Genomic DNA, 57,671 nt, shown 5'->3' with positions numbered 1-57,671 from the left:
GTCAGGATATTGCGCCATGACCAGTATTTGGTATTTGTTTTAGTCCACTTGGAAGTACGGGTGTCGCTGGTCTTGATGCCAAACTGATAATCGGGTTGATAATAATAGTAATTATTGAAATTATAGTCGGTTGAGAGTTCCGTTTTCAAAGTGAGTCCTTTTAATAAGGTAGCTTCCAGGTACGTGTTAAAACGGAAGTTCATTTTACGGTTGTTGTTGGTGCGGATAGAAGCCAAACCTACTGGATTTTCGGGCATCCATACGTCTTCCGGACCATCAAAGCTTCCGTCGGTAGAAGTAACGGCAACGGTGGGTTGTTGGAGTAATGCGCTTATGATGGTATTGTTATCAGTTCCCACACTCTGTTTAGACTCGGCAAATGAGAAGTTGATGCCACCACGTAACCATGATTTAATCTGGCTGTCGACATTGGCACGCAATGAAAGACGGCGGAAGCTGGAACCCAGTGCAATACCGTTCTGGTCAAGGAAACCGCCACTGAAAGCATAAGTTGTCTTATCATTACCACCGCTTACAGAAAGGTTGTGGCTCGTCATTAATGCTTTGCGGAATAATTCATCCTGCCAGTTGGTTCCTTCTCCAAGTAAGTCGGGACGAACGAAGCTGCTGCTTTGATCGACAAGTCCCAATGCTGCACGACTATTGTGATGAGTTGCATACTCACTCAGGTTCAGCATGTCGAGTTGCGTGGGCATTTCCTGCCATCCCACATAACCGTCATAAGTAACTGTAGCTGTACCTGCCTGCCCTCGTTTGGTAGTGATCATGATAACACCATTAGATGCGCGCGAACCATAGATGGCAGTTGCCGAAGCATCTTTCAACACGTCCATAGATACAATGTCCGAGGGATTGATACTTGATAGCGGGTTACTGTTTTCATCATCTGTGGCAGAATCCACTACTACGCCGTCAATGACGAAGATAGGCTGGTTAGTGGCATTCAAGGAGTTGACACCACGGATACGGATAGAGGTGGATGCGCCCGGTGTACCGGAGTTTGCCTGAATCTGCACACCGGCAGCACGGCCTTGCAACACCTGATCGATAGAAGTCGGAACCGACTTCTTGATGGCCTGGTCATTTACCGATACCACCGAACCCGTCAGGTCCGAACGTTTCATCTGTCCGTAACCCACTACAACGACTTCGTCCAGCATCTCAGTATCTTCCTTCATCGTCACATTGATTTGTGTCTTCCCGGCTACAGGAATTTCTTGTGTCTTGTAGCCCACAAATGAAATTACGATGGTACTGTTGGATGGAACATTCAGTGTAAAGTTACCGTCGATGTCGGTAATAATACCGTTGCTGGTGCCTTTCTGCACTACGCTCGCACCGATAACCGATTCTCCTGTGGCGTCCTTCACCACACCTTTCACAGTGATATTCTGTGAAAATGCCCATAGAGGTATCAGGCATAATAAGAATAGAAGCCCCAAAGGCTTAAAACAATAATTTGTGCATTTCATACTGAAATTAATTTAGTTGGATAACAATAATATTCTCTTTCTTTATTAAAGATGTGAAGACATGTTTTTCATTTTCAAGTTTCCATATTTGTATTCAATTAGATTAAGTGATTAAACATTCCTTTTCGTTTGTGACAAAGGTATTCTATAATATGAAGAAGTAGGCATTTTATTGTAGCCTGTGTTACATTTAAATGTAACATGACTTTTCCCTGTGTTACAAAATCATTTGCTGGTGTTACGTTCAGGCTTAATTTGTACCCGAAAGATAAATAATTAAATGATAAATCCCATATGCCTTTCACCTATATCCTTTATTTTTTTCATGCACATCAATAAAAGGAGTGATACTAAAGGCGGCATTTTTTGCAATATGCGGAAGAGATAAAGAGCATATATGCAATGACTTCCCTGCCCATTTCGAAAGTTTTTCTTATCTTTGCTTGCCTTTAAGTATAAAATGCCATGAAAACAGCTCTTAATAAAGTCCTCCTTATAGTCTTATTGCTGTGTTTAATTGTCCTGCCTTTGGCGGCACAAACCGGTAAGTTCTATTCTACTAATAACGAATTGTCCAGCAGTCTTGTCAATCAGATCTTTCAGGATAAGCGCGGATTTATCTGGATAGCTACTGAGTACGGACTGAACCGCTTCGACGGACTTCGCTTTTCTAACTATAAACATGTGTCCGGTGACTCCGCCTCCATCAAAAACAATTATGTGCGCACGCTTTTTGAAGACAGTCGGCAGAATTTGCTGGTAGGTTGCATTGACGGGTTGATGAAGTATGATTCGGAAACGGATACTTTCCGGGAGATTCCGATGATACGCGCGGGCAAGCGGGTTTTTCCACACATCACGCAGATGCAGAAATTGCATAATGGTGAGATTTGGGTGGTAACTACCGGACAGGGCATTTTCCGCTTGGACGAAGAGAAGCAGCAGGCGGAGTCCATTGACGCCATCATGAGGCAAGTGAATTATAACTTCCAGTCGAATTTATACGAAGATTCTGATTATAATATTTGGATTGGTACGGAAGGGCATGGGCTGATTTGCTATCTGCCCGCTACGCAGGAAGTTCGTGTGTTCAGATATCCGGTGATTAATGATAACTATGTGTCGGCTATTGGTGAAGATAAGTACGGAAATCTGTTTATCGGCACTCAAAAGCATGGCTTGTCCCGTTATGATCGTGAGCAGAATTGCTTTATTCCTGTACCCTATGCGGGTAGCGAGGAGCTGTCCATCTATTGTCTGACGCTGGTGGACGACCGTCTGTTGATAGGCACCGACGGTCAGGGACTGAAGACTTACAACCGGATGACCGGGAAGATAGAGGATTATAGTATCAATTCCGCGCCGCTGGATTTTTCGGAAGGAAAGATACACGCTATCATGGAAGACCGGGACAAGAATCTGTGGGTGGGGTTGTTTCAGAAAGGTATTGTGCTGATGCCGAAGCAGGAGAATCCGTTTGAGTATTATGGCAATAAGTCCATTTATTATAATCCCATCGGACAAGGATGTGTAATGTCCATCTATCAGGATAATAATCGTCACCTGTGGGTAGGGGCGGACAATGAAGGAATATTTGAACTGGATGCGGAAGGAAAGAGGCTGCGGCATTATCAGCCCGGCAATAACCCGCGTTCGATGGCTAATACTATTATGTGTATGTACGAGGATACGGACGGAGATTTCTGGCTCGGCACGTACACCCGGGGACTGGCAAAACTAAACCGGGGGACCGGTGAGTGTGAATATCCGTTGCCGGTTGACAATGAGAAGATTTTCTCAATTACGGAAGACCGACATAAGAACCTTTATATCGCTACTTTCGGTTCGGGTTTTTACCGCTATAATTTGGTGACAAAGGAGTTGAAGCATTATGAGTCATCTAAAGATGAGTCGGGCGACCTGACCCGGAATGAACTGGCAAATGATTGGGTGAATTACATCTTTTGTGATAGTGAGGGAATGATCTGGCTGGGGCATTATAAGGGTATCAGTTGTTTCAATCCGGTGAATGAGAGCTTCATTAACTACCGTAATGTGAATACTCTGATTGAAGACCGGGTAGGATATGTCTTGCAGGAAGACCATGCCGGAAATATTTGGGCAGGTACGACGGACGGACTCTATCGCTTCAACAAGAAGACTGAAGAACTGACCTGCTTTACGGTGGCGGATGGTTTGCCTAATAATGTAATCTGTGGAATTTGCGAGGATGAGGAACATAATATGTGGATCAGTACCTATATGGGTATTTGTAAGTATAATATTGAAAACAATCGTTACATCAATTATTATGCGGGCGACGGATTGCAGGGGAATGAGTTCACGCACGGTGCATTCTATAAAGACCAGGCAGGAAAAGTTTATTTCGGTGGTATAAACGGTATTACCTATTTCCAACCTTTATCCATAGGGAGTGTGCTGAAAGATACCAAGGTATGGATTACGGACTTCTTTATCTTTAACCAGCCTGTGCGGAAAAATACGCGTTCGGGAAGACATACCGTTATCTATACGTCTGTGATGGATGCGAATATGTTTCAACTGGCTCATTACGATAATACGTTCAGTATCATCTTCTCCACATTGCAGTATAACAATCCGGAGCAGATATCCTATCAGTACAAGATTGAAGAACTGAGTAACCAGTGGCTCAGCACCGAGCCGGGGGTGAACAGGGTGACTTACAATAATCTTCCGCCGGGCAAATATACTTTCCATGTGCGGGCACTGAGCCACGGCAATCTTTCGGAGATACGTACGGTTAAGATTCTGATAACTCCGCCCTGGTATGAAATGTGGTGGGCATATTGCATTTATGTTTTTCTGCTCGGCTTGCTCGTATTGGGTATTGTGAACTATATCCTGTCGCGTATGCGCCACCGTCGTGAAATCATGAAGCGCGAACATGCCGAACAACTGAATGAGGCAAAACTACAGTTCTTTATCAACATCTCGCATGAAATACGTACTCCGATGACGCTGATCATTAATCCTCTGGAGAAGTTGTTGGCTGAAAAGAAGGGAGGGGAAGTGCAAAAGACTTATCTGATGATTTACCGGAATGCACAACGTATTCTTCGTCTGATAAATCAGTTGATGGACATCCGTAAACTGGATAAGGGACAGATGTTCATGAAGTTCAGGGAAACGGACATGGTTGGTTTCATTGATGATGTGATGCTTACTTTCGGCTATATGGCGCAGAAGAAGAAGAAGATACGTTTCAGTTTCGAACACGCTATGCCGCAGTTGAAGGTATGGGTGGATATGAATAACTTCGACAAGATATTGATGAATATCTTCTCCAATGCCTTCAAGTACACACCGGAGCAGGGTGAGATTACGGTTACGCTTTCTACCGGGCGCGATGCCACCCGTCGCGATCCTCTGAAGGAATACTTTGAAATAACGGTCACGGATAGTGGTATCGGACTCGACCGGGAGAAGATAGAACGTATATTTGAGCGTTTCTATCAGATAGATAATGATGTGACGAAATCGAATTTCGGTACGGGTATCGGCTTGCATTTGTCCCGTTCGTTGGTGGAGCTGCATCATGGCATTATCTTGGCAGAGAACCGTGAGGATGCTCCGGGCAGTCGTTTTGTCATTCGTATTCCTTTGGGTTCAGCCCATCTGCGTACGGATGAATTGGAAGATGTGGAAGCAATCATTACTCCTCATGCTATGTTGGTTAAACCGGAGAAGACAGATTTGGAGGGAGCCTTTGAAGAAGAAGAGGACGAAGAAAGCAAGAAGGCAGCTAAGGCAAAAAATCGCATGCGCATATTGATAGTGGAAGATGAGGAGGAGATCCTTTCTTATCTGAAAGAAGAATTGGAAGGGGACTATCGGATAATGACGCGGAAGAATGGCAGAGAGGCTTATGATACTATTCTTGCAGATACTCCTGACCTGGTAATCAGCGATATCATGATGCCGGAAATGGATGGATTATCATTATGTCGGAAGATTAAGCAGAATACAAATGTCAATCATGTGCCTGTAATCTTGTTAACGGCTAAATCGAAGCCCGAGGATACTATGGAAGGTATGGCAACCGGTGCGGATGCTTATATGGTGAAGCCTTTCAATACGGAACTTCTGAAGAGTACGATTGCCAATCTGATTGCTAACCGTAAACTGCTGAAGAGCAAGTTCAGCGGTGCGCAGCAGCAGGAAGATAAGGTGCAGAAGCTGAGCATGAAATCAGCAGATGAGATATTGATGAGTAAGATAATGAAGGTGATCAATGAGAATCTGTCCAATCCGGATCTCAATGTGGAGATGTTGGCGGCGAATGTCGGCTTAAGTCGTGTCCATGTGCACCGGAAACTGAAAGAACTGACAAATCTTTCGGCACGCGACTTTATTAAGAATATCCGCTTACAGCAGGCTGCTGCCTTGTTGAAAGAGAAGAAACTGACAGTATCCGAAGTAGCGTATGCTACGGGCTACACGAATTTGTCGCATTTCTCCAGTTCTTTCAAGGAAGTGCATGGCATGTCGCCTAAGGAGTATATGTTGGCACATCAGGGGGGAGCTAATGAAGAATGATGAATGAAGAATTAATCCCCCTTTCCTTTCCAGATAGCGAGTACTTTCCTTCGTATCAGAAGAATATTCAAGGCAGATACTGCTATAAATAAGATGCTTCCAGCCAAAATACAGGGTAGGAGAGACCCGGTTTCCAATTGTGGAATGAGAGTTTGCAAGACGCCTGTATAGTAAGATCTTAACCAGGCCACACCGCCTATGGCAAGGATCAGTACCAGCAAATTCAATCCTACGGTCAATACGTGATAAGGTAATGCGACTTTAGAAGGACTGTAACCTATTAATAACAGGTTCTCCAACTTTGCCGTATTCTTTTGAAGCAGTAGGAATACGCTTAACATCAGGATATAGAAGGAGAGAATACTGATGAACAGTCCCACGCCGGAAACAATACCTGTGATAAGGCGGAGGAAATAGGTGGTCTTTCCGGCATCCAGATTGTCTCCTTCGGTCTCATAGTTCTTCTGTTGAAAATAGTCGGTGATGGCTGTGTCTGTAGGATTCTTTACTTCTACGATCAGGCGGGAAGGCTGTGCTTCTTTTTCGGATGCGAAAGCTTGATTGGCCCATTCCATAAACGATTGTGGAACAAGGATAGTGTTCAGGCGGTTGGAGAAACCGACGATATTTCCTTTGTATTGCTCTACACGTCCGTTGCCACGCATCACAATGTCCATTTGTATCAGTCCCATTACGCCTTCCGACAACTTCGGCAGGTTGCGGCTCTGTGCAAAACCAAAGTTATAAAGGTTCAGATAGTTGCGGGGAATGATAATAGGTATGGTTTGTGTACCTTCGTCAAAGTGCCATTTGTCCAGGCTGACATCTACAAACTCATCGGGAACAGATTCAAAAAACATATCCGTAGAGATACGGATACCGGCTTGCTCCATTCCCAGTCCTGCTGATACTTTGAAAAGGGTAGGTGTAAAAGCGCCTACACTGCGTGTGAAAGGTTGTGCTTCCAGTTCCTTAATTTCGTCCTTGGAGAAAGTATTGCTTTGTCCGGTAATGCTGCCGAGGGTACTGATCTTTTTGGTAGCGATGATATAATCCTTCTTCATGAAACTATCTCCCTGCGTGAAGACGGGAAGGACGTCTTTATAAAATTGCACGCTCAGCAATACAATCAACATCCCAAAGATATTGGCGAGAAAAAAGCCGGTCAGTTGTCCGATGCTGATGTGTTGGCGGAGAAGTTTCCAAACAAGTCTGTTCATTGAAGTTTGATGTTATTGTTAAATGATAATTTAGGGGGCTATATAGGTTATTGGAATGCGGACTATTTGTCATCCTGAGCTTGTCGAAGGATCTCTTCCCCTACTTATATAGCGCCAGCTTTATGCTGGGAGAGTAGATCCTTCGACTACGCTCAGGATGACAGATACTACCGACTATCAGAAATCACGCCGCTAAATTATCATTTATAGTTTTAATATTTTATTATATTCTAATTCTATATGTTTTCCAATGGAAGTAACAACCACTCCCGCACCTTGCCGTTCGGCCTCTTCGGTCAGTATACGTCCCATGAGTGTGCCGTTATCATCATCCAAATGGCTGATAGGTTCATCCAGAAAAATGAAATCGAACGGTTGGCAGAGAGCACGAATAAAAGCTACGCGTTGCTGTTGCCCGAAAGATAACTTTCCAGCCTTTTCATTTACTTTGTCAGTGATACCGAGCGTTTCAAAAAGAGCAAGGATTTCTTTTTTCTTCTTATAATTAGTAAGCCGGTTCTTCAACTGTACATTTTCCAGTGCGGTCAGTTCAGGGAAGATACGTAGCTCTTGAAACAGCATGCTCAATGAATGTTTTCGTAATTCCACCCACTCATGAATGGAGAGCGAACGGATATTTCGTTCATCAAAGTTAATGATACCTTGATAGTCGCGGCGATATCCGTAGATATAGCTGCATAGAGAAGATTTACCTGTGCCCGAAGCAGCTTCAATCAGATACCGCCCTCCTTTTTGTAGCACAAGGTCTTGATGCCATACGTCGGATGAAATGGCATCCCGGTCGGCAAACACTTGGGGAAGTGTTTGCCGCAGATGAATGGTTTCCATTATTTATCGGGATTAGATGCCTGCAAACTCTTTGATGAAGTTTACAATCTGTTTCAATGCATTTACGTTTTTGTCTTTCAGTTGAATAACTATATCTGCATTATTATTGGGGTCGCCAACAGCTTCTACATAAGCTATCTTGTCAACCAAAGCAAAAGCTGTCGCATATTGTGTGCCGCCATATTCCGATAACATCTTCACAATCGGCAAAGCAAGAATTGCTTCAGCATTAATGACGAAAGCACTGTTCTTACCTTTGATGTTGGATGCAAATTCGGTATCCTTAATGGATGGATTAACAGCTTTATCTATGCCCTTGTACAACATTTCGTCATTCGTAGCATACAAACTATTGTTGCGAACTCCGAAGAACAGGTTCAATGCCTTTGATTTATATACATATTCGTTTTCTCCCAGTTTCAGGATGTCGTCTCCTCTTTTTAAGCCCAGTTCGCTTCTCTTCTCATACAATAACTGTACGGGGGCAGCACTCTTTACGCTGGCGTACATCAGGAAAGTAGGAGCGTTATTCATAGTGAAGTTTATCAGCCCCATTGCAATATCTTTCTGGAATGTGCCGAATAATTCTTTTACTTCATTAGCCTTGGCTATGGAGAAATTCTTCTGGAACTGCTCATTTTCCAGCAACATGTTATAGAACTCTTCTCCATTGATACCCATGCTGAGATACATCAGGGTGGATTTTGGGAAGTATTTCAAGAAAGTGTTTTCTATGGGGCAGGTTGCCTTCTTTTGCTTGTCGAACAAAGCTTGCAGTTCCGGGTTTTCTGTGAAGCTCTCATACTTCATGCTTATCTTACCTTTATCAAAGGAAAGGCTTCCCAACATTTTCAGATCTTTCAGGTCAATGTTGTAGGGCATATCGCTTGCTTTGATCATATTGGCATAAGGACCCAGCAGGCTTGCCGGAGAGAACATAGTGCTGATATCTCCTCCCATCTTCTGCATCTTTTTGAAGACAGTAGTTGAAACAATGCTGTTTTCATTCGTCTGTTTCAGCAAAGCAGGAATATTCTCTTTGATTTTCTCAAGCTGGGTAGTGCCGCTATAATTGGTCAGCATAAGCACTGAAGGAGTATATGCTATGAGTATCTGGTTTCCCATTTGTGTGAACTGAAAACCGTCACCGCTTGCCAGAGGCTGACTGACTTTTTCTTTCTCCAATGTTTCCAGCAGTGCATGCAGGTCGTCTTCACTGCTGACTTTGGCAACGATAGTAGTAGGGAATGTTTCCGTGGTGAAGATATACAAAGGTTCCGATACATCGATTCCCGATTTCTTCGGATCTTTCATTATCATTTCCACTTGCTGGAATGTTGCAGCATTCATGCCACTCTTCAAAGCATTCGTCAGCTTTTCCTGTACTTCTTTGTTCTCCTTGTCATTGAGGCCTGCTTTGTCAGCCAATGATTTCAGGTTGATGCTGACTACCGTATGGGCATTGGCAGGAATCACATCGGTGTACTCTTGCTTCTTCTGGGAACATGCGCTGACAAGAGCTACCACTACAGCCATCAACGCCAAACGGGGAAACAAACTTTTCTTCATATAACTATTATTTAAGTGTGATTATCATTGATTTTGTAAGTTCAGAATGTGGCAGGCCACCAGAGCTGCCGTTTCTGTACGCAGTCTCGACTTTCCCAGACTAATGGGAATAAAGCCGTTTTCTATTGCTTTTTGCACTTCTTCTTCACTGAAGTCTCCTTCCGGACCGATTAATACCAGTGCATCTTCTCCTTTGCGGAACACATCTTTCAACAGAGGCTTTTCTCCTTCGTAACAGTGAGCTATGAACTTCTGTCCTTTGAAAGGCTGCGCGATGAACTTGTTGAAATCCGTCATTTCATTCAGTTGTGGCAAACGGGCTTTAAGGGATTGTTTGATGGCTGACACCAGTATTTTACTGATACGTTCGATCTTGATAACTTTCCGTTCCGAGAAGCGGCAGTTCAGGAAAGTCAGTTCATCGAAGCCTATTTCAGTGGCTTTTTCAGCAAACCATTCTGTGCGATCCATATTCTTGGTCGGGGCCATGGCAATGTGCAGATGTCCGTTCCATAGAGGTTCCTGATAAGTAGTCTCCAGAATGTTTACCATGCAACGCTTGTTGGTAGCAGCACTGATTTCTGCACGATAGAAATAGCCTTTGCCGTCGGTCAATGTAATCTGATCGCCAATATTGAGGCGTAGTACGCGGATGCAGTGTTGGGCTTCTTCTTCAGGAAGTTCGGCACGAGTTTGTATGTCGGGTGTATAGAATACATGCATAAGTCTATTGCTGTTCTTTTCGTTTGATAATTTCGTCCCTGATGTGGGCTGCTCGTTCGTAATTCTCGTTGGCTATGGCTTCTTGCAATGCCTTTTGTAGCATCTCCATCGTATCTCCGTGTAAGAATTCATCATCATGTGGGGAAGGGCTTTCGCCCATAGGAGCTACACTGCCAGTTTCGTTTTCTTTTCCGGTCTTGAGTTGTTCCGCTTCCAGAATCTCCTCGTAAATAAAGATGGGGGCTTTCATCCGTAAAGCCATAGCAACCGCATCGGATGTGCGGGCGTCCATACGAATGATCGCATCGTCTGCTTTCAGGTAGATATAAGAATAGAATACACCATTGTCTACCCTGTAGATAAGAGCACGCATCATATTCACTCCCAATACTTCCAGGCACGAAGCGAAAAGGTTATGAGTCAAGGGGCGTGGCGGAACAATCCCTTTTAGGCTGATTAGCATTGCCTGCGCTTCCGCCGCACCAATGATAACTGGTAATTGGCGGGTGCCCTCCACTTCTCCCAATACCAAAGCGTAAGCTCCTGCTTGTTCCTGACTATTGGAAATGTTTAGTACTTCTAGTTCTATTTTCTTCTTTTTATCCATAATATTTTTCCGAGTGGCTGGTAGCTACCAGCCACTTGATACTTACTGCTTTTTATTTGCTGCTTCTTCCGGCCGGTGTTTGTACTTGAATACCAAGGCAAACAGAATACCGATAGCCAATGCATAGGCAGCAAAGATCAACCAAATTTGGGGCCACTCGCGGCTCACCAGTCTGCCGTCGGCATATACCGAGAAAGCATCTACTACGGCACCGCTGGCGTATCCTCCAATAATGGCGCCCAAGCCGTTGGTCATCATAAAGAATAATCCCTGGGCACTGGCGCGGATATTGGAACAGGTTTCCTGTTCAACAAACAACGAACCTGAAATGTTGAAGAAATCGAATGCCATGCCATACACAATCATGGACAGGATTAACATCCACAGTCCGGAACCCGGATCACCGAAACCGAACAATCCGAACCGGAATACCCATGCAAACATACTGATCAGCATGACCTGTTTAATTCCGAAATGTCTCAGGAAGAAAGGTATGGCGAGAATAAATAATGTTTCGGACATCTGCGAGATGGATAGCAGGATAACCGAATGCTTCACACCGAAAGACTCTGCGTATTCCGGAATGCTGGCAAAACTACCTAAGAAAAGGTCGCCATACGTGTTGGTAATCTGCAACGCTGCTCCCAGAAGCATGGAGAACAAGAAGAAAATAGCCATTTTCTTTCTTTTGAATAGTACGAATGCATCCAGTCCTAAAGAAGAAATCAGCGATTTATTTCCGGTCTTGGCAGGTTTACATGCCGGCAGGGTGAAGGAGTACAGACCCAGCATTAATGCGGATGCACCACCTACATAGAGTTGGGCGCTTGAGTTCTTGAATCCGGTAAGGTCCACCGCCCACATTGCACAGATGAAACCGATAGTGCCCCATACGCGAATGGGTGGGAAATCTTTGATGAGGTCACACTTATATTGTTCAAGCGAATTGTACGAAACGGTATTAGCCAGTGATAAAGTAGGCATATATACCAACAAATTGAGCAGCATTGCCCAATACATCTGGTCATATCCCGTAGCCGTGGAAGCATAGAAAAGACAGGCAGCCCCTGCAATGTGGCAAAGTCCGTATAAGCGTTCTGCATTAAACCATTTATCGGCAATGATACCAATGATACCGGGCATAATCAGAGAGGCGATACCCATGGTTGCGAAGATTGCACCGATTTGACCTCCTTCGAAGTGGAGTTCCCTGCCCATGTAACCTCCTAATGAAATTAACCATGACCCCCATACGAAGAATTGCAGGAAGTTCATGATAATCAAACGAACTTTTATACTCATGACTTTTCTAATTTGTGTGTTTCCTTTTCACATTAAATAATAGATGCAAATATAATATTTTCGTTGATTGCATGAGCAAGTTTATGTATAAAAAAAAAGAAGGCTATCTATCCCAGACAGCCAATCTTTATTAACCTTAAATCTAATACCATGAAAAACACAGTGCAAATGTAGCGGTTTTATGTTATACAACATAATGTTTGGACGATTTTCTTCTTTGGTTTAACATCTTTTAGAATATAAAGGGTGTTTTCCCTCTTTATAAGGACCAAAGTACATGCACTATTTATTCTACATACAACACTAATCCTTTCAGATATTCCCCCTCGGGATGATATATACTTACCGGATGGTCGGCGGGTTGCGTCAGTTGATGCAGGATGCGGACACTGCGACCGGACATTGCAGCTGCTGTGAAGACTGCCGTGCGGAAGTTTTCTTTGCTGACTGCTTGCGAGCAGGAGAAAGTAAATAGAATACCGCCTGGTTTGATCTTCTCAAAAGCTTTTACATTCAGTTTGCGGTAACCTTGCAGGGCATTGCGCAAAGCATCGCGGTGTTTGGCAAATGCCGGCGGGTCCAGAACAATCAGATCGTATTGGTCGCCCATGCGGTCCAGATATTTGAAGGCATCTTCGGCAAAAGCAGCATGGCGGGCATCACCGGGGAAATTCAATTCTATATTCTTATTTGTGAGGTCAATTGCTTTGGCTGAACTGTCTACGGAATGTACCAGTTTGGCATTTCCACGCATACCATAAACGGAAAAGCCACCGGTATAGCAGAACATGTTTAATATGGAACGTCCATTTGCATAACGTTCCAGCAGGGATCGGTTTTCACGTTGGTCAACGAAAAAGCCGGTCTTTTGTCCTTTCAACCAGTCAATATGGAATTTCAGTCCATATTCCATAGCTACATTATCAGTGCTGCCTCCTTTCAAGAAACCGTTTTCAGGGTAAAGATCAGCCTTGAAGGGAAGAGTCGTTTCTGATTTATAGTAGATATTCTCTATTTTATCACCCATCACTTCACTGAGAGCATTGGCTATTTCCATGCGGTCGAGATGCATACCGGCAGAGTGTGCCTGCATCACGGCGGTGCGGGCATAAATATCAATGATTAGTCCGGGGAGGTTATCCCCTTCTCCATGTACCAGTCTGTAAGTATTATTAGTTGGATTCTCTGCAATACCAATGCTGCGGCGCATCTCATAAGCAATACTGAGTTTGCGTTTCCAGAAATCGGAATCGATAGCCTCATCCTGATGGAAAGAGAGTACGCGTACAGCAATGCTGCCAATCTGGAAATGCCCTTTGGCAATGAATTCCTTCTTGGAAGTATAAATTTCTACTACCTCGCCCTCTTCGGGTTCACCGTCGAAATGAGCGATAGCACCCGAAAACACCCAGGGATGAAAACGTTTTAATGACTCTTCTTTGCCGGATTTGAGATATACTTTGTACATGCTGTTAGTGGTTAGCGGTTATGGGTTAGTTATTAATGATTCCTGATTGGTGAGTGGTTCATCCGGTGCTAATTCATAGTCACCGCTGATCTTTAATTCCTGCAGTCGGTTATAGATGTTGAGGCATGCCCATGCATCGGTAGCCGCATACTGTTTCTGAGGTTCGGTCAGGTGTTCGGCTTCCCAGTTGGAAAGACGCTGCGATTTGGAAATCTTTTCACCGAACAGGATACCATAGATTTTCTGCAGGCTCTTGTCCTGTATGCCGAACATACGGACATATTCTTGCAATTCGATGCAGGCGCGTTGTTCAAAGGGAGCACGTTTGTGCAGCATCATAAAGTCGTCCCGCAGCGAGAGCCCGACTTTGGTGACCGATGGACTTTCCAGCAATGAAATAATCGGAAGCGTCAGGCCGGTCAGGTTCAGGCGGAAGAGGAAGCAATCTTTTTCAGAGGATACCTGTAGCAGTGCCACCTTGTGTGATTGCCCTTTGGTGAACGACGGGCGGGTTTCGCTGTCAATTCCCAGCAAAGGATATTGCTTCAGGTAAGTAACTGCCTTTTCTGCTTCCCAGGGAGTTTGTACCAGATGTATTTGTCCTGGAAAGAGAACTTTGGGCATCTCTTTGATAGCTTCCTTATTGATTGTTTTTTTAATAACCATAATTTAAGTCTTTATTCGTGATGGTGATGTCCGTGGCAATGGCAATCATCATCGTCGCAATCATCATCTTCCGGTTCATCTTCTTCGGATTGGCGGTATTTCACGTCGTGTAGTGCACGAAGTGTGTTTACCAAGGTTTGTCCCCAGTACTCTTTGAATTGTTCCTGGCAGATGGCAAGGGAGTCGTTCATCGTTTCATTCAATCCCAGTTGGAAGACGAAAATGAAATCTTTGATGGCCTGGTAAATATCCGCCAGGTCTTCGGAAATATTCTTCTTGATGGGTTGGTCGCTATAAACCATATCCTGTATGAACACATCCAGATAGTCATCTTTTTCGGCAAGAATACCGGCAAGGTTGATGCGAAGCACTTCATACGTTTCCTCCGTCACATAGCTTTCGGGAGCTTCATCGCCTATTATTTCCGTTTCGGGCAGCATGGCAGCCTTGAGGTAGAGTAGCGGAAGTATCTTTAATGAGGTATCGACAAATGTATCACGGCTCATCGTCTCCGCCTGTTCCAGGAATTTACAGAACTCGGCAGCTACGGTGACGAACTCCACCACATTGCGGTCGAATATCACTTGGCTTTCTTTTTTCATAATCTACTTGATTTTGAAACGCAAAGATAGTGCAAACCGAGTGCAGTAGCAAATTTATTTGCATTTTACTGAAATGAAGTTTCATTTATTATTACGTGATATTCCGTTCCCCGGTTTCTTCTCCGGCTGCTGATTCCGAGTTTGCGGAGCGCACGCCCGAAGTGTGCTACTTTGTTGATGGATAGCCGGTCTTTAGTTCTTTTTTGGAGGAAGGAAATGATTTCCATAGGTGTCATCCATGCTCCTTCTTCTTCCTCCTGTGCCGCGCGGAAATGACAGAGGAAAAGCTGTTCCAACGGGGTGGGTTGTTCAAACTCTTGATTGGTTTGTTTCAGGATGTCTTCATCGGTATCGTCCAGCCAGTAACGTTCTCCTTTTGATATGGCATTCATGGCTTGGGCGTAGAGCTGCCGGTAGTTAATGGAGACATTTGTACGGATAGGTCCGGTTACTTCGATACAGATGAAGCGGCGGCTTCCCGATGGGTCGGTCAGTAAATCCTTTTGATTGCTGGTGCCTATGAAGGAGGCGTAGCGGCGTATTTCCTGAATGGCGGTTCCGTAAGGCTTCCGCAGGTTGGCTACGGGTTTTTGCAACAGATGTTTCAGAAAGCCTTGCTGGCTGACGCTGATCTGGTCGAACTCGTCGATGTTGATCAGAAAGAAACGCCCCAGACTTCGTTCGGCATCCTGTTGGCTCTTGAAGTCGATGCTGTCTGTATAGCCAAAGCGTAACTCAGGTGGTAAAAGGATACGGCAAAATGTAGATTTCCGATATCCTTGCGCACCTACCAGCAGGGGCGATGTACTGTTGCCATGCTGCCGGTCAAGTCCTCGCCAATGTGCCACCATGCTGAGAAACCAGCGGTAGAACAATTCCCTCCAATGCGGATTTTCGCAGGGAACGAGGTCGGCCAGGGCGCGGATGCGGTCTTTTCCGTCCCAGCGCCCGGTGTCGTTGAGGTATTCTTCTACGGGGTTGTAGAGGGGGATATAGTCGGAAGTAAGGTAGCGTGCTACGTCGCGGTCCCATACGCGGATACCTTCTTTCAGGGCATTGAGCGCTATGCTGCTTCGTATCCGTTGGTCGGCGGGGCGGAATTGGAAGTGTATGGAGTCGCGCTGGCGGTATTCCAGTTCGCTCAACACGGTATTATAGCGGAATTCGTAGCGGCGGTTCATGAATTCTTCCAGACGGAAGGCTGTTTCCTGTTCGGTGGTCATGCTGTTTCGGGTGCCGAAACCTTTGCATTCACGGTAAAGATTATGTATGGCGGCACGTATTACGGGCTCGTCTGCTTCGCGATAGTAATGCATCAGGGTTTGCCGGACTACCTCTTCTTCGGGAATACCTGCTTTGTAACAGTGCTCGGCAAGCCGTGTCAATAATGGGCGCAGGTCGTCACCCCGTTTCCAGTTTGTCAGTCCGTCGAAAGCACGGTCGAGTGCCGCTTCGAAGAGCATGGCGAAGGTGTCCGATGAATTGTAGCCGGGCTGCATGCGCAATAGCGGATTGGTTTCCGCCTGCTTCTGTTCCTTGAAAGTGGTTTCACTGGGCATGGCGAAGGGTTGTTCCAGGCAGAAGGGGATAGCAGCCGGATTATAATAAGGTTGCTCATCCAGTGTCATGCGGCAACTCTGGTTGAGCGACGGTTCTTTTAGGGTGATGGAGTAGGGCAGCAGGGATTGGTAACAATTTACGGCAAGGCGGTAGGCGTGGGCATGAAACAGGGCCATTTCACTTTCATGTTTAGGGAATGAGCCGTCGGGCAGGGCGAAGAGCACCCATATCTTTACACTGCGTCCGCTGCTTCCGCAAAAGGCTGCAAAGGTTTGAGGCAGCAGGGAAGCCTGTTGCTTTATCTGTTCCACTTCGGTGATACCTGCCAGGTGGTTGACTTCAATCTGTACCAGTCCGTTGTAAATCTTCACCCGGTGTTCTCCGTCTTTGGTGCGGGCATATTCCACGGCGGGGTAGATGCGGGGTAATTTATCTATGTTCAGATAGTGGTTATCTGTTCCTTGCAGTATAGGTATGAGATGGCGCAAGGCTGATACATGCGCTGCTTTGTTCTCTTTCTTTATTTTTTCTATCAAGGTTTCAGCTTCAAGGATACTGAAAGATTCTTTGCCGGTTTCACGGTCGGTGCGTATAAGGGTTAGTTTCAACGTGACTATTTTTAGTTACTGTCTTCAAAAGGCGGTGCAAGTTACAGCAAAAAAGCCGGGAGGCAAAGTGTTTCTTTATTTTTTTGCATAGGGAAATGAAATGCCCTCTTACACTTTCTTAAGAGAAACATCGCCTTTTCCTTGCTTTTACATCCCTTTTCCTTTACCTTTGTATTCATTATTTTGGCTTGCCCACAACTGTGAAATACGTGCTTCATAATTGTGAAGCAGCAGATCCATAGCTGTGAAGCATGTATTTCACAGCTGTGGGCAATGCTAAAACATTACTTATCAACAAAAGAAACATAGGTAGCCAACGAAAGAAACATAGGAGATTAACATAAGCACTCCCTACCCCTGAACATCACAGAAAAGGGCAGGAGTGCGAAAAACAAAAGAACAATGGCAATATTATTTGATTGGTACGAGAATCCCAAAACCAAGGACAAGCAGGACGAAGAACTGACCCTGCACCCGCGCATCCGGCTGAACGGTTCCACGGGTACCGCCCAACTACGGAGGTTTATACAAGAATATTGTTCGCTGACCGAAACCGATGTTTCGGCCGTGCTCGATGCCTTGTCGCACTTCATGGGGCGGGAATTGGGTGAAGGACGCCAAGTGCACCTGGACGGCATCGGCTACTTCCGTCCCACACTGACCTGCACCGAACCGGTGAAGGTGGATACCAAACGGAAAAGTACCAAGGTGAAACTGAAAAGTATCACTTTCCGCCCCGATATCGAACTGCGGAGCGAGATAGGCAACATAAAAGTCCAGCCGTTAAAACAACGGAATGTGTTGCAAAAGAAACTGACCTCGGAAGAGATTGACAAACGGGTGGAAAATTTCTTCACTACGCACGATTTCATGACGAAAGGAGATTTCTATTCTCTCAGTGGAATGACAAGAACCACTGCTACCCGGCATATTCGACGTCTTTGTGACGAAGGAAAGCTGGAAAATAGGGGATTGCAGAAACAGCCGATTTATGTGCTGAAGAAGTGTAATCGGTAGATTTTGAGTGAGATATGTCTTAAATGTATGGAGTGTAGGTAAAATAGCCTACACTCCATACACGCTTGCTTACACCGCGCTGTATTGCCGATGAATAAAGGGATACAGGGAAATAGTGTAAGCGTGTAGGTAAAAGTGAGGATAAACTCTATGTAAATTCTTTGTTTTTTAAACTAATTTATTGAAACCTATGACAAAACATTTTCTCTTGGGAATTCTTCTGCTCTCCGCAGTATCCCTGAACGCTCAAACTTCCGGATATTATCAGGAAGCCCCCAATCCGGTAGCCGTTAATCCGACTTTATGGTCAGAAGTTGCACAGAACCTCGTCCTAACACGTTCACTTTCAGTCAGCCGGCCGAAGCCGAATGGTTGGCGTGGCATAGTGCTAAGGAAAATCTGGACGGTTATCTCCGTTGGGCATTGAATAGCTGGGTGAAGAATCCGTTGCAGGACAGCCGTTTCACTGCGTGGGCGGCTGGTGACACTTATTTGATTTACCCCGATGCCCGTTCGTCTGTCCGCATGGAACGTCTGATTGAGGGGATACAGGCTTTTGAAAAAGTGCGTATCCTGAAGGATGAATTTAGGAAGAAGGGCAATAAAGCTGCCATTAGGAATATGGATAGAGCATTGCAAATGTTCGACGAGCAGAGCCTGAGGAAAGTGCCAGCCGCCACTGCTGTGAACAAGGCTAAGGAGGTAATCAACAGATACTGAGAAGTCTTTAACGAAAAGAGGGATTAATCTCCCCTTTTTATTTGAAGAATCTTTAGAAGATAAGGTTATAAAGAGAGCAATATTTTTATTACTTTTGCACCAATCTATCATTTACTAAGGAATTATATTCATGGCTAAGAAAAATTCAATTAAAGATACGGAACAGACTCTTTCCTTGTTTGGTAAAATAAGGGCAATCTTTAAAAACGAAACCATTCACTTTGTTATCGGCTTGATACTGGTCATCTTTTCAGTATACTTGCTATTGGCCTTTTCTTCGTTCTTCTTTACGGGAGCGGCAGATCAAAGTATTATTGACTCCGGCAGTGCGCAGGAGCTGGCTTCTACCAATAATGGAGTGAAGAACTATGCCGGTTCGCGCGGTGCACAGTTGGCAAGCTATCTCATTAACGACTGCTTCGGCATCTCGTCTTTCTTCATTCTTGTGTTCCTTGCAGTGGCGGGACTGAAGTTGATGCGTGTGCGTGTGGTTCGGCTTTGGAAGTGGTTTATCGGATGCTCGTTGTTGCTCGTCTGGTTCTCTGTCTTCTTTGGATTCGCTTTTGTGGAGCAGTACAAAGATTCTTTCTTATATCTGGGTGGTATGCATGGATACAATGTCAGCAATTGGCTGGTGTCGCAAGTGGGCGTGCCGGGCGTTTGGATGATTCTGTTGGTGACTGCTATCTGTTTCCTTATCTATATCAGTGCACGTACCGTTATCTGGTTGCGGAGGTTGTTTAGCCTCAGTTTCCTGAAGCGTAAACAGGAGGAAGAAGAGAAAGGCGAAACACCGGAAGAGTTTACAGACTCTTGGACGGCGAAAGGAAAGAAGAAACCTGCTTCTGCTCCTGATGTGGCGGAGGCTGATACAAAAGAAGAAGAAACTCCCATTGAAGTTCCTGAGCCGGTAATGGAACCGGAAAATGAAATAACACTGGATTTAGGTGGTATTACAGAACCCCAACCTGCCAAGCCGTCGGGGGAAGAAGTTTCTATGATTATTGAAACTCCGGTCTCCGATCCTGCTCCTTCTCTTCATGAGAAACCTGTAGCGGTAGAACCTACTTTTGAAATAGAAGCTGCAGAGGAGGATGACGAATATAAAGGTCCGGAAAAGGAACCTTATAATCCTCGTCTCGATCTGGAAAATTATCGCTATCCTACTGTCGACTTGATGAAGCATTACGATAATGCCGAGCCGACTATCGACATGGCGGAACAGAATGCCAATAAAGACAAGATTATAAATACGTTGCGTAGTTTTGGTATTGAAATCAGTACGATCAAGGCAACGGTGGGACCTACGGTGACGCTGTATGAGATCACTCCCGAGCAAGGTGTTCGCATCTCCAAGATTCGTGGTCTGGAAGATGATATCGCCCTTAGCCTTTCGGCATTGGGTATTCGTATCATTGCGCCGATTCCGGGAAAAGGAACAATCGGTATTGAAGTTCCGAATTCCAATCCGAAGATTGTTTCCGGACAGAGTATCATCGGTAGCAAGAAGTTCCAGGAGTCTACTTATGACTTGCCGGTTGCCTTGGGTAAGACGATTACCAATGAGGTGTTCATGGTAGATCTCTGTAAAATGCCGCACATGCTGGTGGCGGGTGCTACCGGTCAGGGTAAATCTGTCGGACTGAACGCCATTATTACTTCTTTGCTTTATAAAAAGCATCCGGCTGAACTGAAGTTTGTGTTGGTAGACCCGAAGAAGGTAGAATTCAGTATCTATTCGGTGATTGAACATCATTTCCTTGCCAAGCTGCCCGATGGAGAAGATGCTATTATTACAGACGTAACCAAGGTAGTGCAAACGTTGAATTCTATCTGTATAGAGATGGATACACGTTACGACTTATTGAAAGCTGCACATGTGCGTAATATCAAGGAATATAATGAGAAGTTTATCAATCGCCAGCTGAATCCTGAAAAGGGGCATAAATTCATGCCTTATATAGTAGTGGTGATCGATGAGTTCGGTGACTTGATAATGACGGCAGGTAAAGAGGTTGAATTGCCTATTGCCCGTATTGCCCAGTTGGCGCGTGCGGTGGGTATCCACATGATTATCGCTACACAGCGTCCGACAACAAATATCATTACCGGTACAATCAAGGCGAACTTCCCGGCGCGTATTGCTTTCCGCGTATCTGCCATGATAGACTCACGTACTATTCTCGACCGTCCGGGAGCTAACCAGCTGATCGGACGTGGTGATATGTTGTTCCTGCAGGGTGCTGATCCCGTGCGTGTGCAATGTGCCTTTATCGATACACCGGAAGTGGCGGAAATCACAAAGTTCATTGCCAAGCAACAAGGATATCCTACTGCATTCTACTTGCCCGAATATGTCAGTGAAGATGGCGGAGGTGATCTGGGAGATGTGGATATGGGGCGTCTGGATCCGTTGTTCGAAGATGCTGCCCGTCTGATTGTTATTCATCAGCAAGGTTCTACTTCATTGATCCAACGTAAGTTTGCTATCGGTTATAATCGTGCAGGACGCTTGATGGATCAATTGGAAAAAGCCGGAATTGTGGGACCTGCACAAGGCAGTAAAGCGCGTGAGGTGCTTTGTGTCGATGAAAATGACCTGCAAATGCGTTTGAACAATTTACTGTAAATCGTGTTAAACTAATGATGAAGAATGTTCTTTTAATCTGTATCTGCCTGTTCGGTCTGGCATTACCGCTTTCGGCACAGAAATTGGATGCTCAAGATATATTGGATCGTACAGCTACTGCCTTCCGTCAGGCGGGAGGTATTCAGGCTGATTTTACGGTTCAGACGTATGCTAAAAGTATCTTGCAAGGAAGTTCTACAGGGGTTATCCGTTTGAAAGGAGAAAAGTTCCTGTTGGATGCAGATGGCGTGAAGGCTTGGTTTGACGGTCGTACGCAATGGAGTTATCTTACTAACAGTGACGAAGTGAATATCTCCGAACCTACTCCCGAAGAGTTGCAAAGCATTAACCCTTATGCCTTATTGTCCATTTATAAACAAGGGTATCACATGAAGTTGGGTAAAGCTGATACTTATGGGGGTAAACCTGCTTATGAAGTGATACTGACAGCTTCTAACAGAAAACAGGATTTGCAGTGTGTTATTATCTATGTGACAAAAGATACTCTTCAACCTCTGTGTATCAGTATGACTCAGAAGGGTGGGAATAGCGTAGCTATCCGCATTACATCTTATAAAACAGGAGAATCTTACAATGATAATCTTTTCACTTTCGACAAGAAGGCGTATCCGACTGCCGAAGTGATTGATTTAAGATGAATTATTAATATAAAATGATATGATGGAAACAGAAAAAGTAAAATGTCTGATTATAGGTTCTGGTCCGGCCGGTTATACTGCAGCTATTTATGCAGGGCGTGCCAACCTTTCTCCGGTACTTTATGAAGGATTGCAACCGGGTGGTCAGTTGACAACTACTACAGATGTGGAGAACTTTCCCGGTTACCCGGAAGGAGTCAGTGGTCAACAATTGATGGATGACTTGCGCAAGCAGGCAGAACGTTTCGGTGCAGACCTGCGTTTCGGTATTGCAACTGCTTCCGACCTGAGTGCAGCTCCATATAAAGTGACGATTGATGAAGAAAAAGTGATTGAAACAGATACGTTGATTATCGCTACGGGTGCTACCGCTAAATATCTGGGACTGGATGATGAAAAGAAATATGCCGGTATGGGTGTCAGCGCTTGTGCTACTTGTGACGGTTTCTTCTACCGCAAAAAGGTGGTGGCAGTAGTGGGTGGTGGTGATACGGCTTGTGAAGAGGCTGTATACCTTGCCGGACTGGCTAAGAAGGTTTATCTGATTGTGAGAAAACCTTTCTTACGTGCTTCTAAGATCATGCAAGAGCGTGTGATGAAGCATGAAAATATCGATGTACTGTTTGAACATAATGCCGTAGGTTTGTTTGGAGAGAACGGTGTAGAAGGTGTTCATCTGGTGAAACGTATGGGTGAACCGGATGAAGAACGTTATGATTTGGCTATTGATGGATTCTTCCTGGCTATTGGTCATCAGCCGAATTCGGATATCTTCAAGGCGTATCTGGATACGGATGAAACAGGTTATATCATAACAGAAGGGGATAGTCCTCGTACGAAAGTGCCGGGTGTGTTTGCGGCCGGTGATATTGCTGATCCACATTATCGTCAGGCTATTACGGCAGCGGGTAGCGGTTGTAAGGCGGCACTTGAAGCGGAAAGATATCTTTCATCCAAATGCTTGATCTAAATTCTTCATATTAAAAGAGAAAAGCTCCGGATTGTCTTGCAATCCGGAGCTTTTCTCTTTTAATATACTTCTATCTCATCTACATATAAGTCTGAAGGAATAATATCTTCTGGTGAGTCTTTACGGCAGTCAATACCATTACGCAATGTTCCACCGCTCTTCAATGTCACCTTGATGTAACGTGCTTCGGTAGGCGTACATTCCAGCGTATCAGTGAACATTTTTCTGCCATGCTCCGGATATTCGCGAGTGTAGGATGCCTGAGCTATTTCCTTGAATTCCTTACCGTCAGTTGATACCTCTACGCGGGCTGCACTTGCAGGCAGAACACGGAAAGCAGGATTATAAAGTGTACCGAAAACGACCTTACTGATAGTGACCGGTTTCTCCATATCTACAGAGAATACGAGTTCATTGTTGTTTTTCTCGTTCAGTTTAAAAGCCACCCACGGTGTGAAAGAAGCGATATTACCTCGTTTTCCATTGGTCAATCCCAGTGTAGTGGTATCTGTGCCCAATACATCGTTTTCTCCGAAGATATCTCCACTCATCCAGCCCCAATGAGGAGTGGTAGTGTATCGTTTTCCGCTTATCAGGTTTGCATACAGTTTCTTACCGTTTACTTTGCCCAGCATCTTACCACCTTTGAAGGCGGCTGCCTGTAAGTCTATGTTGCCTTCCCAGATGAAGGGTTGTGTGTAAAGTTCGGATTTGGCAGTCGGCGCACTTCCATCCGTTGTATATCTGATTTCAGCATCCGGATAGAATGTTTCCAGTACAGCTTTCAATGTTCCGTCGTATACATGAGTGTTGATGTTTACATCAAAGAAATTACGGCAAGCTTTCACATTAATAACGTCCATACGTTCGAAATCTTCTATCATGCGGTTCCGGAAACTGTTCCAGTTTTTTCTGCTGTTTTGCGTCCAGCCAGTTTCAGCCAAGGCTATGGCACGGGGGAACGCTTGGTAGTCACGGCGTTCGTCATTCTGCATATATTCGTTCCAGATATTGCCTTGCACACCGATAATATGTTTCTTTATTAATTCTTCCGCATCATCGGGGACAGGATTATAACTATATGTTTTCTTGAGTGTGTTATATCCACCGATAGTAGTCGGTGCAGTTTCCGGTTCCTCTTGGTACTGGTCCAGATAAGCGTACGGACTCGGAGTCATAATTGCATCATGCCCGGCTTTGGCAGCTGTGATACCGCCTTCTACACCGCGCCAGGACATGACTGTTGCATTGGGAGCCAGTCCGCCTTCCAGGATTTCATCCCAGCCTATGATATTTCGTCCTTTACTGTTGAGGTATTTTTCCATACGGGTGATGAAGTAACTTTGCAGCTTTTCTTCTTTCGTATGCTTCTTACCGTCAATGGCATTCGGAGTGGTGTCGTCTTTCAGACCTAACTTTTGGATTAATCCTTGGCAATGTGCGCATTTCATCCAGGCATCCTTGGGGCATTCGTCACCGCCAATATGAATATATGAACTGGGGAATAATTCAATAACTTCATCCAATACACCTTCCAGGAATTGGAATGTTTCTTCTTTGGGACAGAAGACTTCTTCGAACACACCCCATGTGCCGGTTACTTCGTATGTCGTATCCGGTCTGCAAGACAGTTCAGGGTAGGAGGCAAGGGCTGCAATGGCATGTCCCGGCATTTCTATTTCGGGAATGACAGTGATATACTTACTTGCTGCATAGGCTACTATATTTTTGATTTCCTCTTGGGTATAGTATCCGCCATGTTCTTTTCCATCGAAGATTTGCGGCCAGTTTACATAGTAGTAGTCTATCAGTGTCTCTTTCCGTTTTGAACCTACTTCCTGTAGTTTCGGGTATTTCTTGATTTCTATTCGCCAGCCCTGGTCATCTGTCAGGTGGAAGTGGAAAGTATTCATCTTATGCATGGCAAGTATATCGATGAATTTATAAATATAATCGGTGGTGGAGAAGTGGCGGCATACATCCAGCATCAAACCACGGTAAGGAAAACGGGGAGAATCTTCTATTTCGACAGCGGGCAGAGACCAATTAGCACGTTTCACTATTGTTTCTCCATAAACAGCAGGCGGCAACAGTTGGTATATAGTCTGTACTCCATAAAAGAAACCGTTGGGATGGGATGCTGAAAGGGTGATTTCATTTGGAGTGATAGAAAGCTTGTATCCTTCTTTTGGCATTCCATCTTCCGTAACGAAACGTATATCAGGTTGTTCCGGATTTTCTTGCGGATTACTTTGCAAAGAGATACCGGAGGTCAACCGGATACGGGCGATCAGGCTGTCTGCAATGGCTTGTACTTCCGGAATGCAACCGGCAGTGGCGATAGATACTTTATTACTCAGCTGAAAACGTCCCTCTTGAGGAGTCATTTGATTGGGCATCGGAACGATGTTATACTCGTTCACTACCTCTTTGGGGTTTTGCTGACAGCCGGAGGAGGCACACAGCAGGCTTGCTAATAGCAAAGCACTCAATCCTTTTTTCATGGCATTTATGTGTGTTAAGTTTATAAATAGGGTAAAATAGGGAAGAGGAAAAAAATAATAGCCTTTAAGGGGGAAGACAATCACTATCCTTTATCCTATTTTACTTATCTTCTTTAGTTTTTCCTCATCGATGATCTTTATTTTTCGTCCGTCAATCGTGATCAGGCGTTCGGTAGCGAATTGTGATAAGGTACGGATAGCGTTAGAGGTTGTCATATTAGACAGGTTTGCCAGATCTTCGCGTGACAGATAAATACTGAGGGTAGAACCGTCTTCTTCCAATCCATAACTTTCTTTGAGGAAAAGAAGCGATTCAGCTAATCTTCCACGAATATGCTTCTGTGTCAGGTTGACAGTACGTTCGTCGGCAATTCCCAGATCGATGGACAACTGCTTGATGAAGAACATGGCAAGATCATTGTTTTGTGAAACCAATGTTGTGATAGCGCTCATTGGTATCAGGCAAATAAGAGAGGGTTCGAAAGCAGCAGCAGCAGTAACATAGTCTTCTTTGGCAAAATAGGCGCGATAACCGAAATATTCTACAGGCTTAATCATGCGGATAATCTGGCTTCTGCCGCCAACACCATCCTTATAAATCTTGACCTTTCCGTTCAAGAGACACATAAGGTATTTCGGGGTCTCACCTTCGCAGTGAATGACCTCATTTTTCTTATAATTCTGGAGCGTAAAATGGTTCGCGAGAAATTCCCGCTGCTCTTCATTCAGGGGCTCCCACATATCGGCTATCAGCTCCGGAACATTCACGTCTGACAAATTCATTTTTACCATAACTGCTGCAAAACTGTGTTATACAGCACAAATGTAAAAAGAAAAAATTAAATATTGCACAAAAGACACGAAAAGATGCAGTCTGAAGACAGGAAAATGATAATTTGGCGGCCAAGCAGCTAAATTAAGTAACGAGCTACAAGCTACCAGTGACAAGTACCTTTCGGCATGATAGCTGAGGGTGTGTCATTGGTAGCTCGTAGCTTGTAACTCGTTACTTATTTAGTGAATAGCAATTCCCTGTATTTCGGCAACGGCCAAATCTCGTCGTCAACCTCCATTTCAAGGTGATCGATATGATCACGTATCTTTTCCAGATACGGACGTACATTTTCTTCGTAGGCAAAAGCCTTATCTTTGTAGCTATCCATGTGATTGGCCACTTTACGGGCTTCGGTCATTTCGCGTACAAGGACTTTGATAGAAGTTACACGCTTGGAAATTTCCCGTATCAGTTCTTTACGATCGGCACTTAGTACTTCGTATTCTTCAGGAGAGAAGATTTCTTTAAGACCGAGTAGGTTCTCCAGCAGGCGGTTCTGGTAGCTGACTGCTATGGGAACAATGTGATTGATGGCTAGGTCTCCTAATACGCGGCTCTCAATTTGCACTTTCATGGTGTATTTTTCCAATTCTACTTCCAGGCGACAGGCGAGTTCCGTTTCATTAAAGATACGTTCGCCAATCAATACTGAACGGGATTGGTTGTCCATATAGTGCATCAGAGCTTCGGGTACATGGCAAATATTAGTCAGTCCGCGGCGGGCAGCTTCTTCTTTCCATTGGTCAGAGTAGCCGTCTCCTTCGAAACGGATAGCTTCGGAAGCGATGATAGTCTCTTTCAGGATGCGGAAAATGGCTTCATCTTTACCAATTCCTTCTTCCATCAGTTTGTCGATGGATGCTTTGAATTCATTCAACTGGTTAGCCATGGCAGCATTGATAGCAATCATGGCAGCTGCACAGTTGGATGAAGAACCGGCTGCACGGAACTCAAAACGATTGCCGGTGAAAGCAAACGGAGAAGTACGGTTACGGTCTGTCGTGTCGAGGAGAATCTCTGGAATACGTCCGATTCCCAATTTAAGAGTTGTTTTTTCTTCGGCAGTCATTTTATCGTCTCCTACCTGACGTACTATATCATCCAGAGTGGCAGATAATTGTCTGCCCAGGAATATGGATAAAATAGCGGGTGGCGCTTCATTGGCACCTAGGCGGTGACTGTTACCTGCACTCATTATAGAAGCACGCAGTAAATTCTGGTTTTTATAAACCATCATTAATACGTTCACTAAGAAAGTGAGGAAAAGCATGTTTCCTTTTGGATTCTTACCGGGAGCGAAAAGGTTGATGCCGGTATCTGTACAGAGTGACCAGTTATTGTGTTTTCCCGAACCGTTAACACCACTGTAAGGCTTCTCATGCAGCAACACGGCAAAGTTATGTTTACGGGCAATACGCTTCATCAGGTCCATTACCAACTGATTATGATCATTGGCAAGGTTGGCATTCTCAAAGATTGGAGCCAATTCAAATTGGTTGGGGGCAACTTCGTTATGGCGTGTTTTTGCCGGAATTCCAAGTTTGTGGCATTCTATTTCCAGTTCTTTCATGAAAGCTGTTACCCGTGGGGGGATAGAACCGAAATAGTGGTCTTCCAACTGCTGGTCTTTTGCAGACGAATGTCCCATAAGCGTGCGCCCGGTCAGACAAAGATCGGGACGGGCATTGTATAGGGCGGAATCTACCAGGAAATATTCCTGTTCCCATCCCAGATTCGTGAATACACGGGTCACATTCTTATCGAATAACTGGCATACTTCCGTGGCAGCCTTGTCCACAGCACCCAGTGCTTTCAGTAATGGGGTCTTATAGTCCAGTGCTTCACCGGTATAGGAGATAAAGATTGTGGGAATACACAATGTGGTATCTACAACGAAAGCGGGCGAAGAGACATCCCAAGCGGTATATCCGCGAGCTTCAAACGTATTACGTATGCCTCCGTTAGGGAAAGAAGAAGCGTCCGGTTCCTGCTGGATCAGTAATTTGCCGGAAAAACGTTCGATTACATTTGAATTTTCTCCAAATTCGATAAAACCGTCATGTTTCTCGGCAGTACCATCCGTCAGTGGCTGGAACCAGTGAGTGTAATGAGTGACATTCAAGGATTTTGCCCAACTCTTCATACCGTTTGCTATCAGGTCGGCTATCTCGCGGCTGATAGGGGTACCTTTTTCTATGGCGTCTGTCACAGCTTTGTAAGCTTCCCGGGGTAAGTACTCCTGCATTTTTTTGCGGTCAAACACATGACTTCCGTAATAATCGGATAATTTGTTCGAAGGGGTAGTAACTTCAAGAGGGCGCCGGTTGGCGAGCTCTTGCAAGGCGTAGAATCTCATTTTTGACATACTTGTCTTCCTTTTGTTGATTGTTGGGTGCAAAATTATATGTTTTTTCTGGAAGTACCCCTATTTTTTAGGGGGTATTCTTGAAAATAATGCAATTTTTCTTGCAGATACCCCCTGAAAAGAGTTGCTTGTATTGCAAAAAGTGCAAATTGTGATACTTGCTGTTTCTACTCTTGGGAGTATCAATGCTGTATTGGAGCCAGATCTGGTACGGGCTTGGTATGTATTTGGTATATATTAAAAAAATGGCTATTCCTTCGTTTTACAACCTTTTTTTCTATATTTGTCCCTATATATTTGGAGGTATTATCGTTGAAACATGTCTTTTGTATAGGAACCTTGCTATGTCTTTTGCTTTCAGCTTGTCCGAAAGTGCACGCATCTTTTGTCCCTGACCCTTACAATGCGAAATTACTTTCTGCGGACTCTATTATGAAGAAGGTCATCTTCTTTGCCCCTTTTTATGAAAGTATTATCGACGACTATAGAGCTGATCTTTATATTAAGGGAAAAGTGAATCTTCGCAAGAAAAATCATATTTTGCGCTTTATTCCTACCATGTTCCGTATCCGGAAAGGAGTGAGGGAATATATGATGGAGACTTATAGTGACTTGCATTTTACTGCTCCCGACATTTATGATCAGAAGGTAAAAGCGAGTGTCGGCACTTCTTCTGAGTTTTGGGAGCTGGATGGCAGGTTGCCAGAATATTTTCATGTTAATGTCTATGCTTCTACCTTATTGTATGATAAGCTCCTTTCGCCTCTGGCTCCAAATGCAATGAAATATTATTCTTATCATGTCGATTCCGTAATGGGTAAAGTGCATGATTTGCGATATAAGATTAGTTTCAAGCCGAAAAGCAAGAGTTTTCAGTTGGTGAGCGGGCACATGGTGGTCAGCGAGAATGTATGGAGTGTACGTGAGATGCATTTTAGCGGACGTTCTGAAATGTTGCGTTTCGACAATATGATACGTATGGGGGATGTGGGTGAGTCGGATGAGTTCTTGCCTGTACATTATGATGTGGATGCTACTTTCCGCTTTTTGGGCAATGTGGTTGATGCTAATTATATTGCTGCTCTTGATTATAAAACCATTATTCAGAAAGACCCTTCACAGTTGGAGCGAAAGAGATTGAAAAGCAAGTATGATTTGTCGGAATCCTATACATTACGCAGTGATACGAATAGCTACAGGAAAGATAGTTCTTATTTCGAGAGCATACGTCCGATTCCGTTGACTGAACATGAACAGGATTTATATAAGGATTTCTTTTTGAGCCGTGATACTTCATACCGATATAAGAAACCTAAAAATAAGAATCTGGAATTCTGGGGGCAGATAGGTGATGCACTTATCAGCCGTTATACGGTGGACCTTTCGAAATTGGGAAGTGTCCGCTGTTCACCGCTTATCAATCCCTTCTTGCTGAGTTATAGCGGGAAGAATGGTTTTTCTTATCGGCAGGAATTTAAGTACAACCGTATTTTTACGGGCGACCGTCTGTTGCGTCTCGTTCCCAGATTGGGTTATAACTTCAAGTATAATGAGTTTTATTGGTCTGTAAAGTCGGATTTTGATTACTGGCCACGCAAGCGTGCAGCTCTTCATATCAGCGTAGGTAATGGTCACCGCATCTATAGTAGTAGGATGTTGGATGAATTGAAAAATATTCCGGATAGTGTTTTCGATTTTGATCAGGTGCAACTGGATTACTTTAATGACTTATACTTGCAGGTGCGCCATAGTTGGGAAATTGTAAATGGCTTGTCACTGGATGTTGGTTTCTCCATGCATAAGCGTACGGAAGCCAATCGCTCAATGTATGTATCCACCAAGTCGGCTTCAAGAAGTGTGCCCTCTTCAGAAGTTTATCCTGATTGGACAGAGAAAATGCGTCATTCATACAATAGTTTTGCTCCGCGTGTCCGTCTGACGTGGACTCCCGGGCAATACTATTATATGAATGGTGATCGCAAAGTGAACTTACATTCCAAATATCCCAGTATTTCAGTGGACTGGGAGCGGGGCATCAATGGGGTTTTTAAGAGTACCGGTACCTATGAGCGTGTCGAAGTAGATATTCAGCACTCCATTCCTTTGGGATTGATGCGTGATTTTTATCTCCGCTTTGGATGGGGCGCTTTTACCAATCAAAAAGATATATACTTTGTGGATTTTGCTAACTTTACCCGTTCGAATCTTCCTGTAGGATGGAATGATGAAATTGGGGGAGTATTCCAGCTGCTTGACGGGCGGTGGTACAACTCCTCCCGTAAATACCTTCGTGGGCATTTGACATACGAATCTCCTTTCCTGATGTTGCGCCATTTGGTGAAGTATACACAGCATGTGCTCAATGAGCGCCTTTATCTGAATGCTTTGGTTGTTCCGCATCTGAATCCTTATGTTGAGGTTGGCTATGGCATCGGTACCAATATTTTTGATTTCGGAGTCTTTGGCAGCTTTGCCAACTGGAAATTTAAGGAGATAGGTTGCAAATTCACTTTTGAGTTGTTCAACCGATAGTTTCTGAAACCAGTTGCTGTAGTAGGTCCTTTAAGGTGGTAGATTGATTGGTGATTTTAAGGTTAAAGAAGAGGAGGGGCAGACCTTAGTTTTGGTTCGCCCCTCTTGCAATTTATTTGATACGCTTGTAGCCGTAAACAGCATTAGCACCCAGTTCTTCTTCAATGCGGAGTAACTGGTTGTATTTTGCCATACGGTCTGAACGGCTCAACGAACCGGTCTTAATTTGCCCGCTATTGGTAGCAACGGCAATGTCGGCAATCGTAGCATCTTCCGTTTCGCCGGAACGATGGGAGGTTACAGTCGTATATCCGTGGCGGTGAGCCATTTCAATGGCATTCAATGTTTCGGTCAGAGAGCCGATTTGATTTACTTTGATCAGGATAGAGTTTGCACAACCTTTTTCAATACCCATAGCCAGGAAGTCGACGTTAGTAACGAAGAGGTCATCACCCACGAGTTGGCAGCGGTTACCGATACGATCGGTCAGTTTCTTCCAGCCTTCCCAGTCATTTTCACTCATACCGTCCTCGATAGAGTCGATAGGGAATTGGTTGATGAGTTGTTCCAGATAGTCAATCTGTTCATCGGCTGTACGTTTCTTGCCTTTTGTACCTTCGAATTTGGTATAATCGTAGATGCCGTCTTTGTAGAATTCGGAAGAAGCACAGTCCATGGCGATCATGACATCTTTGCCCGGTTCATATCCGGCTGCTTTAATAGCAGCGATAATGCTGTTCAGAGCGTCTTCCGTACCTTCCAGATTCGGTGCGAAACCACCTTCGTCACCTACGGCAGTACTCAGGCCCCGGTCTTTTAATACTTTCTTCAATGCGTGGAATACTTCAGCACCCATGCGCAGACCTTCACGGAAAGAAGTTGCACCCACAGGGCGTATCATGAATTCCTGGAAAGCGATAGGAGCGTCACTGTGCGAACCACCGTTAATGATATTCATCATCGGTACAGGCATTACGTATGTATTGGTACCACCGATGTAGCGGTACAGAGGTATATCGAGATAGGCTGCTGCAGCTTTGGCTACGGCGAGTGATACGCCAAGAATAGCATTGGCACCCAGATTTGATTTTGTTTTTGTTCCATCCAATGCCAACATGGTATGGTCGATACCCATCTGGTCGAGGGCTGACATTCCGACAAGTTTCGGAGCGATAATATCGTTGATGTTTTCTACAGCTTTCAACACACCTTTACCTCCATAACGTCCTTTGTCGCCGTCACGGAGTTCCAATGCCTCGTGTTCTCCGGTAGAAGCTCCGGAAGGAACGGAAGCACGACCCATAAAGCCTGATTCTAACATTACATCTACTTCCACTGTGGGGTTTCCTCTTGAATCGAGTATTTCACGTCCGATAATCTTTTCTATTTTCATGTTCATTTAATTTTTTAATTGAAACTATGCTTATAACAACAGAAATGCGTAAAATGTTCGGTCGTTCGGTTCGGATCCCGTTACAGGTAGCGTCCGAAGGCTCCACCGGTAAGGGTGGCGATGAGGCCTAAAGCAACGCTTAATAAGGTGTATAGGAAAAACATCCCGTAGAACCCTTGCTTGATGAGAATCATCCCGTCGTTGCTGAAGGTGGAGAATGTGGTGAACCCGCCACACAGGCCGACGGTCAGTAACAACCGTATTTCGGTAGATAGGTTGAAGCGGGCGGAGAGGGCATAAAACAGTCCGATGAGGAAACTGCCGAGAATGTTGACGATGAATGTAGCCCACGGGAAGCAGTAAGAAGTTATCCGTTCATGCAAGGCCACTTGCACGAAATAGCGCAGCACGCTTCCGGTGCCTCCACCAAGGAATATGGCTATTAGTATTTTGGTCATATTGAGTTTTTTTGTTGAGTGCTGCAAAGGTAATGAAGATAGATTGATTCTGGTTTGTTTTTGCATTTTTATCGTTTTTTTTATCATTGCCTGCAAAAGGATACTGCTGTTTCCTGATTCTAAAAGTGCCGTCAGAAGCCTTTATGGACGGGGTGACTGTTTTTTACTAAAACCTTATTGGATTTTTACTAATTTTCCGGTAGATTTTTACTAATTTTCAGTCGTGAATTTAGTAAAAATCCGAAGGCTTTTTACTAAAGGGTGGGACGGATGTATTATGTGTAACGATTTTTTCTTATATAAGAGCAAATTATGGACAGAACTTTAGTATTGAACCTTGTTATTGGAATTGTGCTGTTGCTTTATACAACCTATCGTGCTGTTTCTATTCTTCGGGCGCAGAAGGAACTTCAACCCACTTCTGACGCAGGCGGTGAGGCATTGGGGTCGACTGTGCCGGACAATCTGTTCCGCTTCTTGAAAATCCGATTGCTCAATTTCAAAAGCATCAATCTGCTTTGGCTATTCGTACTTGGCTTTTCGGCTTTCTGTTTCGTCAACCATAGTTTTGTTTACGGTCGGATGTATCTTGCCATGGCGCTCCTGTTCGGGGCTGTCCTCTTCTGCCTGTTGCTTGTGGGCTACTATAAATCGAGGAAGCAGCAGGTGCGCACTATGGTTTCGGAAGAAGGGTTAGGCCTGCTCATGCCTTCGGGCAAATATAGCAAGACGGCATGGTGGGAGGAGATAGGCGAAGTGTACTTCTATGCCGGATATGTGCAGATTGTAAAGGGACGGAATTTAGGCAGATACAGTGGCAACACCTATAATTATTATGTGTACTATCAGGACAACCCGGCTTTGAAGAACCGGATTTTCAATCTGATTGCAACCCACTTCAAAAAGACGCGTATCTCTGATGTGGACACCTTCGTGCGCTGGGTAAAGCCATTTTGCAAGCAGGCCGCCTATATGTTCATCCCTCGGGATGTAAAGCCCGAGCCGGGTTGTTCCAAAGTAGGCGGTTACCCGTATTTGCCCGAAGATAAGACTTGGCCTTGCCATGAAGGAAAGCCATTGAGCTTTATCTGTCAGATTAATTGCGCTGAAATTCCGTATAACTCGGCTGAAGAATGGCTTATACCGAGGAAAGGGATGCTCTATGTATTTTTAGATATGACAGCTTCGTACATCTACGAAGATGAGGTCTTTTTGAAGGATCCTTTTGCGCGCGTCTTGTATTGTGATGTCCCGCTGTCTCGATTGGCTCCCGTATCGCCACCTGCACACTTGAACCAACCACTTTACATCGAGGAGCGAGCATTAAATTGGAAGAACGGATATGACTTTCCCGGGCTTTTAGATTTGGAGTCTCTGACAGGACGGGAGATGGTGAACCGTCTGTGGGCAACTTATGATGACGCTTGTATGCTTGTGGAGAAGGAGAATTTCTACAGGGAGGACTTCGCGGGGGTCGTCGCTGGAGATGCCTATTATGGTTGGCAGAAAATCTGCGCACAGGAAAAAACTTTCTCTGAAAAGGAGAAGAATGAATACACGCCCCTGGTACGAATCTATGAAGCTTGCCAGAAAACGGATAACGGCTCCGCCTCTCCAATCTATTTTGGCGACTGTGGCTTTGTCTATTTGTTCATCAAAAAGAGCGATTTGAGTCAGCTCACCTTTGAACATGTCCGCACGGCTTGTTCGTATTAGCCGTAACATGAGTAACTTCGGCTTCGGATATTCTGCAAAAGGGGGATTAATGATTAAAAACTCCCTTTTGCGTATATTGTAGAGATACTGAAAATCCCCATTATTGATAATCAGTTGTTTAGCGACCTCTCTTGTAGAGATTGCCTCCTTTCTCTTCTCTTTTCTGTAGATACTCTCTTTTTTGCTTGTAGAGACTATACTTTTGCAAGTGCTTGTTTATAAATGATTTAACATGGTTGGTTGTAGATGATGTTTTCTTGCATTTGCAGACTTCCCGCCCTAACTTTGCAACGTCGAATTCAAGAAAACGGTAGCCCGTTCGTTGAGGCCTCGCGATGGATTTCCGGTTCTTGAAGGAGAGGGGAGCTTCGGCTCTTCACCTTTATTATATTAATCATTTAAAACATTAAAAATTATGGGACTTCAATATGTAGTAGCTAAACGCGTTTTCGGTTTTGACAAGACTAAAACCGAAAAGTATGTCGCCAAATCCGTGGGAGCAGGCGAGTTGGATTTTGATAAGTTGTGCACAAAGGTGAGCCGCATTTTGGGCATCCACCGCAAGATTGTCGATTTGGTAGCCGTGGGCTTGGTAGACATCATGTCCGAAGAGATTGATGACGGAAAGACGGTTGTACTGGGAGACTTCGGACGTTTTCGCCCTTCATTTGTCGGCAAGTCGGCAGATACACAGGAGGGAGTTACGGCAAGCAACATTGTCCGCAAGCGTATTCTCTTTTGCCCGGGAAAGAACTTCAGCCAGATGCTGGGGAATATGAGCATTACCCGAATGGTGATGCCGGACACGGACTATACAGACGGTGGAGACACTGACAATAATGGCGGCTCCAAGCCTTCGGGCGGTGATGGTGGCATCGTCGATGATCCTTTGGGATAACCTTTATTCTTACTCAGGGAGGATTAGCAGGAGTTAGTAAGTAACTCCTCTAATTCCCCCGGAGTTTTAACTTCTTATTCATCGCACACCAATTTCATGCAAACGTTTGTTAATGAATCATTCACCTTTTTATCCATTAACTTCCGCTCTTACCTGTTTACTCCTTATATTTGTGTTCGGAATATCTATATTAAAAACTCCATAGCATGAGAAACATGAAAGCAACTTTTACAAAACTGGCCTTTTCCCTGCTCCTTTTATTCGTGAGCGGCGCGATGAAGGCAGAGAGCATTACTTCTCCGAACGGACAGCTCCAACTGAACTTTTCAGTGAACGCCCAAGGCGAACCAGTCTACGAACTTTCTTATAAAGGAAAGGCAGTGATTAACCCCTCCAAGTTAGGACTGGAACTAAAGAACGACCCCGGCTTGATGAACGGCTTCACGCTGGCGGATACAAAAACTTCCGCATTTGATGAAACCTGGAAACCCGTGTGGGGTGAAGTGAAGCAAATCCGCAATCATTATAATGAAATGGTTGTGACACTGAATCAGAAGGCGCAGGATCGTAATATGATCATCCGTTTCCGCCTTTTTGATGATGGGCTGGGTTTCCGTTACGAATTTCCTTTATCTAAGAATCTGAATTACTTCGTTATTAAGGAAGAGCATACCCAGTTTGCCATGACGGGTGACCATACCGCTTTTTGGATACCGGGCGATTATGATACGCAGGAATATGATTATACGGAATCTAAACTTTCTGAAATCCGAGGCTTGATGAAAGGTGCCATTACTCCTAACTCTTCACAGACTACTTTTTCTCCGACAGGTGTACAAACTTCCTTGCAGATGAAAACTGCCGATGGTCTTTATATTAACTTGCATGAGGCTGCCTTGGTCGATTATTCTTGTATGCATCTTAATCTGGATGATAAGAACTTCGTATTCGAATCTTGGTTGACTCCTGATGCAAAAGGGGATAAAGGATATCTGCAAGCTCCCTGCAAATCTCCATGGCGTACGGTTATCGTAAGTGATGATGCCCGTGATATCCTGAATTCTAAGCTGACGCTGAATCTGAATGAACCTTGTACTTACGAAGATGTTTCCTGGATTAAGCCGGTGAAATATGTAGGTGTATGGTGGGAGATGATTGCCGGTAAAAGCACTTGGGCTTATACCGATGATTTGCCTTCCGTAAAATTGGGCGAAACGGATTATACTAAAACTAAACCTAACGGACGTCATGGTGCTACCAATGAGAACGTAAAACGTTATATAGACTTTGCTGCTGAAAATGGACTTGATCAAGTACTGGTAGAAGGCTGGAACGAAGGATGGGAAGATTGGTTCGGTCACTCCAAAGATTATGTGTTTGATTTTGTAACTCCGTATCCTGACTTTGATGTAAAGATGTTGAACGAATATGCTAAGAGCAAAGGTGTGAAATTGATGATGCATCATGAAACTTCTGCTTCCGTACGCAATTATGAGCGTCATATGGATAAAGCTTACCAGTTTATGGTAGACAACGGTTACAATGCAGTAAAGAGTGGCTATGTAGGCAATATGATTCCTCGCGGTGAACATCACTATGGTCAGTGGATGAACAACCACTATCTCTATGCTGTGACTAAAGCTGCTGATTATAAGATCTGTGTAAATGCTCACGAAGCTGTGCGTCCTACCGGACTTTGCCGTACTTATCCTAACCTGATTGGTAACGAGTCTGCTCGTGGTACGGAATATGAGGCTTTCGGTGGCAGTAAACCGTTCCACACTACTTTACTTCCGTTTAATCGTCTGATTGGCGGTCCGATGGATTATACTCCGGGTATCTTTGATACGAAATTGGAATTTATGGGTGACCTGCCTCATGGACAGGTGCAGACTACTCTCTGTAAGCAGTTGGCTCTTTATGTAACATTATACAGTCCGTTGCAGATGGCTGCCGATTTAGTTGAGAATTATGAGAAGCATATGGATGCTTTCCAGTTCATCAAAGATGTAGCTGTGGATTGGGATGATAGTAAGTATCTGGAAGCAGAACCAGGTGATTATATTACGGCAGCCCGCAAGGCTAAAGGCACGAACAACTGGTTTGTAGGTGGCATCACTGACGAAAATGCACGTACTTCCAGCTTTACTTTGGACTTCCTGGAACCGGGTAAGCAATATGTTGCTACTCTCTATGCAGATGGTAAGGATGCCGATTACAAAGAGAATCCAACCTCTTATCAGATAAAGAAAGGTATTGTAACCAATAAGACTAAGATGTCTGTGAAACTGGCACGTAGCGGTGGTTTCGCTCTTAGTTTGATTGAAGCTACTCCAGCAGATAAGAAGGCTGTGAAGAAATGGAGATAAGAAATAGTTTCGGATTGAGAAAATCCTTAAAATTAGGGTAGAAAGAAGTTCTTATCAGGCATTAGGTTGGGGCTGTCTCAAAATAGTTTTTTTGAGTTCAGCCTCCTTTTTGTTCTTTTCAACCTGATTTCTTTTATCTGCGAATTAAACAAAACGTTCCTTTTGCTGTTCGGAAACCTGCATAAAAATAAGTTTTTTTAGAATTTGTCTCGTAGGAAAGTAATGTGGAGAAGAAACTTCTTTGTACCTTTGTGCCCGTCAATACTAAAATCAATAATAAATAATAGGATTTATGGGAGGATTTTTCGGGACAGTCTCCAAAGCGAGCTGTGTGACGGATTTATTTTACGGTACAGATTATAATTCACATTTAGGAACTAAGCGGGGCGGACTTGCCACGTATGATGCAGAAGAGGGCATGTTTGCCCGATCCATTCATAACTTGGAGAGCACTTATTTCCGAACCAAGTTTGAAGACGAACTGGATAAGTTTAAAGGAAATGTCGGAATAGGAATCATCAGCGACACAGATCCGCAACCCATCATCATTAACTCCCACCTCGGACGCTTCGCCATTGTAACAGTAGCTAAAATTGTGAATCTGGAAGAAATAGAAGCAGAACTACTTTCCCAAAATATGCACTTCGCCGAACTGAGTTCAGGCAATACCAATCAAACCGAGCTTATCTCACTACTCATCATACAAGGAAAAACTTTTGTAGAAGGTATAGAAAATGTTTACCGCCGTGTCAAAGGTTCTTGCTCTATGCTGCTGTTATCAGAAGATGGCAGTATCATTGCGGCTCGTGACAAGTGGGGACGCACTCCGATTGTAATCGGCCGGAAAGAAGGGGCATACGCTGCAACCAGTGAGTCAAGCAGTTTCCCGAATCTGGATTATGAAATAGACCGCTATCTCGGTCCGGGAGAGATTGTTCGTATGACTGCCGATGGAGTGGAACAACTTCGGAAGCCGGAGGAAAAGATGCAGATTTGTTCTTTCCTGTGGGTATATTACGGTTTTCCTACTTCTTGCTATGAAGGTCGCAATGTAGAGGAAGTACGTTTTACCAGTGGTTTGAAGATGGGACAGAGCGATGATTCTGAAGTAGATTGTGCTTGCGGTATTCCTGATTCCGGTGTAGGTATGGCTTTGGGTTATGCCGAAGGGAAAGGGGTTCCTTATCATCGTGCCATTTCTAAATATACACCGACATGGCCGCGCAGTTTCACTCCCAGTAAGCAGGAGATGCGCTCATTGGTGGCGAAGATGAAGCTGATACCGAACCGTGCCATGCTGGAAGGTAAGCGCTTATTGTTCTGTGACGACTCCATAGTACGGGGTACGCAATTACGGGATAATGTGAAGGTATTGTATGAATATGGTGCCAAAGAAGTACATATCCGCATTGCTTGTCCACCGTTGATTTATGCTTGTCCGTTTGTAGGTTTCACGGCTTCCAAGAGTCCGTTGGAATTGATTACACGCCGTATTATTGCAGAACTGGAAGGAGATGCGGATAAGAATCTGGAGAAATATGCCACTACCGGTTCTCCGGAATATGAGAAGATGGTCAGCATTATTGCCGAGCGTTTTGGCCTTACAACTTTGAAGTTTAATACCCTGGAAACTCTCATCGAGTCCATCGGATTGCCGAAATGTAAGGTTTGTACACATTGTTTTGATGGTAGCAGTTGCTTTTGAGTAACTCCAAATACTAACATTTTGTAAAAAGGGGCGTGAATTGCTTGGCAGTTCACGCCCCTTTTTCTACCTTTACGGCAGAACTATTGACTACTGTTGATAGATAATTGGTAGTTCATGTTCTCGATCATAAATCATAAATCATAAATAATATGGCTTTAGTAGAACGTTTTTTGAAGTATGTAAGCTTCGACACCCAGTCCAGTGAAGAGACAGAGGTGACTCCAAGTACTCCGGGGCAAATGGTATTTGCCAAATATCTGAAAGAAGAATTAGAGTCTTTAGGTTTGGAAGACATAACGCTGGATGAGCATGGCTATTTGTTTGCCACACTTCCGGCAAATATCGATAAGCCGGTACCTACTATTGGTTTTATCGCCCACATGGACACCAGTCCCGATATGAGTGGCAAAGATGTATCTCCCCGCATTGTTCAAAACTATGACGGTTCGGACATCGTGCTCTGTGCAGAAGAAAATGTAGTTCTTTCTCCGTCTCAGTTCCCTGAGCTGCTGGATCATAAAGGTGAAGACCTGATCGTGACCAATGGCAAGACATTGTTGGGCGCAGATGATAAAGCAGGTATTGCCGAAATCGTTTCTGCGATAGTGTACCTGAAAGAGCATCCTGAAATCAAGCATGGCAAGATTCGTATTGGTTTCAATCCGGATGAGGAAATAGGATTGGGCGCACATAAATTCGATGTGGAGAAGTTCGGTTGCGACTGGGCTTACACAATGGATGGCGGTGAAGTAGGAGAGTTGGAGTTTGAAAACTTCAATGCGGCATCTGCTAAAATCACCTTCAAAGGTCGCAATGTGCATCCGGGTTATGCCAAAAATAAGATGATTAATTCAATTCGTGTAGCCAACCGTTTCTGTGCCATGTTGCCTGCTCATGAAACGCCCGAACATACCGAAGGTTACGAAGGCTTCTACCATCTCATCAGTTTCAACGGCGATGTAGAGCAGACTACAGTGGCTTATATTATCCGTGATCATGACCGTGCACGTTTCGAGAGCCGCAAGAAGAAAATAGAACGCTTTGTCAGTGAAATCAATGCTGAATATGGTGAAGGTACGGCAACGCTTGAACTCCGTGACCAATACTATAATATGCGTGAGAAGATTGAACCGGTAATGCATATCATTGATACGGCTTTTGCCGCAATGGAGGCTGTAGGTGTGAAACCGAATGTGAAACCTATCCGTGGTGGTACGGATGGCGCGCAGCTTTCTTTCAAAGGTTTGCCTTGCCCCAATATCTTTGCAGGTGGTCTGAACTTCCATGGACGATATGAATTCGCTCCTATCCAGAATATGGAGAAAGCGATGAAGGTCATCGTGAAGATTGCCGAACTTGTTGCTATAAAATAATTTAATACCTTAAGACATGAAAACCACTCCGTTTACAGAAAAACATATCTCGCTGGGTGCTAAGATGCATGAGTTTGCGGGATATAATATGCCGATAGAATATTCCGGTATCATTGATGAACACCTCACAGTTTGTAACGCTGTGGGTGTATTCGACGTTTCCCACATGGGAGAATTCTGGGTGAAAGGCCCCAATGCGTTGGCTTTTCTTCAGAAAGTGACTTCCAATAATGTGGCTGCCCTGACTCCGGGCAAGGTGCAATATACCTGTTTTCCCAACGAAGAAGGCGGTATTGTAGATGACTTGCTGGTTTATCATTATGAACCGGAGAAATACCTGTTGGTAGTGAATGCTTCGAATATAGAAAAAGACTGGAACTGGTGCGTTTCGCACAATACCGAAGGTGCCGAATTGGAAAATGCTTCCGACCACATGGCACAACTTGCCGTGCAGGGACCGAAGGCCATTCTTGCTTTGCAGAAACTGACGAGCATAAACTTGTCGGAACTGCCGTATTACACCTTTACGCATGGTGAGTTTGCCGGTGAGAAAGATGTGATTATTTCCAATACCGGCTATACCGGTGCAGGAGGTTTTGAGCTTTACTTCTATCCCGAAGCTGCCATGAAGATTTGGAATGCCGTGTTTGAAGCAGGTGAAGAATTTGGCATCAAGCCGATTGGCTTGGGTGCACGCGATACGCTTCGTCTGGAAATGGGCTTCTGCCTGTATGGCAATGATCTGGATGATACGACATCACCTATTGAAGCTGGTTTGGGATGGATTACCAAGTTTGCTGAAGGTAAGAACTTTATCAATCGTCCGATGCTTGAAAAGCAGAAAGCGGAAGGTACTGTCCGTAAGTTGGTCGGTTTTGAAATGGTGGACCGTGGAATTCCCCGTCATGGATATGAGCTGTTCAATACAGAAGGCGAAGCTATCGGAGTAGTAACTTCAGGTACAATGTCACCCACTCGTAAGATTGGTATCGGTATGGGCTATGTGAAACCGGAGTATAGTAAAATAGGTACGGAAATTTGCATTGATATGCGTGGACGTAAGCTGAAAGCAGTAGTGGTTCGCCCGCCATTCCGTAAATAAGATGAGTCTTTCTCACCACAGAATTCCAAGATTTGCGCAAGTCTTGGAATTCTGTGGTGGGAAAGACTTTATAACATTCTTTTCTTTATAGTCTGCTGATCTTATCTAATAATTGATTAGCCCAAGCTATTTCTTTGCTTGTCCATTCTTCCTCTTCTCCTTGCATTCCTTGTTCCTGATACCGGGAAAGTAATTCCAGATATTCCTTCAATGTGCCGGCGGCTTTAGCCTGTTTATTCATGCGCATTAGCAATAGAATCTCCTGTTTATATATGTCAAGATTCGGACTGTCTCCTGCTAATTCTTTGGCTTTCCAAAGCAGGGTGGCACATTCTTCGTTTACCTCTTCTGTGTTGTAAAGCGCCATCCGTGATTTTGCTAAGATAACGTAATCATGGTCGGTGGCCAGATTGTTATTGATATTCTTCTGTATTAATCTTCCGGCTTCTTCATACCGTTGGTCTGCCATATTCATGGCTGCGTTGAAAGTTACTACGTCCGATGTCGCTTTGAGATAAGGATGACTGATTTGATTTTCCGCTTGGTCGGCTTTGTCTATTCGCTTTTTCAGGTTGTCGATGCTGCCGTAGCGAAGCAGCTTATGACCGCGTTGCTGTATATTATAGTACCCGATGACTTTGGAAAGTGCAGACGCCAATCCATCGGGATTCATCCCCTTGAATTCCAATAACTCACGTGCAACCCGGTCGGCTGCGTATTCCTGGTTATTCTTGTAATTCATTCCCAGGCGATTCACTACATTTACATTCAGCAGGGCGGCAACACTTCCGATGCTGGCAACAGCACCTACACCTAAAGCTGTATCATCGTCATCCCAGTATGCCACTTCCAGGGCTACTTCGGCAGTGACGGCAAGAACCGTTCCCCAAAAAGCTGCCCGCTTGGCACGGCGTTCAGCACGGTAGATGTTATTAATCTGATGGTCCAGTACGAAATGAGACATCTCATTGGCAATAATGGCGGCAAGTTCATCCTCCGAATCAAGTGTGCAGAGCAGGCCGGTACTAATCAGCATTGTTCCGTTGGGCAGCATGTAAGCATCCGGTTCGGGCGACTGGATGATGCGTACATTCAACCTTTCACTGCGGTTGGGATCGATGCCGGTGGCAGTCAGTTTCGCAAAGATATTCTGTACGTATGAAGTGATGAAATCATCCTCATAGCCGATCTCTTCCAGCTTGTACAGGTAATCCCGGCATTCTTCGTCCACTTCCTTGCGCAACTTAGAGTTATATCCGCGTTCGCTGAAATACTCATACAGATGTTGCTTCAGATAGGTTTGCTGCCAAAACTCCTGATTGGTTTCGGGAGGTGAGAGTTTAATGGTTTTCAGGGCAGAAGAAGGTACTGCAAATTGCATACCGTTGATTTCGGTTGCATAGAAAACATCGGAGCCTAGTTGTTCTGCCGATTTCATTTTCACTACCTTGCGGATCACTACGGGAGTGCCGGCAGGAAAATTCTCATACTGTTGTTGTAGTTCGCCTTTTATGGCAATTGGGCCGCTCAAGTCTTTCTGCCTGGCAGCAAATCCTGCTGTAGAGAAGAGGACAGCGAGGAAGACGAAAGTGATAAGACGTTTCATATTGGTTCGTTTATGGTTCGTACTATTGACTTATTATCAAAATTGCTGATACAAAAATAGGAAAGAGTTTTCTCCCTTCCCTATTCTTTTCCCTACAAAAAGGTAGGGAATTTCCTATTCCATTTTTATATCTTACTTTAATGGGTGTTCGAAGGTGAATAAACATCCGTCATGGTAGGTATCGTCTAAATATACCCGTGCTTTTATACGCTCTGCAAGAATCCGGCATAAGGATAATCCTAATCCGGCGCCAGGTATAAAAGAATCCACTTTATAAAATCGTGAGAATATTTTTTCTTTTAGTTCGCTTTTCACGCCAATGCCGGTGTCTCGTACGTGGAAGTATAACTTGTTATTTTTGTTATCTACCTCATAACTTAACTCTACTTCGCCACTTGAAGTGAACTTTAGTGCATTATGTAGCAGATTGATAAGTATCTGATGTACGATATCCTCATTAGACGAAAGTATATAGTCTGTCTGGCATGGGGTATAGTAAAATTTCACTTTGGGTTGGATATATTCCTTCATTTCCTGAAGTAATTTATTTGCAAACTTGTTTACCGGAATATCCTGATAAGTCAATCTCTGGTCTCCGCTGTCAATATTGGCAATGGAAATCATGTCGCTGATGATCTTCAGTAGATTATCACTATTCTTTTTGATAGTGGCACTGATTTCCCTGGTTTCTTCCTGACTCATTGGTATTTCTGCAAGGCACTCGGAGAAACCTACAATGGCATTCAGCGGTGTCCGCACTTCATGATTCATATTCTGGATGAATGCTGTTTTCATGAGTTGGGCTTGTTGTGCCTTTTCATTGGCCTGCTGCAGTTCCTGAGCTTGTTTTCTCAGTAAGCGGTTGTTCTTCAATTTATGGCGATAAAACTGGATGCCGATGATTAAAGTGGTTATCAATACAACAATCAAGGCACAAGCATAAAGGAACTGTATATTACGGGCTTTCAAACTCATGTTTTGGGCTTCAAGTTCCAGCTTATTCATATTATAGCGGGTGGATAACTCATTAAGTTGTTTTTGGGTATCATTTTTATATAATGAGTCACTTAGAGATACGTATTTGCGTAGCATAAGATAAGCTTCGTCATATCTGTGAGCCCGGTGCAAAGCAGAGGCTTTATTATTATACATCCTTTTAAGGTTTATCACATTGCGGGATTTCCGGTAATATTCTGCAGAGGAATCCTGATAGGCAAGTAGTGTGTCAATATCACCTTTTAATTTGGCATATTCCTCTTTTGTATTATATAAGTAAATGCGGTTCTCGTGTGGTGATTTTCGGTATAAATCCTCTATGTCGGCCAGATACTTTCGCAAGATAACGGTATCCTGTGGCTCGGTGAATACCACTGAGGCCATGTCTTTTATCATTAAAATGCGGGCTATGCTCATATTGACACTGGGACTGGTAAGTGATAAGTTAGCTAATGAGTCTAAATGATAAAATGCATTCTGGGCTTCCTGATATTTATTTGTGCTCGTTAAAATTACAATGTAATTGGAGCATAATGGAGTATATTCATCCCAGAATTTCAATTTCTCAAACAATTGCATGGCTTGTGTAATATATGGTAAGGCTTTGGCATAATTTTTATTTGCTCCATAAAAGTTGGCTATTTCATTCAGGCTAAATGCCAGTCCTATTTCACTTTTCCTTTTTAATGCATCATTGTACATCTTATCCATTTCTTCCATATCCTCTTTGGAGGCATTGGAGTATATGATTTGTTCACATAAGAAGCTCCAGTTCTTATAGTATTCTGCTTTGTTATGGAGACGGAGAGATAAATCTTTTATAATAGGGGTATATTTCTTTAAGCTGTCTAGGTCACCATGGTTGTAGTGAAAATAATTTCTGTCCTTATATAGATAGAATAGATCGATTGTCTTATCTCCTTTTTTATTGTCGATATCTTTCTTTATCTTTTCCCAGTGAGAAAGATATACTTCCGGCTGGTTATAATAGGTTTTTAATTTAGAGAAAGCAGGAGGGATGGAATCCTGATTGAATTTCACTTCTTTCTGTGCTTTTGTTTGTGTTGAAAGCAAAAAAGTACAGAGTATCACTATCAGATACAGACCGTTTCTCATTGCAAAGTATTGTCCTGCTATTTTGGGAATCTTTTTTGAGATACAAATATAGAGAAATTTGCCAGTATTTGTGTATGTACGTATATAAAAAAGGGAGACTTTTTTCAAAATCTCCCTTTTTTGCTTTCATGAAGCAGAATTATTTCTTTTTACGGTCACCGTAGCGGCTCATGAACTTATCAACGCGACCAGCTGTATCCACCAATGTAGATTTACCAGTATAGAACGGGTGAGAAGTGTTAGAGATTTCCATCTTTACCAACGGATAAGTTTCACCTTCAAACTCGATGGTTTCTTTCGTATTTACGGTTGAACGAGACAAGAACATGTCACCATTAGACATATCTTTGAATACTACCGGACGGTAATTTTCAGGATGAATACCTTTTTTCATTTCAATATTTGTTTTTTTAATTATTATATTCGGTTACTATTTTGGTAATAAATAGTGTAATGGTCTTATTTTTCAGAGCGCAAAGATAGTGCAAGTCGCAGATAATACAAAATAAATTCAGATTTATTTTTGCTTAAGGTACAGTCTACCTTTGTTTAAAGGCAGTGCATTTCTCTGAATTAGAAAAAAGTTCCCTCAAAAAATAGGTTTATCGCTTTTTATTTCAGATTTTTGCATGGTATTTTAATTTATATTCAGCATGAAGAAGCTACTTTTCTTAATTTCCCTATGGCTCTGCGTCACTACGGCAGGTGCCCAGCAGAACGAGCGGGATCTGTATAGTGTTGCGTTTTATAATCTTGAGAACCTGTTTGATACGATTCATGATGCAGGTAAGAACGACCTTGAATTTTTGCCTTCCGGCAGTTATGTATGGACGGCTGAGAAGTATGAGGCCAAGTTGAAGAACCTTGCCAAAGTCCTGAGTGAAGTGTCGCGCGATCGCGTACCGGGAGGACCCGCCGTTATCGGTGTAGCCGAAGCTGAAAACAACCGGGTACTGACAGATTTGGTAAGCCAGCCGGCTATATCCAACTATAAATTCGTGCATTACGAAGGTCCGGATAAACGGGGCATTGATTGCGCTTTGCTTTATGATCCGGAACAATTCACTGTTACCAATTCCAAACTGGTGCTTTCCACTCCTTTTGAGGGAGACACTGTGCACCTGACGCGTGGCTTCCTTATTGTAGACGGACAGATGGCAGGCGAACGCGTTTGTTTCATCGTCAATCACTGGCCTTCCCGTGGAGCTAAGTCTCCGGTGCGTGTACATGCAGCCAAGCAGGTACGGGCATTGACAGACTCCCTGATGCGTACGGACAAGAAACTGAAGCTGATAGTCATGGGGGATATGAACGACGATCCTATGGACGAAAGCATGGCGACACTGGGTGCACGCAAGTATGCGAAGCAGGTGAAAAAAGGCGAATTCTATAATCCCTGGTGGGAAACCCTTGAAGATAAAGGTGTGGGAACATTGCTCTATCGTGGCAAGTGGAACTTGTTCGACCAGATTGTAGTCTCCCGTCCTTTGCTGAAAGCCAAGAAAGGTTTGAAGTACGATCATAATGAAGTCTTTATCCGTGAGTATCTTTTTCAGCAGGATGGCAAGTACAAAGGCTCTCCCTTGCGCACGCACGGCGGACGTGTTTGGTTGAATGGTTACAGCGACCATCTACCCACTATCATTTATTTGAAAAAGTAATATATAATAATGTGTAAACGAAGACCGGGAAGCTAAACTTGCTTTCCGGTTTTTTTGTTATCTATATAAAGGTATGCAGAAGAGGCTGATAAAGGCTACAGATGAAAAGAGTTTGTAACATAGAGATTACAATATTCTGTTAAAATCATCCAATAGCTTTAAAATAGAATTGTTTCAATAGGGATAATACGATAATTTATTCCCAACCTGTTCTTCCATTTGAAGGATAATGCTTACTTTTGCGTAGAATTTTTATTCACTAACAATAAACTTTAAACAAAATGATTAATTACAAAGATTTAGGGCTCGTAAACACAAGAGAAATGTTTGCGAAAGCTATTAAAGGTGGATATGCTATCCCGGCTTTCAACTTTAATAATATGGAACAGTTGCAGGCTATTGTAAAGGCTGCTGTTGAAACCAAATCTCCGGTAATCCTCCAGGTATCTAAAGGTGCTCGCCAATATGCTAACCAGACATTGTTGCGTTACATGGCAGAAGGCGCTGTAGAATATGCAAAGGAACTGGGTTGCAAACACCCTGAAATCGTTCTTCACCTCGACCACGGAGATACATTCGAAACTTGCAAGTCTTGTATCGATATGGGCTTCTCTTCAGTTATGATCGACGGTTCTCACCTGCCTTACGAAGAAAACGTTGCTTTGACGAAGAAGGTAGTTGACTACGCTCATCAATTTGATGTAACTGTAGAAGGCGAACTTGGTGTATTGGCTGGTGTAGAAGACGAAGTTTCTGCTGAACATCATACTTATACTGACCCTGAAGAAGTAATCGACTTTGCTACTCGCACAGGTTGTGACTCTTTGGCTATTTCTATCGGTACTTCTCACGGTGCATACAAGTTCAAACCCGAACAATGCCACGTAGATCCGAAGACTGGTCGTTTGGTACCTCCTCCTTTGGCATTCGAAGTATTGGATGCTGTAATGGAGAAACTTCCGGGATTCCCCATCGTACTGCACGGATCTTCTTCAGTTCCTCAGGAAGAGGTTGAAACTATCAACAAGTTTGGTGGCAAGCTGGAAGCTGCTATCGGTATTCCTGAAGAAGAACTGCGTAAGGCTGCTAAGTCTGCAGTTTGCAAGATCAACATCGACTCAGACTCCCGTCTGGCTATGACTGCTGCTATCCGTAAGGTATTCGCAGAAAAACCGGCTGAGTTTGACCCGCGTAAGTATCTTGGCCCGGCTCGTGACAACATGGAAAAGATGTACATGCATAAGATTATCAACGTGCTTGGTTCAGACGGTAAATTGGCTGAATAATCCACGAATTTTAAAATTCTAAATAGGAAGGCTGCTCTTGAAAAAAGGGCAGCCTTTTTTTGATCAGTTCCTTTAGTAATCAAGTCTATTGGTCATTTCCGGGGCAAAGGCGCATCTCGGATCGGGATAATCCCAACACTCTTTGCCATATGCCTTGATGATATCGCTCCAGCACCGGTTTCCGTATTTAAAGCAATCTTCAAAACAGATGCAAGTACGGCATCGGCTATGATTCCCGATATCGTTGCGGGAAAGGTTGCAGAGATGCAGCGTCTTCTCTGATTTCCAGATGTCTTTCAAGCCGGATTTCCTTGCATTCCCGATAATGAACCGGGAGTTCCAGTACAGTTGTTCGCAAATAGTGACCTTCCCGTCCGGGAGAATGAATAAATGGTTGTTGAGTGCAGAGCAGGTGGCACCGCTAAACTGCATGCTTCCTCCTTCGTCCGAGTAATACTGTTTCTTTATTGCACCTTGGTTCAGGATAATCCTGAAATGCGCATTGAGGGCGACCGATTCTTGTAAGAAGCGGAAAATATCGCTAATCTCCTGATGTGAAGGCTTTAGTTCGGCAAAGCTCCGGTAGTTTGTGGTGATAGAGTTACTGACCGGAGTGAGACGCCAGTCTTGCAGGTTCTTCAGGGTTGAGAGGAATTGAAACAGCTCACTAAGAATTTGGCGGTTACAATTATAGGTTGTCAGTACAGAAGACACTTGGTATGGCAAATCGCTTTGATCGAGCATCCGGAGTCCTTGCATCATCTGTTTGGCGTAGGATTTGCTGACGGATAAAGACTGATTTAATACCATGGTATCGATGGCATCTAATGACACCTGTATGATGTTCTTATACCCGGTTTGTTTCAGCTTTTGCAGACATTCGGCATTGAATGGCATTTTGGTGGATATGAATTCAGGTTCTATGCCACACTTCACCAGTTCCGTAAGGATGATGTCCCAGTCTTTGTGCAGAAATATTTCTCCGCCTATCAGATTGATTTGTTGCACGGGCAATGTTGCTGCTTCCCGTATCAATTCCAGAATACGGGAAGTTGTCAGCACGCTTTGCACTTGTGTGCGGGTGTCGGCATAGCAATACCGGCAGTGAGTCATGCAGCGGTTGGTCAGCATTAACGTCAGCGTCAACGGACCGGAATATAGCCGTCTGGTATATGTGTCGACTGTCGTACCCGTAGGATTGCAGGGAAATAGGTTTTTGTAGTGATATTCTGTTCCTGCCTTTTCAATAGGTATGATCAGTTGTCTGGGAAAACATATTTCCCGTCCGTTCCATGTGGTGAAGAACGCTTCCCGGTTCTCTATAAAAGGCAGCATCAGTTTTTCGGTTTTCAATACGTCGCAGTGAAAGAAGCGTGCCAGTAATTGCCAGTTCTCAGTCAGACTCCGTTTGTGGGTAAAGAAACTGAGCATTGCCGCGTGGGCGGGATGGATAAAAGACATCCAGTCCGGCGAGGCAACTCCCCTGATGTTTGTTTTGGAAAACAGGATGAACCGATATATATCGTCCCTTAATCCATAATTGGGATTAAGCACATATACATCATTCACTTTTGATGTCTTTGTCACCGATGCTTTCATTGAAGACGGCACCTGTGAAGCAGCCCAGGCCACAATTTCCCTGAAGCTTTTCATCTATTCCACCTTGCAGGTCGAACAGTTCGTCCATGTTCAGCAACTCTTCCTGAGAGCAGTTTTCGTCCTTGCTTGCTCCGTGTTGCTGATCGTTGCTCTTTCCGGAATTTTTAGTTTTCATGATGTCAAATGTTTAGAGGTTACTATTAAGTTTGTTTCTCCGGCTGTTTCAACAGCCTGTATAGCGGGGTGAAGACGCGGCTGAGTATACTCCGGTCCGAAGTGATGATTTCGGCTTTGCCGGAGAGACCTATCTCATATTCTATCTCATCTTTGGTAGTCGTATTCAGTCCGTGGGGAAAATTGATTTCCACTGCGTAGTTTTTGCTGTAGGGCACATACGCTATTGAAGCTACTTCACCGGTGAGATACCCGTAAGTATGTGCCGGATATTTGCTTAACTCGATGTTCACTTTATCGCCGGGGGCTATTTCCGCCACATCTTCCTGTGAGAGTTTGATGCGTCCTATCGGTTGCCCCTTTTGTTCTGATATCACAGAACAAACCGTATCGCCTTCATTTATCACATTGCTTATCCCCCAGCTTTTTCCCAGTATCACTGTTCCGTTGCTGCTGCTTTTAATTAAGTATTTGGCTTCCCATATTTTCAGGCTGTTTATCATATTCTCGTATGCCAGTTCCAAGGCTCTCCGGTTCAGTGCTACTTCCTTTTTGTGTTCCATTCTCAGGTCGAATAGCTGCCGTCTGGTGTTCAGTATATTCATTTCATTCTTTTCCGGCTGCTTATTCAGCAATGCCAGTTCCTCTTTCAGGAATCCTTCCTTTTGCCGGAATATGTCAAATTCGTCATAAATCAGGCAGGTGCGCACGGCATTTGTGAACTGCCCGTAAGCACCGGTCATTTCTCCCATGATGAGGTCGAATGGAAAACTGTTCAGATATTTTATGTCGTTGGTGCGGTAATATGTTTCCACGTCTCCCAGTACCCGGCAGAATCTTTTCACATCCTGCATGGAGGCTGTGTTGCGCAGAATGCCCAGTGTGTCGTTGAGTTTCACCTTTTGCCGGTCTTCTACGAAGAAACGGTCTATTATCCCCGATTGGTTTGCCGTTATCCATGCTGTCTTCGATAGGTCGTCGATGGCTATGCCTGTCCTCACAGTGTCCGGATACGAGAACAGGGCGGCGAAGGTTATCAATAGTATTATCAACCCGTAGATGATGTGGCTTCCCGTATGTATCAGCCAGTTGGGCATATCGCCCAGTATGTCGTTGTTCTCGCGGCTGTACAGTTCCACTTTGTCGGCCTCGTTGTTTTCCGGTTTATAGATTTCTTCCATGAGGTGTTTTTTTTGTTTGTATTAAGCATTCAGTTCCAGTTGGTTTTTCACCAATCCGTAGTAGTCTCCCTGACGGGATATCAGCGTTTCGTGGCTGCCCTGTTCGGTGATGTTTCCATCTTTCAGTACCACAATTTGGTCGGCATTCCTCACGGTGCTGAGGCGGTGGGCTACGATGACTACTGTGCGGTCTTTGAAGAACTGGTCCAGATTCCGTTGGATGGTTTTCTCATTATCCGTATCCAGTGCGTTGGTTGCCTCGTCAAAGAACAGGTAATCGGGGTTGCGGTAGATGGCTCTGGCTATCAGTATGCGTTGTTTCTGCCCCTGGCTCAATCCTTGTCCGGTGTTGCCTATGCGGGTGTTGTACTTCAAGGGCAGGCTTTCGATGAAACTGCGTATGTTGGCCATGTCTACGGCATAGATCAACTTCTTCTTGTCTACGATGTCATCTTCGGGGGCGATGTTGTTGGCTATGGTATCATTGAAGATGAAGCCCTCCTGCATTACTACTCCGCAATGCTTGCGCCATTGCTTGAAGCTGAGGTCTTGCAATGACTGTCCGCCTATGCTCACCTTTCCCTCTGTGGGCGGATAGAATCCCAGCATCAGCTTTATCAGGGTTGTTTTTCCGCTTCCGCTTAGCCCTACGATGGCGGTCGTCTTTCCTGCGGGGATATCCAGCGATATTCCTTTGATAATCTTCTTCGATTTCTCCGAGCCGTAAGTGAAGAATACATTCTGCAACTGTATGGGCTGGTTACCCATTACTTGTTCCGCATTTTCCTGACCATCTTCCTCTTCATTGGGTTTGCTGTGTATCTCACCCAGACGTTCCAGGCTGAGCTGTGCATCTTGTGCCTGCTGCATGAAGGATACGAATTGCTCTATCGGACCCTGCATCTGCCCGATGATGTATTGTATGGACAGCATGATACCCAGTGTGATGTCGCCGTTCAGTACGGCAGTGGCAGATAGTACGGTGATAAGTATATTTTTCACTTCATTGATGAGCACGGCGCCCACTTGCTGCCATTGCCCCAGGTTGAGCGACTTGATATTGATTTGGAACAGGGAAGCCTGTATGTTCTCCCATTCCCATCTTTTCTGTTGTTCGCACCCCAGCAGCTTGATGTCCTGCATGCCGTATATCATCTGCATCAGGTTGTCCTGATTGACGGACATTTGCTCGAAGTTTTTCCGGTTGAGGTCGGCGCGCTTGCGCATGAACAGTTTCACCCAGCCGACGTAGAGGATGCTAAAGAGGAGAAAGAGGAAGAATATTTTCAGGTTGTACACGGCAAGCACTGCACCGAAGATGATGATGGTGATGGTGGCAAACAAGATGCTCAACACGGACTGGGTGAGGAACATTTCTATGCGTTTGTGGTCTTCGATGCGGCGGATCAGGTCGCCTGCCAGCTTACTGTCGAAGAAGCGCATGGGCAGGCGCATCAGCTTGACGAGAAAGTCCGATATCAGGGCTACATTGACGCGTGTACTGATGTGCAGCAGGATGCAGCGGCGGATAACTTCGATCAGCGTGCGGCTGAACACCAGCATGAGTTGTGCAGCCAGTATGAGTTGGATGAAGTTGAGGTTGCGGTGACCGATGCCTTGGTCTACGATGGTTTGCGTGAGGAAGGGGAAGGCGAGTTGCAATACACTGCCTGCCAGAAGGCCCACTATCAGTTGGACTATCATTTTACGGTAAGGATGTACGTAGCGCAGCAGATGCCACAGTGATATGCCTTCGTATTTGATGGGTGTTGTTTCGTAGAATTGCGGGGTGACATCAAGCAGCATGGCTATGCCTTTTTCTATGCCGCCTTGCGTGGTGCTGATCCAGCATTTCCTCAATTCCTCTTCTTCATATTTCAGCAAGCCGTAAGCCGGATCGGCAATATAGAAATAAGTTTTCCCTTTCTTTTGAACGATTTTGTAGAGCACCACGAAGTGTATCTGATTCCAATGCAGAATGCAAGGCAGCTTGGATTGTTGCTTCAGTTTTTCGAGGGTGGTGCGTATGCCTGTGGCACGCATACCTATGCTGGCGGCGGCTTCGCTGATGCCTTGCATATTGACTCCGGTGCGCTGTATGAACGATTGCTCGCGCAGTTGCTGCACGGAGAATTTCTTTCCGTGGTATCGGGCAATCATTCGCAGGCACGAGGGGCCGCAGTCCATACCGTCCAACTGTTTATAGAAGGGGAATTTCATAGTAGGCTGGTTTTATTGATTCTGAAATTGCTGGCAATTGTTGCAACACTTTCCACCCATCAAGGTGCAGAAATCTTTCTCTCCGTAGTAGTATGTCTGGTTATAGCAGTTATAGAGTATATCCAGCATCAAGTCTTTGCGCAGGAAGGTTAGATATTCGAAGAGGGCGGATCGGGATAGATTCAACTTTTCTGCAAATTTCTCAGGGGTGCCTGTACGTTGATGTGCAATCAACGTATTCATATAAATGATTTTCTGTAGGTCGACGTTTTTCATAATCGGTGTGTTTTAGAGTTGTTATTAAGGGAAAAGGGAAAGAAAAAGGAGAGGCTGAATCTTAGCCTCTCCTTTTTGTGTTAAAGCTGGAATATACCTTGCAAGTAACCACCGTAATCGTTGCTGATTTCGATAGTGTAACTACCTTGAGGTAAGCTGTCGAGAGAAATAGAAACAAAAGATGTTTCGGGAGCTGTAAAATCACGTTGCCATACGGGCTGACCATTGGCGTTGACGATAGTGATGTTTACGTCATAGCTAGGGGAGGTGCATTTCAAAGTTAGCTGGTTGCTGCTGATGGAGGCGGTGAAGGGGATGGGAGAGAGGCTTCTTGCTAATGCCCATTGTCCTTCAAAGATTACCTCTGACTCTGTATAAGAATTTCTGATTTCTGCCTGTATTGGCTGCGTTGGCAAGCTACTTATAATAAAGAGCATGCAGATTGATAAATAACATACGTAGTTTCTCATAATTGATTGTCTTTTGGTTTTCTGAAAACAAATTTAGCGGTTAATTATTGAATTATTATGGACACAATATGGACATGTTGATCTTGATAACTCGCTAATAAATAGAAAAGTATGAAAAAACTTTTATTTGAATCTGGACATGCTATGATTTAATACTCCCATATCCAGATATCAATGAGTTGTGATTTGTCGAAGTTGTCTCCAAGCTCCTTTATGATCTGCTCTTTTATTCGTTGTTTCCGTTTAGAGACAGATGCCGGAGAAATATTCAGTATCTCTGCCATGTTGGATACAGAAATGCGCAATTTAATAAGGCAACATACTTGCAGGTCATTATTGGTGAACGATGGGAATTGTTCTTTTAGGCGGAGGGTGAAGTTGTTGTATAGCTTATTTATATTTTCTTCCACTTCCGCCCATTGAACGATTGTGAGTTGTTTGGGTGATTTTATGAGAGAATCCAACGGCTTGATATATGGAATTAGTAATTTGCACAAGAATTCTTCACGGTTACGCAAGCGTGTATTTTCTTCTGCCATAACATCGAAAGACGTTAATTGCGTTTTGAGTTTTCCTTGCATATTTTGTGAATATTCCGCCATGTTCTGCTGTAGTAGAATAGTTTCTTTTTGTAGATTCTCATTCTTTCTTTTGAGTTCATCCAATCCGTTTTGTTGCTCCATCATTGTCTCATGCAATCCTTCGTTTGCAGCCAACTGCTCAGAGAGTTGCATTATATGTACTCTATTCTGCGCCATTTGCATTTCATTTTCATGTATTCGCAGGCTGTAGATGCGAAGCTGTTCTTCCTGCATCTGGATAGTACGTTCTTTTTGTATCAACTTACGCTGATAGAGGAAAATGAGGCATGCTATGACTACTACTATAAATAATAGGATATATAAGTTGTTTCGTATAATCTGCTCGTTTTCTATTTGCAATGTCTTTTTTTCATTCAGTAGCTTTTCATGATCATACTTTTCTTTCATTGCTATGATTTCTTTACCATGTTTTATTTTGGTAATTGAATCTATGCATGTGTAGAACTTATCACAATATGTCATAGCTTTGGCATAATTTTGAGGAGTAGTACGGTTTAAATAATACAGTGCTTGATATGCGCCACATACAGTATATATATTATCTGAGGTGGCGGCTCTGTCAAGATAGTATTGGGCTGAGTCATTCATTTTTAGCTGACGATAGATATCTCCTACTGTTAAGTAATTTTGTAGGGATTTATGATCCTTGCTCATGCGTAGTGCTTCCAAAGCATATGTAAGAGATTGTTTGTAGTCTTTTAAAAAAGCTGCATAAACAACTGCAAGTTCATTTAATGCGATAGTAATAGAGGTCTTATCATTAGTCTCTTTTGCAACGTCTAATGCATTTTTATAATAACTAATGGATTTGTCTGCATCTGGTTTTATTGAATATGCTCTACCTAAATATGATAAGGCTAAAGACATATATATTTTATTATTAGATAACTTAGCAAAAGTATATGCTTTCTGAAAGGCGTCAATAGCATAATCGGGTAAGGAGCGAAATACATATACTTCTCCTATTCCGACATATATAAAATATGCCAATTGATAATCTTTCGTTTTTTCTATTTCTGTAGCAGCCTCTAAGTAATATTTCAAAGCGGTTTCAGCGTCGTGTTTCTCATCATTATAGTATATACCTTCCAAATATCCCGCAAGGGCTTTCCTTTGTGGATTTTCTTGTTGTTGAAAATACTTATAACCAATTGATATTAAACTGTCAGATTCCAGTTCTACATAATTCTTTATTTTCGCTTGCGATAGTAGCAGACACCACGTAGCATATTGATATTTATCAGCAACCTTGGGTGGTGTCATTTTTTCAAGAATATGTAGTGCGCTATCGGGATATGCATACATACAATTTTCTGCTTGCGCCAGTTCAGGAAGTAGAGTTGGTGAAGATTCCGTGTGGGTGTTTGTGCATGATAGTACAAGTAAAATCCCCCAGATACAAATAATATATTTATTAGATAAGAACATAGTAGTAATCTATTTGAAAGCAAAAATAAATTATTTCTTGAAAAAAGCAAAATGTTGTACTACATTCTTTTGTTCGTCACTTCATTTTTTTTTGAGATGTATAATGAATCGTTTACCATGGGGTAACAAATAATCACTTCCCGACACGGTGGAAACAGAAATAATGCTTACCTTTGTACGTAAGCAGAAAAAACAGAAGTCATGGAACAGAAAGACAAATATATACGTTTTGATTGGGCGGTGAAGCGCTTGCTGCGCAACAAAGCCAACTTTGGCGTGCTCGAAGGCTTCCTCACCGTGTTGCTGGGTGAGCCTATCCGCATCGTCGAGATACTGGAAAGCGAGGGCAACCAGCAACGTGAAAGCGAGAAGTTCAACCGTGTGGACATCAAGGCGCGCAATAGCAAGGATGAAATCATCATCGTTGAGGTGCAGAACACGCGCGAGATATACTATCTGGAGCGCATCCTCTTCGGCGTTGCCAAGGCCATCACGGAGCATATCGAGCTGGGAGAGCTTTACTCGGAAGTGAAGAAAGTGTACTCCATCAGCATTCTCTATTT

41 protein-coding genes and 1 pseudogene (1 of these 42 only partly in view) are annotated in these 57,671 nt (G+C 44.0%); 16 read left to right on the top strand and 26 right to left on the bottom strand.

Annotation, left to right across the window (positions count from 1 at the left end):
• Positions 1 to 1,493, bottom strand: partial view of a TonB-dependent receptor gene (locus tag DW182_RS07465; RefSeq protein ID WP_118295139.1) — the 5' portion only. Its footprint begins 1,657 nt before the window's first position; the window shows 1,493 of its 3,150 coding nt (coding positions 1–1,493); its start codon is at positions 1,491 to 1,493; its stop codon lies off the left edge, out of view.
• Between the two features lie 465 nt (positions 1,494 to 1,958).
• On the opposite strand from DW182_RS07465, the gene DW182_RS07460 reads away from it, so the two are divergent.
• Positions 1,959 to 6,071 (top strand): two-component regulator propeller domain-containing protein, encoded by a 4,113-nt coding sequence (locus DW182_RS07460; protein ID WP_118295138.1) that lies wholly within the window; start codon positions 1,959 to 1,961, stop codon positions 6,069 to 6,071.
• A gap of 11 nt (positions 6,072 to 6,082) precedes the next feature.
• Here the strand turns inward: DW182_RS07460 and DW182_RS07455 are convergent, their stop codons facing one another.
• The 10 genes from DW182_RS07455 to DW182_RS07410 form a co-directional block, all read right to left on the bottom strand.
• The gene (locus DW182_RS07455; RefSeq protein ID WP_118295137.1) at positions 6,083 to 7,291 is read right to left on the bottom strand and encodes an ABC transporter permease; all 1,209 of its coding nucleotides are present in this window, start codon (positions 7,289 to 7,291) and stop codon (positions 6,083 to 6,085) included.
• A 204-nt stretch (positions 7,292 to 7,495) separates the two neighbouring features.
• Positions 7,496 to 8,140 carry an ATP-binding cassette domain-containing protein gene (locus tag DW182_RS07450; RefSeq protein WP_118295136.1) on the bottom strand — a complete coding sequence of 215 codons (645 nt, stop codon included), beginning with the start codon at positions 8,138 to 8,140 and terminating at the stop codon, positions 7,496 to 7,498.
• Between the two features lie 12 nt (positions 8,141 to 8,152).
• On the bottom strand, positions 8,153 to 9,709 hold the full coding sequence (locus DW182_RS07445) for a DUF4836 family protein (RefSeq protein WP_118295135.1): 1,557 nt from the start codon (positions 9,707 to 9,709) through the stop codon (positions 8,153 to 8,155).
• 24 nt (positions 9,710 to 9,733) lie between these two features.
• On the bottom strand, positions 9,734 to 10,432 hold the full coding sequence (locus DW182_RS07440; RefSeq protein ID WP_118295134.1) for a 16S rRNA (uracil(1498)-N(3))-methyltransferase: 699 nt from the start codon (positions 10,430 to 10,432) through the stop codon (positions 9,734 to 9,736).
• A gap of 4 nt (positions 10,433 to 10,436) precedes the next feature.
• A complete protein-coding gene (locus DW182_RS07435) occupies positions 10,437 to 11,039 on the bottom strand; it encodes a bifunctional nuclease family protein (RefSeq protein WP_044532213.1) in 603 nt (200 codons plus the stop codon).
• A 42-nt stretch (positions 11,040 to 11,081) separates the two neighbouring features.
• Entirely contained in the window at positions 11,082 to 12,341 is a 1,260-nt protein-coding gene (locus tag DW182_RS07430) for a nucleoside permease (RefSeq protein WP_118295133.1), read from the bottom strand.
• A 286-nt stretch (positions 12,342 to 12,627) separates the two neighbouring features.
• Entirely contained in the window at positions 12,628 to 13,809 is a 1,182-nt protein-coding gene (locus DW182_RS07425; protein ID WP_021968436.1) for a class I SAM-dependent rRNA methyltransferase, read from the bottom strand.
• An 18-nt stretch (positions 13,810 to 13,827) separates the two neighbouring features.
• The gene (locus tag DW182_RS07420) at positions 13,828 to 14,475 is read right to left on the bottom strand and encodes a 3'-5' exonuclease (protein WP_044532210.1); all 648 of its coding nucleotides are present in this window, start codon (positions 14,473 to 14,475) and stop codon (positions 13,828 to 13,830) included.
• 11 nt (positions 14,476 to 14,486) lie between these two features.
• Positions 14,487 to 15,077, bottom strand: coding sequence for a DUF5063 domain-containing protein (locus DW182_RS07415; protein ID WP_044532209.1), 591 nt, complete (start codon positions 15,075 to 15,077; stop codon positions 14,487 to 14,489).
• Positions 15,078 to 15,142: 65 nt separating this feature from the next.
• Positions 15,143 to 17,245 (bottom strand): BT4734/BF3469 family protein, encoded by a 2,103-nt coding sequence (locus tag DW182_RS07410; protein WP_118295132.1) that lies wholly within the window; start codon positions 17,243 to 17,245, stop codon positions 15,143 to 15,145.
• A 402-nt stretch (positions 17,246 to 17,647) separates the two neighbouring features.
• On the opposite strand from DW182_RS07410, the gene DW182_RS07405 reads away from it, so the two are divergent.
• The 5 genes and pseudogenes from DW182_RS07405 (at position 17,648) to trxB (ending at position 23,240) form a co-directional block, all read left to right on the top strand.
• Positions 17,648 to 18,262 (top strand): DNA-binding protein, encoded by a 615-nt coding sequence (locus DW182_RS07405; RefSeq protein ID WP_044532207.1) that lies wholly within the window; start codon positions 17,648 to 17,650, stop codon positions 18,260 to 18,262.
• Positions 18,263 to 18,577: 315 nt separating this feature from the next.
• Positions 18,578 to 18,982: pseudogene (locus DW182_RS07400) on the top strand (DUF4091 domain-containing protein); the annotation flags it as partial.
• A 130-nt stretch (positions 18,983 to 19,112) separates the two neighbouring features.
• Entirely contained in the window at positions 19,113 to 21,611 is a 2,499-nt protein-coding gene (locus DW182_RS07395) for a DNA translocase FtsK (protein ID WP_118295131.1), read from the top strand.
• A gap of 14 nt (positions 21,612 to 21,625) precedes the next feature.
• A complete protein-coding gene (locus DW182_RS07390) occupies positions 21,626 to 22,270 on the top strand; it encodes a LolA-like putative outer membrane lipoprotein chaperone (protein ID WP_118295130.1) in 645 nt (214 codons plus the stop codon).
• A gap of 19 nt (positions 22,271 to 22,289) precedes the next feature.
• Positions 22,290 to 23,240 carry a thioredoxin-disulfide reductase gene (gene trxB, locus DW182_RS07385; RefSeq protein ID WP_181982159.1) on the top strand — a complete coding sequence of 317 codons (951 nt, stop codon included), beginning with the start codon at positions 22,290 to 22,292 and terminating at the stop codon, positions 23,238 to 23,240.
• A gap of 59 nt (positions 23,241 to 23,299) precedes the next feature.
• On the opposite strand, the gene DW182_RS07380 is transcribed toward trxB, so the two are convergent.
• From DW182_RS07380 to DW182_RS07370, 3 genes are all read right to left on the bottom strand, one after another.
• Positions 23,300 to 25,744 carry a glycoside hydrolase family 20 protein gene (locus DW182_RS07380; protein WP_118295171.1) on the bottom strand — a complete coding sequence of 815 codons (2,445 nt, stop codon included), beginning with the start codon at positions 25,742 to 25,744 and terminating at the stop codon, positions 23,300 to 23,302.
• Positions 25,745 to 25,834: 90 nt separating this feature from the next.
• Positions 25,835 to 26,536, bottom strand: a complete 702-nt coding sequence (locus DW182_RS07375) for a Crp/Fnr family transcriptional regulator (RefSeq protein ID WP_007666315.1) — start codon at positions 26,534 to 26,536, stop codon at positions 25,835 to 25,837.
• A gap of 218 nt (positions 26,537 to 26,754) precedes the next feature.
• Entirely contained in the window at positions 26,755 to 28,944 is a 2,190-nt protein-coding gene (locus DW182_RS07370; protein ID WP_044533634.1) for a glutamine synthetase III, read from the bottom strand.
• 432 nt (positions 28,945 to 29,376) lie between these two features.
• Between DW182_RS07370 and DW182_RS07365 the strand changes: the two genes are divergently transcribed.
• Complete coding sequence (locus tag DW182_RS07365; protein WP_007666313.1) at positions 29,377 to 31,476, top strand: DUF5686 family protein; 2,100 nt, start codon at positions 29,377 to 29,379, stop codon at positions 31,474 to 31,476.
• Positions 31,477 to 31,588: 112 nt separating this feature from the next.
• Here DW182_RS07365 and eno read toward each other — a convergent pair whose 3' ends face one another.
• Together eno and crcB are read right to left on the bottom strand one after the other, a co-directional pair.
• Positions 31,589 to 32,869 (bottom strand): phosphopyruvate hydratase, encoded by a 1,281-nt coding sequence (gene eno / locus DW182_RS07360; protein WP_044533639.1) that lies wholly within the window; start codon positions 32,867 to 32,869, stop codon positions 31,589 to 31,591.
• A gap of 80 nt (positions 32,870 to 32,949) precedes the next feature.
• Positions 32,950 to 33,327 carry a fluoride efflux transporter CrcB gene (gene crcB, locus DW182_RS07355; protein WP_044533633.1) on the bottom strand — a complete coding sequence of 126 codons (378 nt, stop codon included), beginning with the start codon at positions 33,325 to 33,327 and terminating at the stop codon, positions 32,950 to 32,952.
• A gap of 312 nt (positions 33,328 to 33,639) precedes the next feature.
• On the opposite strand from crcB, the gene DW182_RS07350 reads away from it, so the two are divergent.
• The 6 genes from DW182_RS07350 (at position 33,640) to gcvT (ending at position 42,493) form a co-directional block, all read left to right on the top strand.
• Complete coding sequence (locus tag DW182_RS07350) at positions 33,640 to 35,043, top strand: DUF1963 domain-containing protein (RefSeq protein WP_118295129.1); 1,404 nt, start codon at positions 33,640 to 33,642, stop codon at positions 35,041 to 35,043.
• Between the two features lie 415 nt (positions 35,044 to 35,458).
• On the top strand, positions 35,459 to 35,941 hold the full coding sequence (locus tag DW182_RS07345) for a DsbA family protein (RefSeq protein WP_044533631.1): 483 nt from the start codon (positions 35,459 to 35,461) through the stop codon (positions 35,939 to 35,941).
• Between the two features lie 206 nt (positions 35,942 to 36,147).
• Positions 36,148 to 38,310 carry a glycoside hydrolase family 97 protein gene (locus DW182_RS07340; RefSeq protein WP_118295128.1) on the top strand — a complete coding sequence of 721 codons (2,163 nt, stop codon included), beginning with the start codon at positions 36,148 to 36,150 and terminating at the stop codon, positions 38,308 to 38,310.
• Between the two features lie 292 nt (positions 38,311 to 38,602).
• Positions 38,603 to 40,015: an amidophosphoribosyltransferase gene (locus DW182_RS07335; protein WP_007666294.1), complete on the top strand. Its 1,413-nt coding sequence runs from the start codon at positions 38,603 to 38,605 to the stop codon at positions 40,013 to 40,015.
• Positions 40,016 to 40,167: 152 nt separating this feature from the next.
• Positions 40,168 to 41,391: a peptidase T gene (pepT, locus tag DW182_RS07330; RefSeq protein ID WP_118295127.1), complete on the top strand. Its 1,224-nt coding sequence runs from the start codon at positions 40,168 to 40,170 to the stop codon at positions 41,389 to 41,391.
• Positions 41,392 to 41,407: 16 nt separating this feature from the next.
• Positions 41,408 to 42,493 carry a glycine cleavage system aminomethyltransferase GcvT gene (gene gcvT, locus DW182_RS07325; RefSeq protein WP_118295126.1) on the top strand — a complete coding sequence of 362 codons (1,086 nt, stop codon included), beginning with the start codon at positions 41,408 to 41,410 and terminating at the stop codon, positions 42,491 to 42,493.
• Positions 42,494 to 42,578: 85 nt separating this feature from the next.
• On the opposite strand, the gene DW182_RS07320 is transcribed toward gcvT, so the two are convergent.
• The 3 genes from DW182_RS07320 to DW182_RS07310 all read right to left on the bottom strand — a co-directional run bounded on the left by DW182_RS07320 (position 42,579) and on the right by DW182_RS07310 (position 46,605).
• Positions 42,579 to 44,099, bottom strand: coding sequence for a M48 family metallopeptidase (locus tag DW182_RS07320; protein ID WP_118295125.1), 1,521 nt, complete (start codon positions 44,097 to 44,099; stop codon positions 42,579 to 42,581).
• 132 nt (positions 44,100 to 44,231) lie between these two features.
• Positions 44,232 to 46,211: a sensor histidine kinase KdpD gene (locus DW182_RS07315; protein ID WP_147400117.1), complete on the bottom strand. Its 1,980-nt coding sequence runs from the start codon at positions 46,209 to 46,211 to the stop codon at positions 44,232 to 44,234.
• 139 nt (positions 46,212 to 46,350) lie between these two features.
• A complete protein-coding gene (locus DW182_RS07310) occupies positions 46,351 to 46,605 on the bottom strand; it encodes a type B 50S ribosomal protein L31 (RefSeq protein WP_007212861.1) in 255 nt (84 codons plus the stop codon).
• A 259-nt stretch (positions 46,606 to 46,864) separates the two neighbouring features.
• On the opposite strand from DW182_RS07310, the gene DW182_RS07305 reads away from it, so the two are divergent.
• Both DW182_RS07305 and DW182_RS07300 read left to right on the top strand, forming a co-directional pair.
• Positions 46,865 to 47,872, top strand: a complete 1,008-nt coding sequence (locus tag DW182_RS07305; RefSeq protein WP_118295123.1) for an endonuclease/exonuclease/phosphatase family protein — start codon at positions 46,865 to 46,867, stop codon at positions 47,870 to 47,872.
• 281 nt (positions 47,873 to 48,153) lie between these two features.
• Positions 48,154 to 49,158 (top strand): class II fructose-bisphosphate aldolase, encoded by a 1,005-nt coding sequence (locus DW182_RS07300; protein WP_007212863.1) that lies wholly within the window; start codon positions 48,154 to 48,156, stop codon positions 49,156 to 49,158.
• Positions 49,159 to 49,230: 72 nt separating this feature from the next.
• On the opposite strand, the gene DW182_RS07295 is transcribed toward DW182_RS07300, so the two are convergent.
• From DW182_RS07295 to DW182_RS07265, 7 genes are all read right to left on the bottom strand, one after another.
• Positions 49,231 to 50,727 carry a radical SAM protein gene (locus tag DW182_RS07295; RefSeq protein ID WP_118295122.1) on the bottom strand — a complete coding sequence of 499 codons (1,497 nt, stop codon included), beginning with the start codon at positions 50,725 to 50,727 and terminating at the stop codon, positions 49,231 to 49,233.
• Positions 50,720 to 50,932 (bottom strand): hypothetical protein, encoded by a 213-nt coding sequence (locus tag DW182_RS07290; protein WP_118295121.1) that lies wholly within the window; start codon positions 50,930 to 50,932, stop codon positions 50,720 to 50,722. Before DW182_RS07290 ends, DW182_RS07295 begins: the two co-directional genes overlap by 8 nt.
• Positions 50,933 to 50,957: 25 nt before the next feature.
• Positions 50,958 to 52,112: an HlyD family efflux transporter periplasmic adaptor subunit gene (locus tag DW182_RS07285; protein WP_118295120.1), complete on the bottom strand. Its 1,155-nt coding sequence runs from the start codon at positions 52,110 to 52,112 to the stop codon at positions 50,958 to 50,960.
• A gap of 21 nt (positions 52,113 to 52,133) precedes the next feature.
• On the bottom strand, positions 52,134 to 54,332 hold the full coding sequence (locus DW182_RS07280) for a peptidase domain-containing ABC transporter (protein WP_118295119.1): 2,199 nt from the start codon (positions 54,330 to 54,332) through the stop codon (positions 52,134 to 52,136).
• A 12-nt stretch (positions 54,333 to 54,344) separates the two neighbouring features.
• The gene (locus tag DW182_RS07275; protein WP_118295118.1) at positions 54,345 to 54,608 is read right to left on the bottom strand and encodes a hypothetical protein; all 264 of its coding nucleotides are present in this window, start codon (positions 54,606 to 54,608) and stop codon (positions 54,345 to 54,347) included.
• Between the two features lie 80 nt (positions 54,609 to 54,688).
• The gene (locus DW182_RS07270; protein ID WP_233564101.1) at positions 54,689 to 55,078 is read right to left on the bottom strand and encodes a DUF3244 domain-containing protein; all 390 of its coding nucleotides are present in this window, start codon (positions 55,076 to 55,078) and stop codon (positions 54,689 to 54,691) included.
• Positions 55,079 to 55,227: 149 nt separating this feature from the next.
• Complete coding sequence (locus tag DW182_RS07265) at positions 55,228 to 57,108, bottom strand: tetratricopeptide repeat protein (RefSeq protein WP_199678560.1); 1,881 nt, start codon at positions 57,106 to 57,108, stop codon at positions 55,228 to 55,230.
• Between the two features lie 201 nt (positions 57,109 to 57,309).
• On the opposite strand from DW182_RS07265, the gene DW182_RS07260 reads away from it, so the two are divergent.
• On the top strand, positions 57,310 to 57,671 hold a 362-nt coding region (locus tag DW182_RS07260; RefSeq protein ID WP_199678559.1), incomplete at its 3' end, for a PD-(D/E)XK nuclease family transposase.

It is taken from the genome of Bacteroides sp. AM16-24 (assembly GCF_003471885.1).
GTDB lineage: Bacteria > Bacteroidota > Bacteroidia > Bacteroidales > Bacteroidaceae > Bacteroides.
The sequence above is the reverse complement of the archived record's forward strand: the minus strand, read 5'-3'. Positions and strand labels throughout refer to the sequence as shown.

What these genes read in the sequence shown, in the direction of transcription:
- DW182_RS07460 (WP_118295138.1), top strand. Translation starts at nt 1,959, where the DNA reads ATGAAAACAGCTCTTAATAAAGTCCTCCTTATAGTCTTATTGCTGTGT.
- DW182_RS07455 (WP_118295137.1), bottom strand. Translation starts at nt 7,291, where the DNA reads ATGAACAGACTTGTTTGGAAACTTCTCCGCCAACACATCAGCATCGGA.
- DW182_RS07450 (WP_118295136.1), bottom strand. Translation starts at nt 8,140, where the DNA reads ATGGAAACCATTCATCTGCGGCAAACACTTCCCCAAGTGTTTGCCGAC.
- DW182_RS07445 (WP_118295135.1), bottom strand. Translation starts at nt 9,709, where the DNA reads ATGAAGAAAAGTTTGTTTCCCCGTTTGGCGTTGATGGCTGTAGTGGTA.
- DW182_RS07440 (WP_118295134.1), bottom strand. Translation starts at nt 10,432, where the DNA reads ATGCATGTATTCTATACACCCGACATACAAACTCGTGCCGAACTTCCT.
- DW182_RS07435 (WP_044532213.1), bottom strand. Translation starts at nt 11,039, where the DNA reads ATGGATAAAAAGAAGAAAATAGAACTAGAAGTACTAAACATTTCCAAT.
- DW182_RS07430 (WP_118295133.1), bottom strand. Translation starts at nt 12,341, where the DNA reads ATGAGTATAAAAGTTCGTTTGATTATCATGAACTTCCTGCAATTCTTC.
- DW182_RS07425 (WP_021968436.1), bottom strand. Translation starts at nt 13,809, where the DNA reads ATGTACAAAGTATATCTCAAATCCGGCAAAGAAGAGTCATTAAAACGT.
- DW182_RS07420 (WP_044532210.1), bottom strand. Translation starts at nt 14,475, where the DNA reads ATGGTTATTAAAAAAACAATCAATAAGGAAGCTATCAAAGAGATGCCC.
- DW182_RS07415 (WP_044532209.1), bottom strand. Translation starts at nt 15,077, where the DNA reads ATGAAAAAAGAAAGCCAAGTGATATTCGACCGCAATGTGGTGGAGTTC.
- DW182_RS07405 (WP_044532207.1), top strand. Translation starts at nt 17,648, where the DNA reads ATGGCAATATTATTTGATTGGTACGAGAATCCCAAAACCAAGGACAAG.
- DW182_RS07395 (WP_118295131.1), top strand. Translation starts at nt 19,113, where the DNA reads ATGGCTAAGAAAAATTCAATTAAAGATACGGAACAGACTCTTTCCTTG.
- DW182_RS07390 (WP_118295130.1), top strand. Translation starts at nt 21,626, where the DNA reads ATGATGAAGAATGTTCTTTTAATCTGTATCTGCCTGTTCGGTCTGGCA.
- trxB (WP_181982159.1), top strand. Translation starts at nt 22,290, where the DNA reads ATGATGGAAACAGAAAAAGTAAAATGTCTGATTATAGGTTCTGGTCCG.
- DW182_RS07380 (WP_118295171.1), bottom strand. Translation starts at nt 25,744, where the DNA reads ATGAAAAAAGGATTGAGTGCTTTGCTATTAGCAAGCCTGCTGTGTGCC.
- DW182_RS07375 (WP_007666315.1), bottom strand. Translation starts at nt 26,536, where the DNA reads ATGGTAAAAATGAATTTGTCAGACGTGAATGTTCCGGAGCTGATAGCC.
- DW182_RS07370 (WP_044533634.1), bottom strand. Translation starts at nt 28,944, where the DNA reads ATGTCAAAAATGAGATTCTACGCCTTGCAAGAGCTCGCCAACCGGCGC.
- DW182_RS07365 (WP_007666313.1), top strand. Translation starts at nt 29,377, where the DNA reads ATGAAGAAGGTCATCTTCTTTGCCCCTTTTTATGAAAGTATTATCGAC.
- eno (WP_044533639.1), bottom strand. Translation starts at nt 32,869, where the DNA reads ATGAAAATAGAAAAGATTATCGGACGTGAAATACTCGATTCAAGAGGA.
- crcB (WP_044533633.1), bottom strand. Translation starts at nt 33,327, where the DNA reads ATGACCAAAATACTAATAGCCATATTCCTTGGTGGAGGCACCGGAAGC.
- DW182_RS07350 (WP_118295129.1), top strand. Translation starts at nt 33,640, where the DNA reads ATGGACAGAACTTTAGTATTGAACCTTGTTATTGGAATTGTGCTGTTG.
- DW182_RS07345 (WP_044533631.1), top strand. Translation starts at nt 35,459, where the DNA reads ATGGGACTTCAATATGTAGTAGCTAAACGCGTTTTCGGTTTTGACAAG.
- DW182_RS07340 (WP_118295128.1), top strand. Translation starts at nt 36,148, where the DNA reads ATGAGAAACATGAAAGCAACTTTTACAAAACTGGCCTTTTCCCTGCTC.
- DW182_RS07335 (WP_007666294.1), top strand. Translation starts at nt 38,603, where the DNA reads ATGGGAGGATTTTTCGGGACAGTCTCCAAAGCGAGCTGTGTGACGGAT.
- pepT (WP_118295127.1), top strand. Translation starts at nt 40,168, where the DNA reads ATGGCTTTAGTAGAACGTTTTTTGAAGTATGTAAGCTTCGACACCCAG.
- gcvT (WP_118295126.1), top strand. Translation starts at nt 41,408, where the DNA reads ATGAAAACCACTCCGTTTACAGAAAAACATATCTCGCTGGGTGCTAAG.
- DW182_RS07320 (WP_118295125.1), bottom strand. Translation starts at nt 44,099, where the DNA reads ATGAAACGTCTTATCACTTTCGTCTTCCTCGCTGTCCTCTTCTCTACA.
- DW182_RS07315 (WP_147400117.1), bottom strand. Translation starts at nt 46,211, where the DNA reads ATGAGAAACGGTCTGTATCTGATAGTGATACTCTGTACTTTTTTGCTT.
- DW182_RS07310 (WP_007212861.1), bottom strand. Translation starts at nt 46,605, where the DNA reads ATGAAAAAAGGTATTCATCCTGAAAATTACCGTCCGGTAGTATTCAAA.
- DW182_RS07305 (WP_118295123.1), top strand. Translation starts at nt 46,865, where the DNA reads ATGAAGAAGCTACTTTTCTTAATTTCCCTATGGCTCTGCGTCACTACG.
- DW182_RS07300 (WP_007212863.1), top strand. Translation starts at nt 48,154, where the DNA reads ATGATTAATTACAAAGATTTAGGGCTCGTAAACACAAGAGAAATGTTT.
- DW182_RS07290 (WP_118295121.1), bottom strand. Translation starts at nt 50,932, where the DNA reads ATGAAAACTAAAAATTCCGGAAAGAGCAACGATCAGCAACACGGAGCA.
- DW182_RS07285 (WP_118295120.1), bottom strand. Translation starts at nt 52,112, where the DNA reads ATGGAAGAAATCTATAAACCGGAAAACAACGAGGCCGACAAAGTGGAA.
- DW182_RS07280 (WP_118295119.1), bottom strand. Translation starts at nt 54,332, where the DNA reads ATGAAATTCCCCTTCTATAAACAGTTGGACGGTATGGACTGCGGCCCC.
- DW182_RS07275 (WP_118295118.1), bottom strand. Translation starts at nt 54,608, where the DNA reads ATGAAAAACGTCGACCTACAGAAAATCATTTATATGAATACGTTGATT.
- DW182_RS07270 (WP_233564101.1), bottom strand. Translation starts at nt 55,078, where the DNA reads ATGAGAAACTACGTATGTTATTTATCAATCTGCATGCTCTTTATTATA.
- DW182_RS07265 (WP_199678560.1), bottom strand. Translation starts at nt 57,108, where the DNA reads ATGTTCTTATCTAATAAATATATTATTTGTATCTGGGGGATTTTACTT.